The following is a 56,699-nucleotide window of genomic DNA, read 5'->3' on the forward strand; positions in this document are numbered from 1 at the left end:
TCAAATCAATCTTGATGAACGCCGCCGATATGTCTTCTGCGGCAAGGTTTTCGACTGCTGCCTGCCCACGGGCTTCATCACGCGCTCCAACGAGAATGTCATAGCCACGCTTACCAAGACTTCGAGCGATTTCGAATCCAATTCCTTTGTTTGCGCCGGTTACTAATGCGGTCTTTTTCATTTTCTTCCCTCATTCCAAATTTTATTTTCATCTCACAGTGATTAGATTACTATGCTACACTTAGTGTAGGTCAACCAAAAAAATAATAAACGAGGATGATGAAATGTATACGATTGGTCAAGCGGCGCAAAAAGTCGGCTTCAGTATAGGAGCGATACGTTTCTATGAAAGAAAAGGGCTCTTGGAACCGGCGGCAAGGAGCGAACAGAATAATCGTCTATATACCGATTCCGAAATAAATTGGTTAGTTTTCATCAAATGCCTTCGCGAAACCGGGATGCGTGTAGAGGACATTAAACAATTCGCTAATATGGTGATGGCCGGAACCGCTACCTTGCCTGAGCGAATTAAAATCATTCAAGATCAAAAGCAAAAACTTCTAGATGATATTGAAGGAAAAAAGTCACAGCTCGTTCAATTGGAGCGAAAGCTCGAGCGTTATTACAATGATCTAGTATGTGTAGGCACAGGCTAACCAACATCCAGCCTAATATTTATTGGATTTTACAAGGAACGGACGCAAAAGTATTTGTAATAGAAAATGTAGTCTCGGGTTTCATCTTCCTCGACCTTAATATTCCGCGATCGTAATTCTCGCCGCAGCTTGGAAAGATCCTTCGTGATGTCGTCTAAGAGAACTGCGTCAATTCAGCGTAGTACTGTTTGAAGAGATGATTCGATTTTGTGATTTCCTGAAATGCCTTGTCCGTCATGGTCAGCATATGCGGAAACATGATGTACCAAACAGTCTACGCCACTTTGTCGCCGGCAAGCCGGTTCGTGCCGGTAGCTATACCGAGGTCAAATTTGGGGATGGTTGGATCCCTGGGCGTTATGAATGGAGCTTCGACCAAGGGAGTCCGATTCAAATTCACTCCGGGCGTCATGAATGCTTTTATATCCCTGAAGGTCACCTCGTACGCATTCGTGGTTCGCTCGAGGCAACAGTGGCTAAAGTAACCGCAATGCCGTCCTATCGTGCTGAAGAGGATCACCTGGGTTACTGGATCGACGAATATATGGAGTTCCTGAAGCAAGACGGAGCCGGCGAGCTGCAGAAGACGCGGCGAATGCTCATGCGATTCGTGGACTATATGAAACAGCGTACGGCGATGTCCCCGACTTCCGAAATCAGCATCCTTAGCTGCAAGGCATAGGCTCTCAAAGTATTCGGACTGAATCCTTGAATTCGCTTGTCCGATTCGTACTGACTCCATAGTTCACTTAGAATCAAAAATAAAACCTCCTATTAGAGCATTTAAGTCTAGTTTGCTTCTAATAAGAGGTTTTAGACTGGGTCTATTCAACTAGAGATTCCAGTTAGTTCAATAACTAATAGACGGGAGGGCACATCTGCTTATAGCGCGCCTTTCTTTAAGAACGTTACGGAAGTCGCAAGCGTGAAAGGTCGCCAAGATGGCTGACGGATACTGTGCCGTCTCGTATGCTGTCGCAAGCTTGACGATTCCAGCAACGACGTCTCCGGATTGTTCGTAATAAGCTTGCCAAATGGCATAATATTGAGCGGGCGGTACGACCGGTCCGTTAATTATGGCTATCGGAAGATTCAATTGGCGCGCAACGTCAATGGGTTCTATCCGATTTCTCTCAGGCTCGTCAAGAAGCCTGGAGCGATCTTGATTCGATCTGTAAAACGAGCGTTCATGGCTGCCGACCTCCTGAGACAATACCCAATTGCAAATGGCCCACGGAGCCCGTGGACCATTGCTTCTTCTGATTATAGTCTAGCCGTCGAGCAGCGTCATCTGTTCTTTCATATAACGCGTGCCGTGAACGACATTCTTGGGGCTGACCTGATCGATTCGTTCGAGGTCCTCCTTCTTGAGAAGGATATCGGCTGCGGCCGCATTTTCCTCCAGGTACTTGATACGCTTCGTACCCGGGATAGGCAGCGCCCCGTTGGCAATCGTCCAGGCAATGGCCAATTGGGATGGTGTACAATTCTTCTCTATCGCGATCTCCTTAATCTTGTCGACAACCTCAATGTTCTTCCGGAAGTTGTCTCCTTGGAACCGCGGCATCCATCTGCGAAGATCGTCGGCGGCCAGATCCTCGAAAGTGCGAAGCTCGCCGGAGATAAAGCCCCTGCTCAGTGGACTGTAAGCCACATGGGTAATCCCCAGCTCTCTTACGGTAGGGAGTATCTCCTCTTCGATGTCACGGCTCCAGAGCGAATACTCACTTTCTAGCACGGAGATCGGATAGACGGCATGAGCGCGGCGAATGGTGGAAGCGGAAGCCTCGGACAGGCCGAGCGCCCGAACTTTGCCTGCTTTGACCAAGTCTGCCATCGCTCCGACCGTCTCCTCTATCGGGATTTGCGGATCGACGCGGTGTTGGTAGTATAGATCGATGTAATCCGTATTCAAACGGCGAAGGCTATCCTCCACTACTTTCTTAACGTAATCAGGATGGCCATTGATGCTCTCGTAATTTGGGGTGTACGAGAACTTGGTGGCGATAATGGCTTGCTCGCGGCGCCCTTGAAGAGCGCGGCCGAGCAGCTTTTCGTTATGCCCGTTCCCGTACACGTCCGCGGTATCGAACATCGTGACGCCTATGTCCAAAGCGCGATGGATCGTTTGGATCGACTGTTCGTCGTTAGTCTCCCCGTAAATGCCTGGAGACATTCCCATAATTCCCAGTCCGATCGAAGAGGCGAGGATATTGCTATTGCCCAAAACTCTTTGTTGCATTTGTTAATCCCTCATTCTATGTTTGTTGTCGCTCCGACTCCTCCATCTTGATTAACAACTGGCTCTCGGAAGGGATTCTCCCTTTCTCGATGTCTTCGTATATCGACAGTTTGTTGTTGACGGCGTCGAGCGCTTCGGCCAATTCGTTTTGGCGGCGAAATAAATCTTCCTTGTACTGGTTCAAGATCGCCTTGCGCTGTGGAATCGTGGAATCACCATCGAGCGCAAGATCCACCATCTCCTTCAGCAACGACAGCTTCATCCCTGTCGCCCGGAAACATGTCATCAGCCGGATCCAATCTAGCTGATCTTGTTCGAACAGTCGATTCCCGTTCTTATCTCTCTTAATGTTAGGGAGCAATCCCTCCTTCTCGTAAAAACGAATCGTATGAGCCGGGCAACCAAGCCGCTCTGAAGCTTCTTTAATCGTGAATGCCATTGGCCGGATCGCTCCTTATCGGTTATTTTCAGACGGAATCGGCTGGTTCTTCCTCATCCTAAGACTTAAAGTACACTTTAAGGCAAGCGTTATTTTGGGAGACAGCTGTTAACGTCTGAACTACTGGTTATCATTATAATGCCCATCATTGACTTTATTTAAGGGAGGTGCTGTGAAAACCGGAGGATGTGCCACAACGCGCCTTTCCCCTGTCCAGCCCGTGGCCTGCCTGGCGGCAGGTGGCCTCCATAAACGAAAAAAGAAGCCCAAAACCGGACTAGCTTCGGCAACAAAATGCGAAGCTGGAACAACAGAATATCGAACTATCCGCCAAGTTCAAGTGGTACGAGGAGCAGTTCCGTCTGGCGCAGCAAAAGCGCTTCGGGGCCTCCAGCGAGAAGACGAATCCGGATCAGATGGAGCTGAATCTGTTCAACGAAGCCGAAGTGCTGGCTACACCCGTCGGACAAGAGCCTCCGACAGAGAAGATCACGTACGAGCGCCGCAAACAGACGGGCAAACGCGAAGACGACTTCTCCGACCTGCCGGTATAGACCGTCGTGTACAAGCGGGAGGAAGGCGAGCAAGCCTGCGCTTGCTGCGGCTGCTCCCTGCATGAGATGACGACCGAGATGCGCAGCGAGACGCGTTGGTGCCCCCGCAGGTCAAGGTCATGCGGCATATTCGTCAAGTCTATGCGTGCCGCCACTGCGAGCGTCATGAGATCAAGACGCCCGTCGTCACGGCGCCTATGCCGAGGCCCGTCTATCCCGGCAGCTTGGCTTCGCCGTCCAGCATGGCTTACGTCATGACGCAGAAGTATGTGGACGGCTTGCCTCTGTACCGGCAGGAGCAACAGTTCGCGCGCCTTGGCTATACGTTGTCTCGCCAGACGATGGCGAACTGGATGATGTACGGCGCGGAACAATGGCTTTCAACGTTGTTAGCGGCCATGAAGGCGTATCTGCTGCGGCAAGAAGTGCTGCATGCCGACGAGACGACGCTTCAGGTGCTGCGCGAATAAGGCAAGTCTGCGGAAGCGACGTCCTACCTGTGGCTGTATCGGACCGGATGCGATGTGCCGCCGGCGGTGCTCTACGAGTACCAACGGACACGCGGCGGCGAGCATCCGCGCAACTTCCTGTCCGGCTTCAAGGGCTATCTGCACGTGGACGGATACCCCGGGTACCACAAGGTGGCGGACGTGTTGCTCGTCGGGTGCTGGGCGCATGCCCGGCGCAAGTATGACGAGGCGCTGAAGGCCGGGCCGCCGGAGATGAACAAACTGGGAACCGTCGCAGGGCAGGGGCTGGCTTACTGCAACCAGCTGTTTGTGATTGAAAAAGAACTTGCCGAAGCCTCCCCGGAGGAACGAAAGGCCAAAAGGCAGGAGCGAAGTCTGCCGGTGCTTAACGCCTATCACGGATGGCTGAAGGAGCAACGTTCCAGAACCTTGCCCAAGAGCCTGGCCGGCCAAGCGCTCGCCTATAGCTTGAATCAGTGGGACAAGCTCACTGCGTTCTTGGCGGATGGACGGCTGGAGCTCGATAACAATCGGAGCGAGCGGTCGATCAAACCGTTCGTAATCGGGCGCAAAAACTGGCTATTCTCCAACACGCCTCGCGGCGCGAAGGCTAGCGCGACGATCTATAGCGTGATCGAATCGGCGAAGGAGAATGGTCTGCGGCCGTTCAACTACTTGAAGTATCTCTTCGAGCAGTTGCCGCAGTTCTCCGGACCGCTCGATGCCGACGCGCTCGAATCCTTCATGCCGTGGTCGCAAGTGCTACCGGCTGACTGCCGGTTAAATAAATAGTAACAATAGAGTAGTTGATCTTCGAATCCGCCTACGCTACGTGAGAGTGTAATGGCGCTGGCCAAACTGGGCGGCTTTTTGGGGCGAAAAAGTGACGGCGATCCAGGGGTTAAAGTGCTCTGGAGAGGTATTCAAACCTTCCGGACGATTTTTACTGTAATTACTTTCCATCGTTGCGGGGCAAGCTTAGACTGCAGGTTGATTATTTAGAAAGATCTGTTTGGGATCAATCTCATTTACTTTAAGTTCACACATTGCTGCCTTGTAACTAACCATTTCTAAATGTTTTAAATCCTCATTCAGTTTTTCTTGAATCTTCAATTTGTGTTGAATCAAGATTTCTTTTCTCTCTGATAACGTTTTATCCCCTAACTCATGTAGTTCAAGATACTGCTTTATACCGGAGATTGGCATGCCTGTCGCTCTTAAACAACGAATAAATTCTAAATGTGCAATATCTTGATCGTTATATACTCTACGGCCTCTGGAATCACGAGATATTTCCTTTAGCAGCCCTTCTTTTTCATAAAACCGAAGTGTATTTGCCGTTATATTTAAATGCTCCTCGATATAGCTCATCGAATAAGACATCCAAGTTGTCCCCTTTTAGTTATAGTAAGAATAACTTAAATGAGTATATCAGAAGACAGGAATAAACGCCAAGGTTCATATTCATAGGCTTCCAATATCAATAATAATATCAGTTTGACTTCGTGTAAAAATAAGCTGGTACACTAAAGTAGAACTGCTGATATTGGAGGCGGCTCAGTATAGACCAAAAATTCTTGGGGAACTATATGTGAAGTATCTTTACCTCAAGAGAAGGTGCATAAAGAGTGGAGGCGGACTTTTCATGTCAAACATCAAAGATAAGGTCATTGTCATTACGGGTGCAAGCAGTGGAATGGGGAAAACTACAGCATTATTGTTGGCAGAACGAGGCGCTAAAATTGTTGTCGGCGCACGTAGAAAAGAACAACTTGAAGATCTGGTCGCCTCGATAACTTCCAATGGTGGCACAGCAAGCTTTCAAGTAACGGATGTGACAAAGCGTAGTGATGTTGAAAATCTGGTTAACCATGCTGTGAATATGTATGGAAAGGTCGACGTGATTCTAAATAATGCAGGTGTCATGCCCACCTCCCTTCTTGACGAGTTGCGAGTCGAGGATTGGGAGAGAATGATCGACGTGAACATCAAAGGCGTGTTATATGGAATAGCAGCAGCTCTTCCAATCTTCCGCAAACAGGATACAGGGCATTTTATTAATATTGCTTCTACTGCAGGACATAAGACGGTAGCAACCCAATCGGTCTATTCTGGCACAAAATATGCCGTGCGTGCTATTTCAGAAGGTTTGCGCCAAGAGGCAGGGGAGAATATTCGGGTGACCATTATATCCCCTGGTATGACACGGACCTTTGAGCCGGAATCAATAGCCGATCCGGTGATGAGAGCACGATTCGAGAAAGTCGCTATGCCGCCAGAAGCTATCGCCCGAGCCATTGCATATGCGATAGAGCAGCCATCCGATATTGATGTGAACGAGATCATAATCCGTCCCACTGCGCAGGTTTAACCCTCTATCTGAACCAACAAAAAACAGACCCCGATTTGAGGTCTGTTTTTTGTCTTCTTACTGGGTAACGTGAGAGTTTCGTGAAAATCTCGTTAGTTTGAGTCAAACCGAAAGCATTCCGGGTTGGCATATCGTACGTTTGTACTTCATGATCCCATGAACCCGTTTTGGTTCCAAACAAGACGTACTTCACAGGTTGCCCACTCACATCGTTGAATGGCATCGTGATGGTCACTTTGCTCGACGAGGTGGCCTTTTTGATGGTCGGAGAAACCGATAAGCCGCTACATCCGCTACTCCAAGCTTTCGGAGAGTCGTCATATAGGTTTGTATGGTATTCCGCAATGACCTTTAGATAAAAGCCATAGCCCGCCTTAACCTTACCAGGCTCATTCAAGATGTTGATCCACGTCGATGGTTTATCCGATTTCGTATTACAGGATTTTTGTGACAAAGTGAAATACAACTCGCATAAGACTGGAAAGGTTCGGCATTCTGCTCGATCCTGAATCCAGTCTTTTTTTCATAGGGACAATAGAGAGGGAGTGTCGCTCCCGTTTAACGAAACTGAGCGATCTTATCAGGCTTTAAAAAGAAGGGAGCGAATTTTAACGAAACGCAGGGGCTTTATTTGCTCCAAATAAGGGAAAAATACAGCGGTGTCTGCCCAATAAGCTCTCTCAGGTTCGTTACGTTCCAGAATTCCTCAAGTTTACCCGATTAACGCCGCTACGTTTCGTTAGACCGATCCGGCGAGATCGAACGCAACGCATTCGGCGGACCCGCCCCGACTCCGGCCGGGCGGTTCGGTTTTTGCCGAAGATTTTGCCTTGTCACGATCTGGAAACAAATTTATAATTCACTTAATTAATTCGACCAAAAGGATGTCGGGCGAGGGAGTATGGATTCCAAACTGATTGACGTGGCCAAGCGGGCCGGCGTGTCGCCGGCAACGGTGTCCCGGGTGCTGAACAACAGCAGCCTGGTGAACCCGAAGACGGCCGAACGGGTGCTGCAGGCGATCGAGGAGCTGAACTACCATCCTCATGCGGCGGCCAAGCATTTGCGCTCCCAGCGGACCCGGACGATCGGCGTCATCGTCCAGGACATTAACGTCGCTTACTTTTCCGAGATTATCAAAGGGGTCCAGAACACGGCATACCGCTTGGGCTACAAAGTGATCATCTGCGATTCGGACAACCAGCCGGAGAAGGAGAGGGAGTATCTCGGCCTGCTCATGAATCGGACGGTGGACACGCTCATCCTGGTCGCCCCGTCGCTGAGCGACGAAACGTTGACCGAATTGGCCGATAAGGAGCAAGCCATCGGACTGATCGGAAGGCGGATCGAGCACGACCATATCGTCTGCTGTCTGACGGACAATATCGGGTTCTCCGCCGAAGTCATCGGACATCTGTTCGAGGAAGGCCATCGGCGAATCGCCTATATCAACGGCTATCCCGAGGCCGTCGACAGCTACGAGCGGCTGGAAGGCTATATGAAAGCGCTGAAGGAGCGCATGCTTCCGTTCCTCCCCGAGCTGATCGAGAACGGCAACTTCAACGAACAGGGCGGGTACGAAGCGATGCGGAGGCTGCTCGGGAAGGGGGTGCCGTTCACCGCCGTGTACGCCGCGAACGACGAGATGGCGCTCGGGGCTCACAAGGCCTGCCTGGATGCCGGAATCGCGATTCCCCGGGAAATGGCCCTCGTCGGCGTCGACAACAACCGGATTACCCAATATGTCATACCCAGTCTCAGCACGGTCGACCAACCCAAATTCGCGCTCGGGGCGACGCTCACCGAGAAGCTGATCCGGCAGCTGGAAGGGGAGCCGGCGGATGAGGAGCGGGTCACGATTCTGGAGTCGAAGCTGATCGTCCGCGCATCTTCGTCCGCACGCCGGCCATGAGACAAGTGAAGGCAAAGCACTATCCTCGCGTGCGCAAATCCTGTAACATGTACATCAAGAGAAAGTAATCTGCTTACCGCCAGGATGGAGGAAAATCATGCAAATTCGTCAGCTGCGTTCGGAAGAAGAGTGGAAAGAGGCCGTCAAGCTGTCCGACCTTGTTTTTCGCGATCCGGAGCATATCTCGATGGGAGAGGCGTTTCCGACCGTCTTCTCCGCGAGCCTGGGCCAATCGTTCGGAGCGTGGGAGGAAGAGAAGCTTGTCTCGTTCGTCGGCCTCGTTCCCTTCGTCATTCGCGTGGGGGCGGCCCGTTTGAAAGTGTATGCGATCGGTTCCGTCTGCACGCATCCGGACTTTCGCGGCAAAGGGCATGCCGGAGCGATTCTGGAGCAGGTGAACCGTCATATTCGGAACGCGGGAGCGTCCTTGCTGCTCGTCTCCGGTGATCGCCCGTTGTATCAGCGAATTCACTGCTACCCGTTCGGCGGCTTCAACCGCTATTCTTTGAAGCCGGAACAAGCGAGCGCCTTGTCGGGCGGCGGATGGAAGGTTCGCGAACGAACTTCCGAGGATTTGTTCGTTCTCCAAGATCTCGCCGAAGAGAGAGCCGTCCGCTATGAGCAAAGCGTTACCGAGCTGGCTGATTTGATTCAGGCGCGGGCGTACGCCAGCTGTCTCAAGCTGGAGCATCGGACGCTCGTCGCGGAGAAGGACGGCCGGGCGGCTGCGTTCGCGGTGCTGGCCGTTCCAGGAGCGGCGAAATCCCACGGAACGCCTAGGGTAATCGAGTGGGCGGGAGATCCTTCCGCGGTCGTTTCGATCGTGGCGGATGCCCTCGGCCGATATGGTCTGGACTCTTTGGACATGGCCGTGTCCTGGCATGAGAACGGCATGCTGGAGACGCTGCGGGACGTTCCGTTCGAGGAAGGCCGCAACTCCGGAACCGTACGCGTCACGGATCCGCGTCTGCTCATGGAGCAGCTAGCGCCTTATTGGCGGGAAAAAGCCGGTTCGGAAGCCGCAAGCCTGACGGCGGAGCTGAGCGAAGACGGCGGCTGCGTGCTGACCCTGGGGACGGATTCCGTCCGCGTAACGGCACGGGAGCTGATCTCGCTGCTGTTCGACCCGAAACCGCAGCTTTCCGAACCGCTTGCGCAAGCGATCGCCGACCGGTTCCCGATTCCGCTTCCTTATACGGAAGGCTTGAACATGGTATGAACCTGTTCCACTTCAGCGACGAAGGTTCGATCGACGTATTCTTGCCCCGCGTCAAAGAGAACCGGAAGGAGCTTCCTCCCGTCGTATGGGCGATCGACGAGGAGCACGAGTTTACGTTCTTCTTCCCGAGAAGCTGCCCGAGAATCGTCTATACGCGGTCGGACGAGATGAGCGACGAAGACCGCCGCGCTTTTTTCGGGGCGACGCAAGCGAACATCGTCGTAACCGTGGAGACAGGCTGGTACGAGCGCATCAAGCGGTCGACCGTGTACCGCTACCGGATGCCGGCCGAGACGTTCGAGCTGTTCGATACCATTGCGGGGTATTATATCTCACCCCGGACGATCGTGCCGCTTGCGGTGGAGCCGTATGGCAACCTGATCGACCGGCTGATCGCCCGGGGCGTCGAGGTGCGGTTTACGCCCAACCTGCATCCGCTCCGCGAAGCGATTCTGAATTCGACGCTGACCGATTTCGGCATTCATAAATTCGACAACGCCGCGCGCGCATAACGTTTGTTTTTGCCGATAGAGATGAGGATCGATCCGTCGTGGGCGGGTTGATCCTTTTTTTGCATTAGAGAATCTATAAATTTCGGGGTCCCCGCAAAGCGCCTGAGCAAGCTTCGAAGCTAAGCCCCGCTTTGCGGGGTTATTTGGCATCCATAAATCTTCCAGGAAAATTGATTGTTTTTAATATGTTGGTGACACTCTTCTGATGTTGACAAGTTACGTTAGGCTTAAGAGGTCAATTTAAGAGATCGGAGGTGAGAAGTTGAGAACGAACCATTCCCGCGAAGCGGACGTTCCGGTCTATCAGGAGATCGCCAATATCTTGCACGGGGAAATCCAGCAGAACCTCTATCCCGCGGGCGAGCGAATCCCCTCGGAACAGCAGTTGTGCCGGCGCTTCAAGGTGAACCGGTATACGCTGAGGCACTCGCTCGATCTTCTGGAGCAGATCGGCCTCATCCGCTCGCATCAGGGAAAAGGATATTATGTATGCGGGAAACCGCTCGATATCGAATATCCGGTTACGCCGGTCATGCGCATCTCCGACGTGATCCGCAAGCTGGGAAGGGAGCCTCGGGCGGAACTGATCCATGAGGAACTCGCAGTCCCGCCATCCGACGTGGCGGAGGCGCTCCGTTTATCCCCCGGTCAGCTCGCCTATCGGCTGGAGATTCTGAGATTCGCCGACGACGTGCCGCTGTCCCTGAACGTGACTTGGCTCCCGGAGGACGTATTCCCTGATTTGTTGAGCCACACGGAGATGTTCCGTTCTCTTTACGGTTTGTTGCAGCAAGAATATCACATGCACCTGCAGCGCATCGGCTCTACGTTCCGAACCGCCTTCCCCACTTTGCAGGAAGCCAGGTGGCTGCAGATTCAGCCGAGCACGAATTTGCTGCAGATCGACAGCGTCATGCGGGACGAATCCAACCGCCGGGTCGAATTCACTTCGGCCAAGTATCGGGGAGACTTGTGCAAAATTTCCATCCATTTCGAATGAGCGGATCTACTCATGGGAGGTCAAATCTGTGAAATTTTCAAAAAAGTCAAACTATTCCATCTTTTTGCTCTTGATGGTGCTGGCCGTCGCGCTTACGGCTTGCGGACAGAAGAATGAAGCGGCTTCCGGTTCGGCAAACAACGCAAACAACGCAAGTAACGCCGGAGCCGCAAGCGACGCGGGAACGGCAAGCGACGCCGCCTCCTCGAGCCCGGCATCCGCTTCGCCGGCAGCGGGAGATCGCAAGGACTGGCCGAAGGAGCTGAACATCGGCTTCATCCCCGGCGAGAACGACGGCAAGGCGAACGATCCGAAGAAAATCGTAGCGAAGGACATGTCGGACGCTCTCGGCATCAAAGTCAATGTTTTCGAAGGAGAAGATTACACGGCGGTCATCGAGGCCATGCGCACGAAAAAGATCGACGTCGCCAGCTTCGGCCCGTTCTCCTATATCATCGCCCATGAGCGCAGCGGCGCCGAAGCGTTCGCGGTATCCGCTGCAAGCGAGGATGCGGAGTTTTACCACAGCCTTATCGTCGTGCCTGCCGATTCGCCGGCGCAATCGCTGGCCGACCTCAAGGGCAAGTCAATGCTGTTCGCCGACCCGGCCTCCACGTCCGGCCACCTGTTTCCCGAGATGATGTTCGCCAAGCAGTTCAATCTCGAACCCGGCAAGATCGATTCCTACTTCTCCAACGTCTCCTACTCCGGCGGCCACGACAAGTCGATCATCGCCATCTCCAAGGGCCAGGCCGACTCCGCGGGCGTTTGCGACAGCTGCATCAAGAGAATCGTGGACGAAGGGCTGGTCAAAGAGTCGGATTACCGCGTGCTGGCGACGTCCGATCCGATTCCGAGCAGCCCGCTTGCCTATCGCAACGATCTGCCCGCCGACCTGGTGGCCGCGATCAAGGATTTCTTCCTCCATTATGACAACCAGGACTATTTGAAAGGCAATCACTACTTCCCCGTTCAGGACAGCGACTATCAGATTATCCGCGATACGGCCGATCTGCTGAAGATGAGCCCGGATGATCTGCTGAAAGGGTAAGACCATGGCGGCGATCCTTCAAGTTGAACGCTTGAGCAAAAAGTATTCCGACGGCACGGCAGCGTTAAGCGACGTCAGCTTCGAGCTGGAGCCCGGGGAATTCGCGGCGGTAATCGGCCTGAGCGGGGCGGGCAAGAGCACCCTGCTCCGCTGCATCAACCGGCTGGTCGAGCCGACGGGAGGAGACGTGTCGTTCGGCGGCGTCCGTTCCGCCAAGGCGTCCGCCCATGAAGTGCGGCTGCTGCGGCGCCAGATGGGCATGATCTTCCAAGGCTATAACCTGATCCAGCGGGTCAGCGTGCTGCGGAACGTGCTCCACGGCCGGCTCGGCTATGTCGGCCCGGTTCGCGGCGCGCTCGGCCTTTTCTCCAAGCAGGACGTCGAGGAGGCCAAGTCGATCCTGAAGCGCCTGGGCCTGGAGCAGCAAACGTACAAGCGGGCCGACGAATTGAGCGGAGGACAGCAGCAGCGGGTCGGCATCGCGAGGGCGCTCTGCCAGCGGCCGAAGCTGATTCTCGCCGACGAGCCGATCGCGAGTCTTGATCCGGTAACGGCCAAGATCATTATGGATAATCTGCACCGGATATGCCGCGAAGACGGAATTGCCTGCATCGTCAACCTGCACCAAGTGGAAGTCGCGAAGACGTACGCGACCCGCATCATCGGCATGCGCAAAGGGAAGATGGTGTTCGACGGACGTCCCGAAGACTTGACGGACCGAATGATCTCTCATATTTACGGGGAAAGCCCGGATAAGGAGTAGATGGCCCATGGAAGCGCAATGGCTGAGAATCCGCCGGCAGAAACGCGTGCAGACCGTGACCATCGTCGTTCTGATCGCGGCGCTCGTGGTCTGGTCGGCGGTGCAGACGAAATTTCATGTCCTCACCGTATTCGGCGGACTCGGCGAGATGGGGAAGCTGATCGTGAACGATTTCCTGCCGCCTCATCCGGAAGCGTTGAAGGGACTGATCGAGCCGGCGCTCGATACGATCTACATGAGCGTCGTCGGCATGGTCGTCGGTTCCTTGATTTCCGCCGTGCTCGCTTTTTTCGCCGCCGCCACGACGACGCCTCACCGAATCGTGCTGGTGCTGGTTCGCGGATTCGCTTCGGTGCTTCGCAACATTCCGGGATTGATCTGGGCGCTCATGCTCGCGTTCGCCTACGGTATCGGCACGCTGGTCGGCACGCTCGCAATCATTATTTATTCCGTGGGTTCGCTCGTGCGGGCATACGCGGAAATCTTGGAAGAGATCGACCAGAGTCAGCTGGAAGCCGTGAAAGCGACGGGAGCGACGTTTCCGCAGGTGCTTGGCCAGGCGGTCTTGCCGCAATTCATCCCGGGTTTCGTAGCGTGGTCGCTGTACAAGCTGGAGCTGAACATCCGGGCATCCACGATCGTGGGGATGGTCGGAGGCGGCGGGCTCGGCTTTTACATTCAGAACGGCCTCAAGCTGTTCCACTTCCGGGATGTCAGCATGGCGATTATTTTGATGCTCGTCTTGATCGTGGTCACGGAGTTTTTCACTAATAAAATTAGGGAGAAAGTGATATGAAACCGGAACTGGCAACCGAAATGGCGAACGATCTGTCTTACGAGACCGCACTGCCCCTGCATCTCGCCGAGCCGCCGCAGCCATCGAAGCCGAGACGAGACCCTTGGCTGGTCGGGGCCGCCTGGTTTTTCCCGCTGTTCTTCATCTTCAGCCTTTGGCAGCTGAACTTCGATTACAGCCAGCTGGCTCATGGAACCGGAAAAATGTTTCAGTTGTTCGCCCAAATGTTCCCGCCGAGTCTCGTCGATTGGCGCCCCGTTCTGGAGGCGGCGCTGCAATCGCTGCAGGTGGCTCTCGTCGGAACGGCGATCGGGGTGGCAGTGGCCGCCGTGTTCGGCTTCCTGGCGGCAGTCAATTTGTTTCCCCGCCTGGGCTTGCTGATCAAGGGCGTCGCCGCCTTCGTGCGCACGATTCCGACGCTGGTGTGGGCGCTCATGTTTATCGTCGCCGTCGGCATGGGACCGGTGCCCGGCATTCTGGCGATCGCGACGCATGCCGGCGCGAGCCTGATCAAGATGTTCTCCCAGTCGATCGAAGAGGTGGACGAGGGGGTGCACGAGGCGATCAAGGCGACGGGCGCCGGCAAGCTGCAGATCGTGTTCCAAGGCTTCCTGCCGTGCGTCATCACGTATTTCATCTCCTGGAGCGTATTCCGGCTGGAAGCGGACATCGGCGAATCGGCGATTCTCGGCGTGGTCGGAGCAGGCGGCATCGGTTATCAAATCTCCAACAACATGAGATCGTACCTGCTTCCGGAGACTTGCTTCGCCGCCCTGGTCGTCTTCGTGCTCGTCTTCTCCGTCGAGCTGCTCAGCAACTGGTACAAAAACAAGATGAACCTTAAGTAGGAGGAGCGGCACATGCTCAACTCAGCAAAAGTCAGCAAACTTCTGATCGAGAGCGAGGAGCCGCTGCTGGAGCGGTTCGCCGCCGAGATCGAGCGGAATTACCAGGTGCGGATCGTGCGTGCGGCCGAGAAGAGCCTGGTCATGTCCCAAGCGCGCGATACCGTCTCGCATCAGCCGTTCTATCTGGGCGAGATTCTCGTGACGGAATGCACGGTGGAGCTGAACGGCGTTTACGGCTACGGCATTCTGATGGGGGAACGCAGCGAGGAAGCGTACCGTCTGGCCGTCGTGGATGCGGCCTTTCGCAGCCACGCGGAGGAGACGGCGGGGTGGGAAGGACCGCTTCGGGAAGCCGAGCTTCGGCTGGAGGAGCGCCGCCGGTCCGAGCGGCGAATGATCGACCGGACGAAGGTCCATTTCGACACGATGGGAGAATACCATGAGCGCAATCGATAATTCGTTTTCCATGACGCACGATACCCAGTTCGTTTACCGGCTTCTGCTCGAATTGACCGCCCGCCCGGGAGAGGTCGGTTCGATCCGGCAGGCAGCGGACAAGATCGGTCTCCTGCCGGGAGCCGGCGACGTCGCCCTGGCGGTCGCCTATACGCTGCTGGACAGCGAGGTCGGCTGCTTCGCCGACGTGGAGCGGCTGCCGGAGCTTGCCGGCGTCATCCGGCTGCGGACGCTGTCCCGATCGGCCGGCGCCTCCGCGGCCGACTATCTGTTCGCCGACGGGACGCAGGCTCCCGGCGAATGGGCGGGCTCCGTTCGCAGAGGAACGCTCGGCGAGCCGGAGATGGGCGCGACCGTGCTGCTGCTCGTCGACGCGCTGGAAGCGGAGTCCCGGTCTTCCGCCGGCGAGCAGCCGGAAGGGAATGCCGTTCGATTGATGATGACCGGTCCGGGCATCGAGGAGGAGCATCGCCTGCTCGTCGGCGGCCTGGACCCTCGGTGGCTGGCATGCCGCGAAGGCTGGAACGAAGAGTATCCGACGGGAGTCGATCTGATTCTGTACACTCCCGGCGGCGAAGTGGCGGCGATTCCGCGCAGCACACAACTGAAGGGGGCTTGACGAGAGATGGCTTACGTTGCGGTATCCGGAGGCGGCGAGGCAATCGCGAACGCCGTCGATCTGGTACGGTATTACCGGTTGAAAGGTTCGGAGGATTCTCTCTCTACGGATCTGATCGAGAAGCAGCTGCGGCTGCTGATCGACAAGCTGATGAGCGAAGGCGGCTTGTACGCGCCGTCTTATGCGGCGCTCGCGCTGAAGCAGGCGGAGGGCGACCCGTTCGAAGCGGGATTCCTGCTGCGGGCTTTCCGTTCCACGCTGCAGCGCAATCATGTAACCGAGACGATCGACACGAGCGGGATGCGGGTCATTCGCCGAATCTCGTCCTCGTTCCGCGATATTCCCGGCGGGCAGATGCTGGGTCCGACTTACGATTATACGCACCGCCTGCTCGATTTCGCCCTGCGTCAAGAGGATGGGAACAGCGTGCGGGACTTTATCCGGCACTTCCTTTACGAGGGTGAAAAAGCCGAGTCGCCATTCGATGAGACGGGCGGCGGAGAGGCAAGCGTCCTCCCGAAAGTCATCGACTTGCTGCGGGACCAAGGATTAATGAAGCAGAAATCCGAGGCGGCCGAGGAGCCTCCTTACGATATTACGAGACAGAAGATCGTTTTCCCGCTCCCCCGTTCGGCACGGCTGCAAATGCTGGCCCGGGGCGAGACGGGGGCGATGACCGCCATCGCCTACAGCAGCATGCGCGGCTACGGCGCGGTGCATCCGACGATCGGCGAGCTGAGGGTCGGGTACGTCGACGTGTTCGTCCGCCATCCTTATTCCGAAGAAGGCGACGATTCGACTCTGTACATCGGCGAGGTTCTGGTGACGGAAGTCGAGTCGATCAATTCGTTCAAGAGCGATCCGGAGAGCGGCGACATCCAGTTCGCGATGGGATACGGCTTGCTCTTCGGCCAGAACGAGCTCAAAGGAATCTCGATGGCCATTCTGGAGCGGAGCCTGGAGATCGGCGGCGGCGCGCCGGCGCAGGACGAGGAGTTCGTGCTGTCCCATATCGACAGCGTCGAGTCGTCCGGCTTCGTGTCGCACCTGAAGCTGCCGCACTACATTACGTTCTCGTCGTCGCTGGACCGCATCCGGCAAGTTCGCCGCAACGCGCAGGAGAAGAAAGAGCAGGTGGAGCTGAAATGAACGCAGCCGTTCAGAACGAATCGCCCTATAACTTCGCCTTCCTGGATGAAGGCTCGAAGCGCGAGATTCGCCGCAAGACGTTAAAGGCGGTGGCGATTCCGGGCTACCAAGTGCCGTTCGCTTCCCGCGAGATGCCGATCGGACGCGGCTGGGGCACCGGCGGCCTGCAGCTTACGCTGTCGGTCATCGGCAAGACGGACACGGTGAAGGTAATCGACCAAGGAAGCGACGACAGCGTGAACGCCGTGAGCATTCGTCGTCTGATTCAAGACACGAGCGGCATCGACACGACGGAAGATACGGCGGAAGCGACGGTCATTCAGTCGCGGCACCGCATTCCCGAAGAGAAGCTGGATCGCCGTCAGATCCTGATTTTGCAAGTTCCGCAGCCCGAACCCCTTCGCAAAGTGGAGCGGAGCGAAAGGGTAACGAAGCGCATGCACGCCGAGATGGATTACAGCCCGATGTGGCTGACGCTGTACGAGAGCGTCGTCCGATACGACGCCATTACGATCGGAGCGGATTATCCGGTGATGGTGGAGGATCGCTACATGATGAATCCGACGCCGATCCCGAGATGGGACAATCCGAAGCTGCACCGGGCGGATCACCTGACCTTGTTCGGAGCGGGCCGGGAGAAGAAGATTTATGCCGTGCCCCCTCACACGAAGGTGGAATCGCTGCAGTTCGAGGATTACCGGTTCGAGAAGGAATCGTTCGCGGGGCTCGAGTGCCGGCATTGCGGAAGCACCGACACGTACCTGGACGAAGTGACGGATGAGCGCGGCCGCACGTTTCATCAATGCTCCGATACGGCATTCTGCCTGAAGCGGGCGGAAGGCAAGGAGGGCGGACAATGAACGGGAATGGGAACGAACTTGAACTTCTGCCGGTTGACGCCGGTTTCCGGGAGACGCCCCTTCTTCGGGTGGATCGGCTGGTCAAGCGGTTCGGCAAAGGCTGCGCCTATTGCCGGGAGACGGCCAATCTGATCGGCGGCGAGGAAGATCCGGAATCGACGCTGCCCAAGAACCGCTGTCCCGTGTGCGGCAGCGTAATCGCCTGCTCGGGCATCAGCTTCGATCTGTACCCCGGCGAGATTCTCGGGGTGGTCGGGGAGAGCGGCTCCGGCAAGAGCACGATGGTTCGCAGCCTCTATTTCGACGACGAAGTGACTTCGGGATCGATGACGATCTCCGATTATAAGGAAGGCAAGGCAAACCTGTTCGAAGCTTCGGCCCAGCAGAAGCGATACATTCGCAACCATCTGATGGGCATGGTGTACCAGAATCCGCACATGGGCCTGCGCATGAACTACTCCAGCAGCGGCAACATCGCGGAGAAGCTGTTCGCCGCCGGGAGCTTCCATGTCGGGAACATCCGCGGCAGGGCCGGCGAGCTGCTGGACCGCGTCGAGATTCCGCTGAACCGGATGGATGAGCCGCCCCGGAACTTCAGCGGGGGAATGCAGCAGCGCGTGCAAATCTCGAAGGCGCTGGCCAACCGCCCTCCGCTGCTTCTGCTCGACGAAGTGACGACGGGGCTGGACCTGTCGGTTCAGGCGCGGGTGCTGGACTTGATTCGCGGCATCCAGCAGGATCTCGGCGTGTCTATGATCGTCGTCTCGCACGACCTCGGGGTTATCCGCATGCTGTCCGACCGGACGATGGTGCTGAAGGAAGGCCGGGTCGTCGAGACCGGGCTGACCGATCAGATCCTGTAAGATCCGCAGCACCCGTATACGCAATTGCTGGTCCACTCCCTGCTGTAAGACCGTCCAATATCCGAGCAAAAGAGGGGATTCCCATTCTACAGGTAAGCCATCTGAGCAAACAGTTCGATCTGCGGATCGCCCGTCCGATGGAAGTGCGCCCCGTGCGCGACGTCTCGTTCGCGATGGAACCCGGCCAGTTCCTGGGCATTGCCGGGCCGAGCGGCATCGGCAAATCGACCATTCTGAAATGCATCTACCGCACTTATACGCCGTCTTCCGGCTCCATCGTCTACCAGTCGCAGCTGTTCGGCCCGCTCGATCTGGCGGCGGCCGGCGAGAGGACGATCACCCATCTTCGCAAGAACGAGATCGGCTACGTCTCGCAATTCTTAAGAGTCATCCCGCGGGTCAGCGCGACGGACGTGATCGCCGAGAGGCTTCTCGCCGTCGGAACCGACCGGCAGGAAGCCCGCTCGGCGGCGCAGACGATGCTCGGGCGGCTGAACATCTCCCGCGAGCTGTGGGACGGGTTTCCGGCGACGTTCAGCGGCGGCGAGCAGCAGCGGATCAATCTCGCGCGGGCGTTTATCGTCCGGCCGCGGCTCATGATTCTCGACGAGCCGACCGCTTCCCTGGACCGCCGCACGACCGAAGCCGTCATCGAACTGCTCCTCGATATGAAGCGCCAAGGGACGACGATGATCGGCGTCTTCCACGATTGGGAAGTGATGGAGAGGCTGGCCGACCGCATCCTGGAGCTGGACGGAGCGGGATCCGCCCGGCTGCGGAACGCGAACGCGGCGACCTCGGAGGGAGGCGTTCAGCATGGGTAAGATCACGGTCATCAACGGGGCGCGGATCGTGACTCCCGACGGGGTCGTCGAGAACGGAACGATGGTCGTCAAAGAGAACGTCATCGCCGAGATCGGCGCGACGCGCCGAATGGGCGATACCACGATCGAAGCGGAAGGCAGATGGGTGCTTCCGGGCATCGTCGATTCGCACAGCGACGCGATCGAGCACGAGATGTTCCCGCGCCCGACGAGCTACTTTCCGCTCGAGACGTCCTTCTACGAATTGGAGCGCAAGCTGGTCGGGCAAGGCATTACGACGATCTATCACTCGCTCAGCATGTGGGGAGACGAGCGCCGTTCGGGCTCTCAGCGCAACGAGGCGCGCCGCAACGAAGCGGTGTTCGAGTATATCAAACGGATCTGCCGGCTTCGCGAAGAACGCCGCATGATCCGGCACAACGTGCATCTTCGTTACGAGATGACGAATATCGACGGACTGCCGTACGTCCGGAACATCCTGGAACAGGGCTGCATCGATCAGCTGTCGTTCATGGACCATACGCCCGGGCAAGGGCAATACCGCGACTCCGCCATCCAGCTTAACTTCATTATGGAGAAGCAGAATAAGAACCGGGATGAAGCGATGGCGATGCTGGAGATGCGCAAATCGTTTCCGAAGACGGACGAAGCCAGCCTGTTGGAGCTGGCCGCCTTGGCGCGGGCCAAAGGCATTCCGCTCGCCTCGCACGACGACGATTCGATAGAGAAGCTGGATCGGGTGACGGAGTGGCAAGCCGTCATCAGCGAGTTCCCGGTCGACCTGGAGGTGGCGGTCGAAGCGAAGAGACGCGGACTCTACACGGTGATGGGAGCGCCCAATGTGCTGCTCGGACGGTCGCACAGCAACAATCTGTCCGCTCTGGAGGCGATCGGAGAAGGAGTCGTCGATATTCTCTGCTCCGATTATTACCCGCCGGCGATGCTTCAGGCCGTATTCGCCCTGCATCGGCTCGGATACGAGCTGCCCTATGCCGTGAACATGGTATCGCTCAACCCGGCCCGGGCGCTCGGCATCGATTCCCGCACGGGATCGCTGGAAGTCGGCAAAGAGGCGGATCTGCTGCTCGTGAACGAGCACAGCGGGAAGCCTTTTATCGAGAAGGTCTGGGCCGGCGGAGAGCTGGTCTGTCAGATGTCCTGCCAGTTGGGCACGGCATTGGCCGCCCGGTGACGGAAGGAGGAGCCGCGGATGAAGGGAAGAGGAACCGGAGTCAGCATTGCGCCGGATGACGCGGTCGCCAAACCGGATTTATTGAAGGGAAAGCTCGACAAAGCGCAAGCGCTCGGATTCGATACGGTGGAGCTGCCGGTGCACGGGATGCGCGTCATCGTCAACGGACGCCTGGACGAGAAGCGGCTGGACGGCTATGCGCGGCTGTTGTCGCGCTATCCGTTCCGCTATGCCATGCATGCTCCGTTCTCGATCAACCTGTTCGATTCGGAGGAAGGAACCGAGCATTTCACGCTGCTGCTGCAATCGATTCGCGTCTGCGGGGCGATCGGCGCGGATACGCTCGTCTATCATCCCGGAAGATACGTCGCGGAGGAGCAGCTGCCTTACAAGGACGCGTGGCCCCGTCTTACGGGAGAAGACAAGGCGCGGCTGCTGGAGCGGGAGCGGGACTTCATGCGGCGGGCCGGCGATGCGGCCGGGAAGGTGGACGTTCGCATCGGCATGGAGAACATGAGGCCTTATCTGGATTGCGGCGATTATTGCTATTCGACCGACCCGGCGCTGCTTGCCGGGCAGCTCGAGAGAATCGCCCATCCCCAGATCGGGATCACGCTGGACGTCGGTCATCTGCATCTGGCGATGAAGAGCCTTCCGTACGGGCTGGAAGAAGCGTTATCGAGCATCCGGCCTTATATCATGCACATGCACCTTCATGACAACTTCGGCAAGCCGACGTTTTCCCTGGAGAAAAACCAGTACGATCTCCTGCCGGTCGGGCGGGGGGATATGCACATGCCGATCGGACTCGGTGACGTTCCGATGGACCGCATCGCCCGCTTGCTGGGAGGAGAGATCGACGGTTACTTGATCCACGAGCTGCGGCCGATGTACGAGGATGAATGGCCGAAGCTGGCGGAGCGCCTTCGCGAGGCTACGTTCGGGGCGGCGGTTCGCCGTCCGCCGATCGAACTCGCGGGAAACGCGGGCGGCGCCTGAGAAGGGCTTGGCCGGACGAAAGAAGAAGCTTGGGGCGCTTGGCGCCCCTCTTGCTTTACCCCTTCATTTTTCTCATGATTCTCATACTTGTCAGGCTTTTTTGCGACATGTGTGAGGGTGGACTTAGTTTCGACAAATAATGAAAGCGTTTAATTTTCGACCTTTTTCACTACGTCATTCCGTAGATTAGAAAATTTTCTAAAAGGGAAAAGGAGCCCCGACTGAGCTATTAGTCCTATAGAAGCCCGCCTTTGGGTGAGTACCGGGAGGAAAAATAAGGGAAAAATCGACTCGGATCGCCCGCCGTTATTTTCAACGGACTTTCAGAGTTTAATAGGTTCCGATCGATTTTCGCTTCGATCCGACATTAAGACCAAGGTCACAAACCGACGCATCGTGACCCCATTTTATAAATCGGTACTCCCGTAGTATGTCCATGTTCCTCTCTTCAAGGTATGTTGAAATAAATACCGCTGCACAGAAATGAGGGAAGTTGAAGAAAATATTTGAAAATTCTCATATTCTGTGAGAGTAGTGATGAGAGAAAGGTGATGAATGAAGGATGGCTATGCAGAGTGGTTTGGAACCGTATGTTCTGTTTGAGGAGCGTCACCGGATTGCCGAAGAACTCCATGATCGCATTGGTCCGCATCTTTTCGGCATCGCCTGCGCCGTTCATTCCGCCCAGCAGGATGTGGACTGCATGACGGATGAGCAACTGCGGGAGCAACTGCGTGCGATTCAGGAGTCGGCCATCGCAGCTTCCCGGGAGCTAAGGGCGGCGATATACGGCCTGAGTCTGTCGGAGAAAGGCGGATTGTCGTGGATCGGAAGCGTAGAGTCCCTGCTGGCCACCCAAGCCAGGCTGAACGGCGTCCGAATCCGTTTCCGCGCTCCCGACTCCGACCGTCGACTTTCCGTTCATCATCAAAAAGCGTTATACCGAATCATCTCCGAGGCGGTCGGCAACGCCATCCGTCATGGAGCCTGCACCATCGTGGAAGTGAAGCTGACGATGCGTCGCAGCGCCGTCACCTTGAGGATCTCGGATAACGGTACGGGATTCGACGAACGCACGGGGCAGCCGCGTCCCAAAAATTCCGGCTTCGGGCTGGGCAACATGAAGGCTCTCGCTTCATCGCTCGGCGGCAATCTTCAAATCGACAGCAGCATCGGGGAAGGAACGCGCATCGTCGTCAGGCTGCCGCTCGACGAAGCGCATGATGGAACCGGGCCAAACTAATAAGAACGGGGTGATCGTATGAAAATCATCATTGTGGATGACCACCCTCTCGTTCGCGAAGGATTAATATCCATTTTGGCCAAAGAAGAAGGGATCGAGTTCGTCGGAGAGTCCGAGACGATTCAGGAAGCGACGGAACTGATCGAGAGAACGAAGCCGGATCTCGCCATCGTGGATGTCAAATTGGGCAACGAATCCGGCTATGACCTGGTAGGGATGCTCCGCCATCTTCCATGCCACTTTATGATGCTTACTTCCTCAGCGACGGAAGCGGACATTCGGAGAGCGGAGGAGTGCGGCGCCGACGGCTTCGTGCTCAAGGAAGCGGCGCCGGAAGAACTGCTTCTGGCCATCCGAATGATCGGCAGAGGGCGCAAATATTTCGATCAAAGTCTTCTGGGCACCTTGCTGCGCAAAGACTACGACGATCCCCTCGAGAAGTTGACCCCGAAAGAAAAAGAGGTGCTTCGCGGGCTAGGCGAAGGATTGTCGAACGGCGCCATGGCGAAAAAGCTTGTCATCAGCGAATTTACGGTCAAGAAGCACGTCAGCCGCATTTTCCAAAAGTTGAACCTGAACGATCGCACGCAAGCGGCCCTGTTCGCCCAGGCTCAGGGGCTGAGCGGCTACTCTCCCCTGGACAAGCTGAAGGAAGGCAGCTCCGTCTAACCGCATGGTACGAAAGTATACCTTCAGCAGCTACGAAAGCGGCAGGGTGATATGCTTCCGAAGAAGAAGCAAAATCATCCTGCCGCGTAATAGTTTTAGGTAACGCGCACGTTTTATAATAGAAGCATAACGAAGAGGAGAACGGCCTCCCGGCAACGGGGAAAGAGCCGTTCAGGCAACGTTCGCCCTAAAATTAATCAGAAAATTCTGATATCTGGAGGAAATCTCTTTGGAATTACAACGGTATTGGAGCATCGTCCAGAGAAGAATTTGGCTGATCGCGCTCGTCATTGTCGTCGTCTGCGGAGTCGCGGGCCTCTATGCGAGCCGCATGACGAAGCCGGAATATCAAGCGACCGTGCAGCTGATGGTCAACTCGAACGATACATCGGGCAAGCCCCAAACGGAGCCGAATTCGGAAGCGATCAGTTCCAGCATCCTGCTCATCAAGACGTATAAGCAAATCATGACCACCCCGAGAATCTTGAACAAGGTCGTGGAGCAATATCCCGATCTCCATACGACGGCCGGAGAACTCGGAGCCAAGCTCAGCGTCGCTTCCGCCAGCGAAACGCAGCTCATGTCGGTCACCGTAACGGATTCCTCCTATGTCCGGGCGGCGAAGCTGGCGAATGCGGTATCGGCCACGTTCCAGACGGAGATTCGCGCGCTGATGAAGCTGGACAACGTGTCCGTACTCAACTGGGCGGACCCGGCGGAGAAGCACGGATCGATCTCGTCCAGCCCGACCAAGATCGTCGCGATCGCGTTCATCTTGTCTCTCATGATCGGCGTCGGACTCGCCTTTCTGCTGGACCGTATGGACGATTCGGTCAAGACTGACCGGGATGTCGCAAGATTGGGCCTGTCTCTGCTTGCGGACGTGCCGAGAATGAGGCGGCGCGATCTGGGCGATCGCGTCGACCTCCAGAAGCCGACAAGCGCACCGGGGAGGAAAAGTCATGTCACGTTGGATGCGTAAGCGAGGGATCGTTGCCGGAACGAATCCGAAATCGCCCGCGGCCGAGATGTATCGGAGATTGCGAACGGGCATCGAGATGGCGGGCCGAGACGGCGGAGCGAAGACGATCGCGATCGCGTCGGCGGAACCCGGCGAAGGGAAGAGCACCGCTTCCGCCAATCTGGCGATTGCGTACGCACAGGCGAACCGGAACGTGCTGCTGCTCGATTCGGATTTGAGATCTCCCGTTCTTCACCGGATCTTCGAGCTGGAGAACGACAGAGGCTTAAGCACGGCGCTGTCCGGGCGTTGCGGAATCAACGAGATCATCCGGACGTCGGAATTCGACGGACTTGAAGTGGTCTGTTCCGGTCCGACCCCCTCCAATCCGACCGAGCTGCTGGATTCGGCGGCGATGGAGGAACTGCTCGAGGAAGCGAAGCGGCGGTACGACATCGTCATCCTCGACACGCCGTCGATGGCGGCAGGCGCGGACGCTCTGATCGTGGCCGACAAATGCGACGGCGCGGTGCTCGTCGTCCGCCGGGGCAAAACGAAGTTCGATGCGGCCGCGAAGGCGAAGGAAACGCTGGAATCCGGACGGGTCAAAGTGATCGGCGCGGTCTTCAATCAGACAAGCCGCTGACGCGAGTCGGCGTTAATCCCGGAAGGGAAGGAAATGTCTCCTGCTCCTTTATCACCGGAGGCACTCGGCCATGCTGTGGGTCAAACAGACCTTAGACGTTCATCGTCAAGGGTGTGGCGTGAGGGCGGGTTCGATGCCCATTTTTATTTGATACAGAAAAAGATGACCTGTAAAAGGCGGCGCCGGGGCGGGAAAAATGATCCGCCCGCAAGGCGCCGTCTTTTTATCGGTCCTACTAGATGGGGTGAGAGCGAATGAAAAAAGTGCGGAAAGCGATTATTCCCGCTGCTGGCTTGGGAACCCGTTTCTTGCCCGCCACCAAGGCGATGCCCAAAGAAATGCTGCCGATCGTCGATAAGCCGACGATCCAGTACATCGTCGAAGAAGCGATCGAATCCGGGATTGAGGACATCATCGTCGTCACCGGCAAAGGAAAACGGGCGATCGAGGACCATTTCGACATCGCTTTTGAACTGGAACACACGCTGGAAGAGAAGGGCAAGTTCGATCTTCTGAACAAAGTCCAGCAATCGTCCAACGTCGAGATTCACTACATCCGGCAGAAAGAAGCCAAAGGCCTCGGACATGCCGTATGGTGCGCGCGCAACTTTATCGGCAACGAGCCGTTCGCCGTACTGCTCGGCGACGACATCGTGCAGTCCGAAACGCCGTGCACGCAGCAGCTGATCCGCCAGTACGAGCTGACGGGACGGCCTGTCGTCGGCGTTCAAGCCGTAGGCACGGATCAGACGAGCCGTTACGGTATTCTGGACCCGATCGAGAAGCGCGGCCGGCTGTACAAGGTTCGCCGCTTCGTGGAGAAGCCTCCGCAAGGAACGGCGCCGTCGAACCTGGCCATCATGGGACGCTATGTGCTGACGCCCGAAATCTTCGAGCATCTGGGCAAGCTGGAAGCCGGAGCGGGCGGAGAAATTCAATTGACGGACGCGATTCAGAAGCTGAACGAAGAGGTCGGCGCCTACGCGTACGATTTCGAAGGCATGCGTTACGATGTCGGGGAGAAGCTCGGATTTATCCTGACGACAGTCGATTTCGCGCTTCGCAACGAAGAGCTGAAGTACAGTCTGATGAATCATCTGGAAGAGCTTCTTTGGCGCGAGAAAGTGAGTGGCGGCCATGGCCCTGCGGTATGAACGGGAAACGGCCAGCCAGGTGGCGGAGTTCGAGCAAACGCGGCTTGAAGCGCAGGGCGGCGGCAATATGGCGTTCTACGGCGCCGCCAAACGAACGATGGACGTCGCAGGCTCCCTTTGCGGCCTGATCGTGCTCTCGCCGGTGTTTACCGTCGTCGCCCTGCTCATCAAGCTGGACGATCCGAAGTCTCCGGTGATGTTCTCGCAAACGCGGATCGGCAAGAACGCGAAGCCCTTCCGAATGTACAAATTTCGCTCCATGGTTCCCGATGCGGAGAAGAAGCTGGAGCAGCTGCTGAGCCAGAACGAAATCAAAGGCGCGATGTTCAAGATGAAGGACGATCCGCGGATCACCAAGATCGGACGGTTCATCCGGAAGACGAGCATCGACGAGCTGCCGCAGCTGTTCAACGTGCTCAAAGGAGAGATGTCGCTGGTCGGCCCCCGGCCGCCGCTGCCGAGGGAGGTGGCGGAATACACGGAATACGACAAGCTCCGGCTGACGGTTCATTCGGGCTGTACCGGCCTATGGCAAGTCAACGGCCGCAACGAGCTCAGCTTCGAACAGATGGTGGAGCTTGATCTGCAGTACATTCGGCAAAGAAGCATTTGGGGGGATTTGAAGATCATATTTCGTACTTTCAAGCTGCTGCTTGGAGCGAAGGACGCTTTTTGATCTATAACGAAAGTATAAGTTTCCCGGGGTCCCCGCAAAGTACCTGAGCATGCTTCGAAGCCAAGCCCCGCTTTGCGGGGTTATTTAACAGACGGGGTGGGGACAGATGAAGAAAATACTGTTTATTACGAACCGGCTGCCGTTTCCCGCCACGGACGGGCGGAAGAACATGCTGCTGCAGTATATCCGGCACATGAAGGAAATCTATCCGGACAGCGAGATCGTCAACTTGTCGTTCATAGACGATCCGAAATACATGCGGCACCGTCCGCCGGAGATCGGCCGGCTTGCGGACTTGAAGCTGCCGGGCATGGTCGAGAAGCTGTACAACGTCCTCGTTCATTCGCTGATCCGCAGAAGATGGCCGCTGCAGGTCTCCGCCTATTACAGCCGGAAGACGCATCGGCAGATCCGCGAGTTTATCCGGGAGGAACAGCCGGATTTCGTTCTCTACGACATGGTCAGGGTAGCGGAGTATTGGTCGGAAGGAAAAGGCCGGACGGTGCTCAGCTACGACGATCTGCTGTCGCGCCGGTATAAGCGGCAGCTCGATTGGTTCCAGTACATTCCGTCCATTCTCGGAGGCTTCTCGAACAAGCTGCCCGGAAGTCTCAAGCGGTTCGCGGAGCTCAAATTCGTGCAGAAACGGCTGATCGCCTTCGAGAGCGAGATGCTGCGCCGTTACGAGAAGAAGGTGGCCGATCATTTCGATCATCTGATCTTTACCTCCCCCGCCGAAGCTCTGGATTTCCGGGAAGTGACCCGCCACGATTCCTGCCACGGCATTCCGATGAAGGTCGAGCCGGACGCGCACGCGCGAGGCTCCCGCCGTTACGACCCCAACAAGCTCGTATTCGTCGGCAAGATGGACATCCCGCACAACAGCTCCGCGGCCGTTTATTTCTGCGAGCGGATCTGGCCGCGCATCAAGCGCGAAATGCCGGACGCGGCGTTCTACATCGTCGGGAAAAACCCGACCGCCGAGGTGCGGCAGCTGCAGAGCAAGTATCCGGGCGTGGTCGTGACCGGCGAGGTGGACGACGTCAAGCGGATCGTCCGCGATTCCGCGCTCATGGTAGCGCCTCTGCTGTTCGGAACCGGAATCAAGACGAAGATTCTCGAAGCGATGTCCTGGGGAGTGCCGGTCGTAACCAACCGAATCGGAAGCGAGGGGCTTGACGTTCATCATGGAGAAGATCTCTTCATCTGCGACTCGGAAGACGAGATGGTGAGGAGCGTCATTCTTCTGATGGGAGACAAGGAAACGAACGACCATCTGTCGGGCAATTCGATCCGGTACGTGTCGAGCCGGTTCAGCGGCCCCGCCACCCGCAAGAACATGGAGTTGATCTTATCTTAGCAGCCGAACGCAATCTGATGCCCGGACGGGCCATGGGAAGCGACGCCGTCAACAAGACGATCGTCGCTTTGTTCTTGTGCTCGCTGGCGGTCTTCACCTACGACAGCTTGCCGTACTTTCAGTTCTCGGTCTATCGCCCGCTCGCCATGTTTCCGATGTTCGCCGCCTCCGTGCTGCTGCTGTTTACCGACTTCCGGTTCCGGCGGGGAGATTCGCTGCTCATGCTCTTCGCCGCTTACAGCGTCGGGCATTCGCTGCTGGCTTCGATCGGGAACGGCGACACGGGCAGCAGCATCAAGCATACGGTGACGCTGCTGTTCGGGCTGTCGATTTATCGGGTAACCGTCTATGTAGGCAAGCTGGCGAAGGAGGACGGGGAGCTGCGGAGGCGGATCGTCCAATGCTTGCTGATCGGCTTCATCCCGCCTTTGGCGGCGGGGCTGCTGCAGGCGGCGGACGCGTATCTGCTTCACAGCGGCTTCTCCGGGACGGTAACCGGACTGTTCTCGGAGAAGGTATACCGCGGACGGATTCAGATGCTGTCGGGGGAACCGTCGTGGGCCGGCATCCATCTGCTCAGCGGCGGGCTGCTGCTGCTTTATCTCTACGGAAAAGGATTCCGGAAGCAGCTCCTCCTTCCGCTGTCCGGCGTCGGATTGCTTCTGGTCATTTCATTCTCGGCCTACGCCTATAGCGTGCTGCTGCTGGCGCTGCTCGTCTACGTGTTCGTCGCGAACAAGTATCGGGGGCGAATGCTGCTCGCGCTGGGCGCCATCGTTCTGGTCGTGGCGGTGGGCGTGCCGTATCTGCTGCAGACGCTCCATGTCAGCGGCTATTTCACCGACCGGTTCCAATTCAACTTCAACCACCTGCTCAAGGCCGACAATTCGGTATTCATCCGGGTCGTATTTCCGGCCATCGGCTTTCTCGAGTTTGCGCAGCATCCGATCTTCGGGGTCGGGGGCGGCTTTTATTACCGCGACTTCGCGAATCTTCTCCTTCAGCATTTCGATTACGGCATGAAGTTCTCGGAGGTCAGAGATCTCGTGAACCTTCATCCCGAGATGGTGACCTCGCGCAATCTTTGGTCCAAGCTGTTCGCGGAAGAAGGAATGATAGGCGTCATTTTGTTTTTCGGATTCATGGCTTCGGCATTGCGAAGCTCGCGAGCGGCTCCGTTCGCCCAATTCGCGTTTGCGTTATGCGTTTCGCTGGTCATGAATTTCGATTCCTACTCCTTCGTGGACTTCTGGCTGCTGATCGGCTTCATTCGGTGCGGATTTTTCGAGGGATGGCAGGCCGGACAGGCGGAGCGGCAGGAAACGCAAGACGGGAAGGAGTGGCAACGAACCGCATGAGAATCGTCATCGTGAGCAGCTTATACACGCCTCACATTATCGGCGGGGCGGAAATATCGACGCAAATCTTGGCGGAAGCGCTCGTCCCGGTTGCGGACGTTCACGTGATGACCTTGGGAGGGCATCGAAGCGGAAGCGTTCGGAAGGAAACGATCGCGGGCGTCACCGTGCACCGGCTTCCGCACCATAATCTGTACTGGATCGGCGAGTCGAAAGGGAAGGGCGTGCTGCCGAAGACCGTTCGCAGGCTGGTCGATCTGTACAATCCGCGGATCATCGGCGCCGCGGGGAAGCTGCTGCGGGAGCTGCGGCCGGATCTGATTCATACCCAGAACCTGTCGGGCTTCGGCCCCGGCGTCTGGACGGCGAGCGCCGGCGCGCCGATCCTGCATACGCTGCGGGACTATTCGCTGCTCTCGCCGGTCAGTTCGCCGCTCGGCAACCCGGCGCTGGCGAAGCTTTACGCGATGACGTCCGGCGGGTTCAGCAAACGGGTCGCGGCGGTCGTCGGCATTTCGGGGCATATTCTGAAGCGCCACACGGACGCCGGACTGTTCTCGAAGGCGGCGAGGCTGGTCATTCCGAACGCGGTGGAGGGCAGGATCGCCGCCGCGGACAAGGACTTCGACCGCAAGCCGCTGCGCATCGGCTACTTCGGCCGGATCGAGCCGGAGAAGGGCGTTCGCGAGATGATCGAAGCCGCGCGGATGCTTCCGCCGGACGTCGTGGAGAGCGTGGTCATCTGTGGAGAGGGAAGCCAGCGGGAGGAGCTTGCGGCAAGCTGCCGTCAGGATAACCGCTTCCGGTTCCCCGGCAAAGTGAAGCCGGAGGAAGCCCGCCGTCTCATGGCGGAGATGGACGCGAACTTCGTCCCGTCCATCTGGGAGGAGCCGTTCGGCCGGGTCATCATCGAGTCGTACCAGGTCGGAACGCCGGTGTACGCTTCGGCCGTGGGCGGCATCCCAGACGCCGTCGCAAGCCCGGACGAATTTCTGTTCCGGCCGGGAAGCGCGACCGCCATTCGAGATAAAATCATGGCTTACCACGTCAAGTCCGCGGAACAGAAACGGCGGATTCAGGCGGCCTGCCTGGAGCACTGCCGGAAGTTCACCCAGGCCTCGCTCCTGGAGCGGCATTTGGAGCTGTACGCCAGGACGCTGTCCGGCGGCGGCGATTACGCGGTTTCGGCCGCATACGGGCAGGTGCAGTAGATGAGCGAGAAGACCGTTTATATGTGGCCCAAGATCAGTCCGCACAACAAGTATACGGAGCTGCTCTCGCGCTCGATCGAGCGGCGCGGGCTCCGGGTCGCGCATTACGACCGCAAGGCGATGTTCAAGCCGGGCAAGGGGGACATCGTTCATATGCATTGGCCGAGCTACACGTATCAGGCGTCGGTCTTCCCGCTTACGCTGGCGAAATCGCTGTTTTTCATGGCGCTGCTTTACGCCTACAAGAGCAGGGGAGTGCGGCTGTACTGGACGATCCATAATATCTGGCCCCATAACGGCAAGTCGCGCTGGGACGCTCTCATGCGAAGGAGGCTGCTCCGGCTGTGCGACTCGGCGTTCGTGCTGAGCGACTCGGTCCGGCGGGAAGCCGCCGCCGCGTTCGGGACCCGCGAGGACCGGCTGGTCGTTACGCCGCACGGCCATTACGTGGGCGCATACTCCGGCCGCGGGACGGATATCCGTTCCCGGTTCGGCATTCCGAGGGACCGGTTCCTCTTTCTCTTCATCGGCCGAATCAACCCTTACAAAGGCGTCGATCGGCTGATCGAGGCTTATCGCCGGCTGGAGCCCGGAACGGGAGCCTTGCTCATCGCGGGACAAGCCGATTCGGGCTACCCTCTCGAATCGCTCGCTGCCGGCGACGACTCGATCAAGGTGCATCCCGAGTTCGTGGACGACGGCGAGCTGAGCGACTTTATGGAGGCGGCCGATGCGGTCGTGCTGCCTTACCGGCAGATTACGACGTCCGGCAGCGCCATTCTGGCCTTGTCCTACAAAAAACCGGTCGTCGCGCCGAGACTCGGCTCGCTCGGCGAGTACGTGTCCGAGGGCTGCGGCGTCCTGTACGACCCCGACGATCCGGACGGGCTGCGCAAGGCTCTCCTCGAGGCCGCGAAGCTGGACAAGGAAGAGACGGAGAAGCGAATTGAGGCGAAGCTCGGAGAACTGGACTGGGACCGGATCGCCGGCAAGATGATGCGCGTCTACGACGGTTCGGCGGACGGTTCGGCGCGGCAAGAGGTGAGAGCATGAGGGCGTCGGTTGCGATCTGTACCCACAATCGGGCCGCGGACTTGCGCGAAGCGCTGCTCAGCCTGTTGTCGCAGCGGCTGGAGGATTCGTTCGAAGTGATCGTGGTGGACAACGGCTCCACCGACGCGACGAAACAGACCGTTCGGGAGTTTCAGCAATCCGTAAGCTTTCCGGTTCGCTATATTTTCGAAGAACGGCTGGGCCTCTCCGTCGCCCGGAACCGCGCCATCCGCGAAGCGCGGGGCGAATACGTGCTCTTTCTCGACGACGACGCGATCGCTTGCGAGGATTGGGTCGGCGAGATCGTCTCGGTGTTCGACATGGACCCGGAGATCGGCTGCGTCGGGGGCAAGATCGACCCCGTCTGGGAAGGGGGGGCGCCTGCCTGGCTGCCTCCGGAAAATCGGACGCTTTATACCATTCTTGACTACGCGGACGACATTGTGGAGATGCAAAGGCCCGCGATTCCGTTCGGCGCCAACGTGGCGTTCCGCAAATCGGTGTTCGAGACGACCGACTTGTTCCGGGAAGACTTGGGCCGGGTCGGAAGCAACCTGCTCTCCAGCGAGGAGAGCGAGCTGATCGAACGGGTTCGCGGCCGCTATACGGTCTACTATTCTCCGTACGCATCGGTGCAGCACAAAATTCCGCGAAGCCGCATCAGCCGGCGCTGGCTCATTCGCCGCATCTATTGGCAGGGAGTCAGCAGCGCGGTCGGCTCGCATCGCAAATCGGGCATCTTCGTCCGGTCGATGCTGAAGGTGCCGCTGTTCGTCCTGCTCTCGATTCCGTTTTTGTACGACAGGAGGCGGGTATTCCGCAACATCAGCCGCATCGCATACAACAACGGGCTGATCCGGGGCGTGCTGCGAGCGCATCAATGAACAAAATCGGACGGTAAGGAAGTTGGCAAAGATGGTTAAACCGCTTGGCTTCAAACGTCTTCTATCCGGACGGGGCGCCATGCAGGCGATCGTGCGGACAAGCGCCGCCAATCTGCTCATCATGGTGCTGAGCACGCTGTCTTCCATCGCGACGGCGCGTTGGTTCGGCGTGGAGGGCAAAGGCGAATTCTCGGCGATTCTGTTCTGGCCGACGCTGCTCGCGGGCGTGCTCAGCTTCGGGCTGCCGACTTCCCTGATCTTCAACCGGAAGTCGCATCCGAATCTCGGCGCGGATTTCGTGCGGGCCAGCTTCCTGATCCAACTGCCGATCAGCCTGCTGGCCGGGATTGTCGCCTGGATCGGGCTTCCCGCTTGGCTCGGGAACTATCCGGACGCGATCGTCCGCATCGCCCAGTGGTACACCGTCATCATGATCCCGCTGCTGCTGGCCGTGAACCTGCTGTCGGCGCTGGCGCAAGCCATGGAGAACTTCAACCTGTACAACGGCCTGCGGCTGTACGTGCCCCTGAGCAACATGGTCGGATTGGCGGCGCTGTGGGCGTGCGGAGCTCTGGGACAGAGTTCCGGCGCGTTCGTCTACTTCGGCACCAGCCTTCTCGTCGTCTGTTGGTCGTTGTACCGGTTGAGGCGGGAATTGACCTTCGGCTGGTTCGGCAAGTTCGCGAACCGGGGAGCGATCAAGTCGCTGTTCGGTTACGGCGGCAGGGTGTACGGCGTCGAGCTGCTCGGAACGCTGTATTCCCAATGCGACAAGCTGATTATTCTCACGCTGCTTGCGCCGAGAGAATTCGGCCTGTATACGGTCGTATACACGCTGTCCCGCGTGTTCAACGTCGTTCAGACCGCCGTTACGGGCGTCGTCTTTCCGAAGGTGACCGGAATGTCGCAGGAAAAAATCGTCGAGACGGTCTGCCGGGCGTTCCGGCTGTCGTTCGTGCTGATGTGCGCCTCGCTCGTACCCGGCATCCTCATCGGGCGCTATCTGCTGGGGCTGCTGTACGGGAAGGCTTTCCTCGAGGCGGGGACGGCATTCGATCTTCTCGCCGTGGAGTGCATTATCGGAGGAGGCTCGTGGATTCTGGCATCCTCTTTCAATGCGATGGGACGTCCCGGCCTGGTCGCGGTGAGGCAAGCGATCGCCCTGGCGCTGACGGTCGGGCTGATGTTCGTCCTCGCCCCGTCTTACGGCCTGAACGGCATCGCCTTGGCGCTGCTGTTCGGCTCGGTCAGCCGGCTTGTGATTACGGTCGCGGCGATGAAGATCGTCTTCAAAGCGCCGGTATCGGGCGTCATCTTCGATAAGAGCGATTGGCGCTTCCTGCGGGGGCGGTTGTCGCGGGCGGCGTAAAGTTGACATTAGGGGAAGGACGGCAACGCAAGATGCAAAGGCGAGGCAGAAGCGCGAAGGAATATGCGAGATACGGTTACCGCCTGCTTCGCGGCGCCTTTTTCCGAAGGAAAGTGGATCATGGCGGCAGGATGCTGAGAGTGTGCGGTCCGGTGAGGGTGTCGAAGACGCGAAGCGCCCGGCTGATCATCGGGAGCCGGGTCATCCTTCATCGGCATACCGGATTTTTCCTGGATTCGGCGGAAGCCGTGATCGAGATCGGCGACCACACGTTCCTCAACCGAAGAAGCGAGATCATGTGCAAGCGGCACGTGAAGATCGGCAGCCATTGCGCCATCTCCTGGGACGTGACCATCACGGATACCGACTACCACGTCCTGGAAGGTTCGGAGACGACTCTTCCGGTGGTCATCGGCGACCATGTGTGGATCGGCAGCAAGGCGACCATTCTGAAGGGCGTGACGATCGGCCGGGGAGCCGTCGTGGCGGCCGGGGCGGTCGTGTCCAAGGACGTGCCGGCCCGGACGCTCGTGGCGGGGGTCCCGGCGAGGGTCGTCCGGGAGAACGTAAGCTGGTCCCTGTGAACGGGAGTCCGGCAAATCGACGCGCGCGAAGGAGACATGGAACATGAACACCGCGACAAAAGCCCATCCGATGGATGAGCTGAAGCAGCGGCTTCGGCAAATTCTGGACGTGATCCCGCCGGGCTCGGACATCTACTATATCGATTATCCGGTGCACGGGAACGGCGGCGATCTGTTGATTATGAAAGGAACCGAAGCTTTTTTCAAAGAATACCGCATCCGGGTCCGGGCGCGCTACAGCGTGCTGGACTTCCCGGACCGTCTGTCTATTCCGAACAATCATATTATCGTGCTGCACGGCGGAGGCAACTTCGGCGACTTGTACCCGGTTCACCAGAAACTGCGGGAGAAGATCGTCATGAATTATCCCGGCCATCGCGTCGTCATGCTGCCGCAGACGATCTTCTACAAGAGCGTATCCGAGTTCGACAAGACGGCGGACATTCTGAACCGGCACCCGGACGTGCATCTGTACGTCCGCGATACGCTGTCTCTGGAGATGGCGAAGGACAAGTTCAGACAATGCCGCGTCTATCTGTCTCCGGACATGGCGCATCAGCTGTGGCCGATCCGCAGCCGGTCCGGTCCCGACAAAGAGCTGCTGCGCTTCCTGCGGACCGACATCGAGAAGACGGCCGGGCAGGAACGGCTGGAAGCTTCCGGCGCCGGCGACTGCCTGGACTGGCCGACGCTCTACAGCCGCGCGGAACAGCGCTCGATCCGCGCTTTCGGCTTGGTGCTTCGCAAGGGGAAAGGCCGAATTCCGGTCGGTTCGATGTGGGGCAAGTATACCGACCGCCTGGTGCGCAAGGCGGTCGACCGGTTCGCGCGCTACCGCACCGTTCAAACTTCGCGGCTCCACGGGCATATCCTGTCCTGCCTGATGGACAAGCCGCACGTGCTGATCGACAACGCCTACGGCAAGAACGCGAATTACTTCCGCACTTGGACGAATGGCATCGCCTCGGCTAAGCTGCTGGCCGAACCGGCGAATGACAAAAAGGAGGGAATGGCATGAAGATCGTTCTTCTGTCGGGCGGCTCGGGCAAACGGCTGTGGCCGCTGTCCAACGATTCCCGTTCGAAGCAGTTCCTGAAAGTGCTGAAGGATCCGTCCGGACAGCCGGAATCCATGGTTCAGCGGGTATGGAGACAGCTCGGCGAAGCCGGCCTGCAGGACCGAGCTTACGTGGCGACGGGCAAATCCCAGGTGGAGCTGATCTACGGCCAGTTGGGCAGCGACGTGCAGCTGATCGACGAGCCGGAACGAAGAGACACGTTCCCGGCGATCGCCCTGGCGGCGACGTATCTGTACGCCATGGAGGGCGTGGGCCTGAACGAGACGGTCGTCGTCATGCCGGTCGATCCGTACGTCGACGGCGATTTTTTCCGGCAGCTGGCGCAGCTGGAAGAGGCGCTGGACACTTCGGGCGCGGATATGGCGCTCATCGGCGTCCAACCGACGTATCCGTCCGAGAAGTACGGATACATCGTTCCCAAGCGGGCAGACGGTTCAGGCCGCTCGTTCCTGGAGGTTCGCGAGTTCCGCGAGAAGCCCGGACGGGAAGAAGCGGAGGAGATGATCCGGGAGGGCGCGCTGTGGAACTGCGGCGTGTTCGCGTTCAAGCTGGACCTGCTCGTCAACCTGCTGATGGCCTACGAGCTTCCGATCCATTACGAGGAGATGCGCAAGCGGTACGGCTCGCTTCCGGCGATCAGCTTCGACTACGAGGTGGTCGAGCGGGCGAATCGGATAGCGGCGGTCCGTTACGAGGGCGAGTGGAAGGATCTCGGCACCTGGAACACGCTGACCGAGGAGATCAAGACCCCGGTTATCGGCAAAGGAATGGTCTCGGAGCATACGGCGAACGCCCACGTCATCAACGAGCTGGAAGTTCCGATCGCCGTGCTGGGCTTGTCCGACGTCATCGTGGCGGCGAGCCCCGACGGCATCCTCGTGGCGGACAAGAGCTTAAGCCCGCTGGTCAAGGACATGCTGAAGCATTCGGAGCAGCGGCCCATGTACGAGGAACGGCGCTGGGGCCGCTACCGGGTGCTGGATTACGCGGTTTACCCGGACGGCCGGGAAGTGCTGACGAAGCGGATCTTCATCGCGGCCGGCAAAAACTTGAGCTACCAGTACCACAGTCTTCGCGACGAGGTATGGACGGTCGTGGCCGGACGGGGAACGGTCGTTCTGGACGGGCGGATGCGGACCCTGACGGCCGGCGACGTTCTTCTTGTGCCGAAGGAGTGCCGTCACAGCGTACGGGCGGAGAGCGATCTGGAGATCGTCGAGGTGCAGACCGGAACGATGCTGGTTGAGGAGGATATCGTTCGATTGGAGCTTCAATGGGACGAGATCGTCCAACTTTGCCAGGTTTAGGAGGGATCCAATGAACATTACGGTAATTGGCACCGGCTACGTCGGACTCGTATCGGGCATCTGCTATGCGGAGCTTGGGCACACGGTCGTCTGCGTCGACAAGGATTCATCCAAGATCACCGCCTTGCGAAGCGGCCTCATCCCGATCTACGAGCCCGGGCTGGAGGAACTCTCGGCGCGGAATACCGCCGCCGGCCGCCTTCGCTTCACGGGCGACCTGAAGGAGGCCGTCCGCGGGACGGATCTCGTCGTCATCGCGGTCGGCACGCCGCCGCTGCCGAGCGGCGAGGCGGATCTCAGCTACATCGACGGCGCAGCGGACGAGATCGCGGATGCGCTGGACGGCTACGCGATCGTCGCCGTGAAGAGCACCGTTCCCGTCGGCACGAACGAACGGGTTCGCGATCGGATCCGGTCGCGGACGGACATGCCGTTCGACAGCGTGTCGCTGCCGGAATTCCTGCGGGAAGGCTCGGCCGTCCGGGACACGCTCAAGCCGGACCGGATCGTGATCGGGTCCGATTCCCGAGCCGCCGCCGAGAAGGTCGCGCAGCTGCATAAGCCGCTCACCGACCGGATCATGATCACGGACATCCGCAGCGCGGAGATGCTCAAATATGCTTCCAACGCTTTTCTGGCGACGAAGATTTCGTTCATCAACGAGATTGCGAATATATGCGAGAAGGTCGGCGCGGACGTGACCCAAGTCGCCGAGGGAATGGGCTACGACCGCCGCATCGGCCCGGCCTTCCTGAAGGCGGGCATCGGCTACGGCGGATCGTGCTTCCCGAAGGACACGCGGGCGCTCATCCAGATCGCCGGCCACGTCGAATACGACTTCAAGCTGCTCAGCTCGGTCGTCGAAGTGAACCGGGACCAGCGGCTTCGCATGGTTCAGAAGCTGGAGACGATTTTCGGCGGGGACTTGAGCGGGAAGACGGTCGCGGTCTGGGGACTCGCCTTCAAGCCGGAGACGGACGATGTCCGGGAGGCGCCCGCTCTGGAGATTATGCGGAACTTGATCGCCCGAGGCGTGAAGGTGAAGGCGTACGACCCGATCGCGCTTCCGAACTTCCGCGGTCTGTTCGGTGAGAGCGGCGTCGTCTGGTGCGACCATGCGATGGAAGCCGCCGCCGGAGCGGACGCTCTTTGTCTGCTTACGGAATGGGAGGAATTCGCCCGGGCGGACTTGCAGCAGCTGCAATCGACCATGAAGCAGCCGGTTCTGATCGACGGCCGGAACGTATTTAAAGAAGAGGACCTGGCGGGAACGGAGTTCGTCTATTACTCCATCGGCCGTCCCAGCCTGAACCAAGGGGTCAGAGAGGAAATGCCGGTTCTCCAATTCTGAAGGGGGAGGGGGGGCAAGAAATCCTCCGATAGCGAAGGAGGAGAAGGAAGGAGCGGATCGCTGTGAGGAGGAAAAAAACCGTCCTGCTCCTGATATACGGATTGGCGGCTTTAACGGTCCCGCCCGGAACGACGCTTGGGGACAGTCCCGGCTTCGTCATCCAGGTCGACGATCTGCAGAATTGGGATGCGACTTACGACCATTCGGAAGCATTGAAGCTGCGAACGGACCCGGATGAAGACCGGGATTCGTCGCTCGTCGAGAGCGACGGGGCCTCCGGAGAGTATCTGGTGTACCAGGCAAGCGGCTACCTGCGATCGTTCGCCGTATATGCTTATGGAGCGGAGGGAGGTACCTCCAACGCGCTTCGGTTTTACTTGTCGTCCGACGGCAAGTCGTATCGGAGCGTGGAGCCGGACATTCACGTGGACGAAGGGAATCCGGCGGCTGTCACCTATGAATCGAGAGAATTTCCAAGCGGCACGAAATATTTGAAAATCGTGTTCGCGGGGACCGGAGCCGGGACGCCCACGTCAATCGGCAAAGTGATCCTGAACGGACCCGGCAGCGTCGGCGCGAGCAAGCCGTCGGGCCCGGTGCTCTACGGCAGCATGGTCATGCTGAACCGGGCGTCGGAAGGCGACACCGTGTATTATACGACGGACGGGAGCGATCCTCGCGACTCCTTGACCCGGAAGCATTACTCCGATCCGATCCCGATCTTGGAAAAGACGGTGCTGAAGTCGACGGCGGTCAATCATTCGGGCAAGGATCAAGCCGCCGCCAGCAGGGTATCGACGTATACGTTCGATCCCTACCCGGTGACGGCGCCGGCGCCGGGCATAACGGATCCGCTGGACGACTTCAAAACGGCCGCGAGCAAAGCGAATCTGTATCTGGCGAAAGACAATCCCAGCTATTATGACAACGACGGAAGCCGGGCGGTTCGCTCGACGACGGCGCAGGGAATGCTGCTGTACCGTTCGGATACCGACATGACCTCCTTTACGGTGCGCAGCTTCTACTATTCCGGCCAGCCGTTCGAGAAGCTTCGCTTTTTCGCGTCGTCCGACGGCAAGACGTACGAAGAAGTCGACGCGGACAGCTATGCGTCCGGCTATGCCCAGAGCAATTGGCAGCCGTATGCGTACGAGAGCTCGGACCTGCCGGCGCATACGCGGTATTTGAAAATCGATCTGATCGGGGAAGCGAAGTCGTGGACGCCTCAAGTGTCGGACGTGTCGATCGACCGGACGACGGCATCCGTGAAGCTCGCCGAGTCGCAGGACGGGGACGGCTATAAGGCGACCTTGAGTTCGGCGACGGCCGGCTCCCGCATTTATTATCGCTTGAACAAGGGAGACGACTTCCTTCCTTATTCGGGACCGATCGAGCTGCAGGGGTATAACCAGCTGGAGACGTACGCCGTCAAGGACGGACTGGTGCCGAGCCCGATCCGCAGTTATAGCGTCAACGCGGGAGGGGCCGTCCAACTGGATCGGTTCGGCCAACTGGAGAGCGCGAACTTCGCCGGCAAGGTGACTTCCGAAGCGCAGCTCAAAGCGGATGCGCAAGCCGACGCGACTTACTACGGAAGCTTGAAGGCGCCCGAGGATCGCGACGCTTACGGCGGGCTTGCCGGCAGCGCGGAGAAATACGGGCTGAAGGCGACCGGGTATTTCGCCGTCCAGCAGTTGAACGGGCGGCCGGTCATGACGACGCCGGACGGCAATCTGTATTTCAATCTGGGGGTCAACGGCGTCACGCCCCAGGAGACGTACACGATGGTCGCCGGACGGGAAGAACAATTCGAGTCGATTCCTTCCTATGCCAGCGCCTACAAAGCCGCCTATCTCGGGAAAGACAACTTCTCGTACTACTTGGCGAACAAGTATATCAAAACCGGAAGCGTCCCGACGGAGCACGACATCTATACGGAAGCGATCGGCCGACTGCAGAAATGGGGCTTTAACGGGATCGGCGCCTACTCGCCCGAGAAATACGGCGAGGAAGGCAAGTTCCCCTATGTCCGGATGCTGCCGCTGGACGGAATGAGCTGGGCCAAGATCGACGGCCTGTCGCTCTTCGACATCTATGCTCCGGACGCCGAGGCCAAGCTGGACAAGGCAATCGCTGCGGCGGTCGCTCCGCATAAGGACGATCCGATGCTGGTCGGTTACTTTATCGGCAACGAGTACGATTTCCACCGGTTCTATACCGAGGTTCCGAAGCTCAAGGCGAGCAAGGCGGCGCTCAAAGCCAAGCTGGTCGCGACGCTGCAAGCGAAATACGGCACGATCGCAGCGTTCAACGCCGCTTGGAAGACGAACTTCAAATCGTTCTCGGACTTGAACGAAGCGGAGCTGACGCTGAACGCGTCGCCGGCCTGGCGCGACATGGAATCGTTCTTCTCCGATTATCTGAACCAATTTTTCGGCACGGTGTCCAAGCTGTACCGCAAATACGATCCGAACCATCTTCTGCTCGGCGACCGGTGGATCACGACGACGTTCCACAACGAGAAAGTACGGCAGACTCTCTCCGAGGTCGAAGGGAAGTACATGGACGTCATCAGCATCAACTATTACACGTACAAGATCGAGACGGATCTGCTGAACGAGGTCAACGAGTTGTCGGGCGGCAAGCCGATCCTGATGAGCGAATTCGGCTACGGCACGTCGGAGCAAGGATTGCAGCCGCTCATGCTCAACTCGGCGGTCAACCAGTTCCAGCGGGGAATGCGCTACCGGAACTTCGTGGAAGGCGTGGCCAGCCTCCCTTACGTAGTCGGCGCGGATTTGTTCAACTACGTGGACCAGGCGGGGCTCGGCCGTTACTGGCAAGGGGAATGGGGAGAGCATTACAACTCCGGCCTCGTCAACGTCGCGGACCGTCCGTACAAGGATTATCTGAGCGGGATCATGGCCACGAACGACGACATCTACAAGGTCGTACTCGGCCAGCGGACGAAGTTCTATTACGATTTCAGCCAAAAGTAAAGGAGGAGCCCGGATGGTCGGCGCGGACGGCAACAATCTCGTTTTTCTGCTCTGCACGCCCAGAAGCGGAAGCTCTCTGGCGACCGTGATGCTGCAAAATCACAGCGAAATGTTCGCCACCCAGGAGATGTGGTTCCTGATGAGCCTGCACGATCTGAGAGAGCCGCCGCGCCGCGCTTACGGCGGCGGAGCCATTCTGGACCGTTTCTTCAACGGCGTGCTGCCCGGAGAGACGTTCGAAGAGGCGTGCCGGTCGTTCGCGCTCCAAGCGTACAACGGGCTGCTGCGGGGCGGGGGAGGCGCGGACGTCATCATCGACAAGTCGCCGAGGTACTATTATTTGCTGGAGTTCCTGGACGCCTTGTTTCCGCGCTCCCGCCGGATCTGGCTGATTCGCAATCCGTTCGCGGTGCTCTCTTCCTATAAGAAGATCGGCGCGGCCAGAGGCGAGAAGATCGATCTGGAGGCGCTGCTCGGCAGGTCCGACTTCGAGATCAAAGCGGCCGATCTGACGGTCGGTTTGTTCCGTTACCAACGCTACTTCTCCCGGCCCGATCCGTACGCCTTCCGGCTTCATTACGAGAAGCTGGTCGCGGAGCCGCAAGCGCAGCTCTCCGAGGCGTGCCGGTTCCTCGGCAAGGAGTACGAGGAAGGCATGGAGATCTACGGCGCCGGGAAATCCGACGCGAAGACCGACCTGTTCTTCAGCATGGGCGTCGGCGATCCGTTCGTCGCCGACCACTCCGCGCCGCACGGCGACTCCGTCCATGCATGGAAGGAAGTGCTCACGAAGCGGGAAGCGGAGCTTTACGGGCGCATGCTCGGGGCGAAGCTGTTCGCGGAGCTGGGCTACGCCGAGGAGCTGGCGGAGGCGGAGAAGTGGACGGGCGTTCGCTTCGATCCGGAGCCGGACGCCGGAGTGCTGAAGCGGCTCGGCGATCAGCTGGCGGAGGCGACCGGCTGCCGCTGGCAGGCCGATTACCGGATGCGCAGCGATCTTGCCGCCGGGGCTCCGGCGGACCTGGCGCCGGAGCCGGAAACGGGCGGGCGAGCGGCGGATTCGGAGCTGATGCAGCTGCGGATGACGGTGCGCGCGCTGGAGCAGCGCCTCGAGGACGGCGTGATGGAGCAGAGACGCCTGCGGTCGCAGATTCACGCCATGAGGCGGAAGGCGGACTGGCTGAAGTCGGCGATTCCGTTCGGCAAACGTCTGTCGCGGCTCGCATCGGCCTACATGTCCGGAAGCGGAGGGAAGAAATGAGCGCGATCGCCGGCTTGATCCGGCTTGACGGGCAAGATGCGGACCCCGCGGATGCCGAAGCCCTGATGGGCGCCATGCAATCGTACGTGGCCGATGAGGTCCGGACGTGGCGCGGCGGCCCCGCGTTCCTCGGCTGCCGAATCCGGCGGATCACGCCCGATTCGGCTGCCGAGCGGATGCCGGACGGCAGCGACCCGACCGGCCGGCTGCGAATCGCGGCGGACGCCATTCTCGACAACCGCTTCGAGCTGTTCGACCGCTTGGAGGTGCCTGCCGCCCGCCGCGGCGAAATGACGGACAGCGAGCTCATTCTGCTCGCTTACCGGAGGTGGGGGCGGGAGACGCCGGCCGCTCTCGTCGGAGATTTCGCGTTCATGATCTGGGACGAGGAACGCCGGCTGCTGTTCGGCGCTCGGGACACGTTCGGCAGCCGTTCGCTTTATTATCACGGCAACGCCACGCGCTTCGCCTTCTGCACCGCGATGGGGCCGCTGCTCGCGCTGGACGATACGCCCAAAGGGCTGAACGAAGCGTGGCTCGCGGAATTCATGGCGATTCCGGAGATGTTCGAGTGCACGGACCCCGAGGCGACGCCGTACCGGGACATCCGGCAGGTGCCGCCGGGCCATGCGATCGCCGTGACGGACGGGCGCGTCGCGCTTGCCGGCTTCGGCGCGCTGGAGCCGGACGCGCCGCTGCAGTTGAAGTCGGACGCCGACTACGAGGAAGCGTTCCGGGACGTGTTCGGGGAAGCCGTTCGGTGCCGGCTTCGCACGTTCCGCGAGGTCGCGGTGACGTTAAGCGGCGGCCTCGACTCGGGGACGGTCGCGAGCTTCGCCGCGCGGGAGCTGGCGCAGAGCGGGAAGACGCTGCATGCCTACAGCAGCGTTCCGCCGCGGGATTTCGCCGACTGGACGCCGGGCGGCACGGCCGCCGACGAGCGGCCGTATATCCGGGCGACGGCCCGGCATGTCGGCAATATCGAGCAGACGGATCTGGACTTCGAGGGGATCAGCCCGTATACGGAAGTGGACGAATGGCTGGACCTGCTCGAATCTCCTTACAAGTTTTTCGAGAACTCGTACTGGCTCAAAGGGATATACGAGCGGGCCGGCAGGCAAGGCGCGGGCATTCTGCTGACCGGGGCGCGGGGCAACTTCACGATCTCGTGGGGACCCGCCCTCGATTACTACGCGCTGCTGCTGAAGCGGATGAGATGGCTGCGGCTGCTGCGCGAGCTCCGGCTGTACGGAGAGAACAAGGGAATCGGCCGCAGAAAGCTGCTGCCGATCATCGGCAAGCTGGCGTTTCCCGCGCTGGCCGGCCGGCGCTCGTCGCAGGCCGCCGGGGCGGACCTCCCGGCGATGCTGATCCATCCCGATTTCGCCGCGCGGACGGGCGTATTCGCCAGATTGCGCGAAGGCTCGGGCGGCCCGGCGGAAGCGGATGCCGTCCGGCTTCGCCGGGATAAGCTCGGCAGCCTCGCCGCCGCGAACAAGAACGGCGCGACGGCTACGAAGCTGTCGCTGCGGTACGGCGTCTGGGAACGCGATCCGACGTGCGACCTGCGGGTCGTCCGGTTTTGTCTCGCGGTGCCGCTCCCCCAGTATGTGCGGGACGGAATGGATCGCGCGCTCATTCGCCGGGCGACGGCGTCCGTGCTGCCCGACGAGGTCAGGCTGAACCAGAGGGTTCGGGGCATTCAGGGCGCCGATTGGCTGCACCGCGCCGCCCCCGCGTGGTCCAGGCTGACCGAGGAGTTGACCCGTCTATGCGCCGATCCGGCCGTCGCTGCGTATCTGCACGTCGAACGGATCCGGGCCGCCCTTGCGGGAGCGGGGCGGGAGCCTCGTCCAGAGCTCGCCTTTCACCCGGAGATGAGGCTGCTCATGCGAAGCCTGATTCTCGGCCGGTTCATCAAGCGGTTCGCCTGACCGGCCGGTTCGGGAACGCGGACCGAATTCGGCAATCGAGCATGAAAGGAGGTGAACCAGATGCAAATGAGCGCGAAGAAAGAATGGCAAGCTCCCGAGCTCGAAACGCTGAACGTCAGCGAGACGATGTACGGGAAAGGAATGACGAACATCGATTTCGTCACGACGGAAGACATGGACATCTATGCACCGAGCTGAGCATGCCTTTCCCGATTTGCCCAGCGTCCTTATACAGCCCTCTTGGGCTGTATAAGGACCCTTTTTGCCGTGAATGCCCGGTGCTCTGCCGGGCACAACCAACCTAGCCCGATCCGGCGCCAGATAACCGAGAAATTCGGCGAATGGGCGTCGGCACGGTCTGAACGAGCGCCGATAACCGAGAAAGTCGGTTATCGGACGACAAAAACGGCCGGTAAGAACGCCGATAACCGAGAAAATCGGGTAACAAGCATAGGCAACGGTCTGAAAGACGACGTCGAAAACGAATCAATCGGATAAAGGCCGTCAGCGACGGCCCTGCCGATTATTTTCCCATAAAGAAAGGAGCGATCGGATTTGAACGAGCTTGCATTCGCCGAGCGGCCGACGGTTCACCAGGCTTTCGGCCTGCGGATCTCGAGCCGGGTTCCGCTTCCCGAACTGCCGTTGTCCGGCGACGCCGCGGGCGGAATGCCCGCCGATGTCGCGATCGGTCCGGCGGACCCGGACAAGCTGCGGGAAGAGCTGGAGGCTTGCGGCAGCAACTTTGCCTACTCGCGCGCAGGCAGCCGGTTCCTGTTCCTCATTCCGGACACGGCCGTTTACGGCATCGAAGACGGCAAGGCGATCGCCGTCGCACCGCTGCCCGGCGCGGATCGCGAGAAGGTTCGCGTTTATCTGCTCGGCACTTGCATGGGAGCGATGCTTATGATCCGGCATGTGCTCCCGCTGCATGGCAGCGCGGTCGTGATCGACGGGAAGGCGTACGCCTTCGTGGGCGACTCGGGCGCCGGCAAGTCGACGTTGGCCGCGACGTTCGTCGAGCTGGGACACCGGCTCGTCAGCGACGATGTCGTAGCGGTCTCCTTCGATGACGAAGGCTGCCCTGTCGTCATGCCGTCCTATCCGCAGCAGAAGCTGTGGCGGGAAAGTCTCTCGGGACTCGGCAAGGATGCGGCTCCGTATCGTCCGATCTTCCGGGAGACCGACAAGTTCGCCGTTCCGGTCACTTCCGGGTTCAGCCCGGATCCCGTTCCTTTGGCCGGCGTGTTCGAATTGGCCAAGTCGAACCGGGAGACGATCGGGCTGAGGAGCTTGCGCGGCGGCGAGCGGCTGCGGGTTGTGATGCAGCATACGTACCGCAAGGAGCTCGTTCCCCGTCTGGGACGGGAGGAATGGCATTTTCGAACGTCCGCCGGCATCGCGGGCGGGATCGGCGCTTGCAGGCTGGAGCGGCCGGAGGAAGGATTTACGGCCCGCCGTCTTGCGGAAACTATCATTCGTTTCGTCAATAAAGGAGGACATGAAGATGTCGGATCGGCATGAAGCGAGCCTGACGGTTGTCCGGGCGGAAGGAAACATCGTATGCGACATGGACGGAGAGAAGGTCATGTTCAGCGTCGCCACCGGCAAGTATTACAGCCTCGGCAGCGTAGGAGGAAGAATCTGGGAGCTGATCGGCGCTCCGATCCGGGTCGGCCGGCTGGTCGACGAACTGACGGAGGAATTTTCCGTCGAGCGTCCGGAATGCGAGCGGCAGGTGCGCAAATTCCTGCGCAGTTTGAAGCGGGAGTCGCTGATCGAGGTTCATTCGTCTTGATGCGGAGGCTCCGGACCTTTATGGCCTGGCCGGCGGAGAAGAAGCGGCTCATGCTGGAGGCGCTGGTATATCTGGCATGGGCGCGCATCATGAAGCTGCTGCCCTTCTCGCGCCTTGCGCCTTCGCTTGGCCGGCCGATGAAAGAGACGGCGAACGTACACGATCTGATGCAGGAACGCAGCATTCGGCGAATCTCGGAGGCGGTGCGGGTGATGAGCCGCCATACGTTCTGGGAGAGCCAATGTCTGGTCCAGGCGCTCGCGGCCAAGAAGATGCTGGAGCGCCGCCATATGGACAGCACGCTGTATCTGGGAACGGCGAGAGACGAGCGGGGGAACCTGATCGCGCACGCGTGGCTTCGCAGCGGACCGATCTATGTGACCGGAGCCGGCGAGCGGCATCGGTTCACGACCGTAGCGGCGTTCGGTACAGACCATTCGAACCGGAAAGATTGAAGGTGCCTATTATGGATAAGTCGTTCCGTCTGGATGTCGGCCCTTTTCCCATGGAATTGAACGTAATGCTGGAAGCGCTGCGAGGAGGGGCGGGACCGGAGAAAGAGCGGCCCGGGACACCTTTGTTGCCGAACATCGACTGGAATCAATTTATGAAGCTGGTGCGGCATCATCGCGTCTATCCGCAGATTTATGCGAATCCGGCAAACGGCGGATTGATTCCGCCCGATGTCCTGCAAACCGTCGGCCGGGATTACCGAATGAACGCGCTGGGCATGCTTCGCCTGAGCGCGGAGATGGAGCGCGTATGCAAGGCGCTGAACGAGCGCGGAGTCCGATCGCTTCTGCTCAAAGGGCCGGCGTTGGCCCGTCTCCTGTACGGAGACGTATCGCTTCGGACGTCCAAGGACCTGGACATCCTCATTCCCGTCGCCGACGTCGCGAAGGCCGAAAGCTTGCTTGAGGAGCTCGGTTTTGTAGCGGACCATCCGATCCCCCGCGGACTCGGCGACTGGAAGTGGAAGCTTCACCACGTGGCTTTCACGCATCCGCAGACCCGGATTCAAGTGGAGGTGCATTGGCGTCTCAACGGAGATCTCGGCAAAGAACCGCCTTTCGAAGAGCTCTGGAACGGGAGACAGCAAAGCGAATTGGTCGAGGGTCTGTACATGCCGGGGAACGAGCATCTCTTTATGTATCTGGCGATGCACGGCGCGCGCCACGGATGGTTCCGGCTTCGCTGGCTGGCCGATATCGACCGGATGGCGCGGCGAAGTCTGGACTGGGAAGCGCTCGTCGCTTTGCTGAAGCGGTATCACGCTCTCGATATGGCGGGTCAGGCGCTCGTGCTGGCCTCTTCGCTGCTGCATACGCCGGTTCCGGACGCGTTGAAGCCGGCCGCCTTCTCCAGCCGAGGACAAGATTTGGCGCGGCGATCGCAGATGTTCATCCGGGACGCCGACGCCTGGGCTTCCTTACCCGGTACGGGGCCGGCGGCCAGCGCCTACAAGAGCTACCTGTTCGCGTTGAAGACCACCCCGCAGAAATGGCGCTTCGCCATCAGCCGGCTGCATCCCAGCTTCCGCGACGTCGAGGCGCTGCCGCTGCCCAAGCCCCTTTATTTTCTATATTTCCCGCTCAGACCGTTCGTCTGGCTATGGAGACAAGTGCGGCAGCAGCAGCCCTTGAGAGATGAGGAGATGGGATGACGGATCTCTGGTTCTACCTGAACAGGCTGCGCGGCTTCGCGGGAATCCGCCTGTATACCCAGTTGGCCGCGATGATCGCGGTCGGACTGTTCGACGGGGTCGGCATTTATTTGCTCGCGCCCTTGCTCGGGCTGCTCGGGTTCTTCGGCGGGAGCTCCGGCAGCATTCCGCTGGCCGCCGGCTGGCTGGATGCGCTGCGCAGCCTGAACGTTGCTGCCGCCCTGCCCGTTCTGCTCGGGGTTTACGTGCTGGTGATGGCGATCCAGGCGCTGCTGCAGAAGGAGCAGAGCATTCGGGGCGCGCAGCTTCAACAAGGCTTCATCCGCCATTTGCGGCTCCGCATTTATGAGGGACTGATGAGGTCGAACTGGCTTTTTTTCGTTCGGCGGCGCAGGTCGGACTTCCACCACGTGCTCACATCCGAATTGGCGCGGGTCAGCCAGGCGACCTACTTGCTGATGCAGCTCGCGTCCTCGCTGGCGTTCACCGTCATTCAGATCGCCTTCGCCTTCTGGCTGTCGGCGAAGCTGACGGCCTTCGTCCTGATCAGCGGCGCGGCGATCGCGCTCGCCATGCGCAGACGGATTCGCCGCGCCAAGGCGGTCGGCAATCAGACCAGCCTGCTGTCGCAAAGCTATTACGCCGGTCTGACCGATCACTTGGGCGGCATCAAAGAGATCAAGAGCAATCGGCTCGAGGCGTTCTATCTCGACTGGTTCCGTTCCCTGACCGGACGCATGGAAGCCAACTTCACGGCCTTCTCGAGGCTGCAGGCCGTAACGGAGTGCCTGTACCGGATCGCGGCGGCGGCCCTGATCGCCCTGTTCGTCTACTTGTCTTACGAGGTGTTCCGCGTGGCGCCGGGCCAGCTCATGCTGATCGTGATCATCTTCGCCAGGCTGTGGCCGCGCTTCACGGCGGTTCAATCCAACGCGGAGCAGATCTACTCGGCGATTCCCGCGATCCGCAGCCTGCGCCAATTGGAGCGGGAGTGCGAAGCCGCCCGGGAATCGGCGGACGACGAAGGAACCGGCATTCCGCGGGCCATGCCCGTGAAGCAGGGGATCGAATGCAGCGGCGTTTTTTTCCGGTACGGAGAGGACGAGCAGTCGGAATATGCGCTGAAGGACATCAACGCGCGCATCCCGGCGGGGAAGATGACGGCGATTATCGGCAAGTCGGGGGCGGGCAAAAGCACGCTCGTCGACATTCTCATGGGGCTGCTGGAGCCGGTTCGCGGTACGGTCCTCATCGACGGCGTTCCGCTCGGAGAGGATACGCGGAACCTGCTGCGCCATTCCGTGGGCTACGTCGCGCAGGACCCGTTCCTGTTCCATGCCAGCATTCGGGAGAACCTCCAGGCCGTTCGCCCGGATGCCCGCGAGGAGGAACTGTGGGAAGCGCTGCGGTTCTCCGCTTCGGACGATTTCGTCAGACGGCTGCCCGAGGGGCTGGATACGATCGTCGGCGATCGCGGAGTCCGGCTGTCCGGCGGGGAGCGTCAGCGGCTGGTACTCGCCAGGGCCATGCTCAGGCGGCCGTCGATTCTGGTGCTGGACGAAGCGACCAGCGCGCTGGATAACGAGAACGAGGCGCGGATCCAGGAGGCGATCGACCGGCTGAAGGGAACGATGACGATCATCGTCATCGCCCATCGCCTGTCGACGATCCGGAACGCCGACCAGGTTCTTGTGCTGGAGCGGGGAGAAGTCGTGCGGGAGGAAGATCAGCAGCTTGCCAAGTAATTGCGCTCCTCCAGATAGCGAATCAGGTCGGCGACGGATTCCGCCGCCGGCCGGTTCTCCGTATCCAGAATCAACTCGGGCCGGACGGGAGCGTCGTAGCCCGCGCCGATTCCCGTGAAGTTGGAAATCTGGCCGCCGCGCGCCTTTTTGTACAGCCCCTTCGGATCCCTTCTCTCGCATTCCGCGAGCGGGCATTTCACGTAAATTTCGATAAACTCGCCGGGCGCCAGCATCTCGCGGACCATCCCGCGGTCCGCCTCGTTCGGAGAGACGAAGGCGGCCAGCACGACCAGGCCCGCGTCCACGAACAGCTTCGAGACCTCGCCGACCCTGCGGATATTTTCTTTCCGGTCCGCTTCGGAGAATCCGAGGTCTCGGCCCAATCCGTGCCGGACATTGTCGCCGTCCAGCACGTACGAAGCGATCCCCCGGCCGTGCAGCTCTTTCTCCATCGCGAAAGCAAGCGTCGTTTTGCCCGAACCCGGCAGTCCCGTGAACCATAGGACATAGCTCGGATGTCCGAATCTTTGACTTCGGTCCCGGCGGGTGAGACTGGACCGCTGCCAGGTCACATTGCGGCTGTCTGAATCCAAATGCTCTCCCCCTTTCGATGCTCTCATCTTAACACAGAGCCCGGAACGGCGCCTGAAGCCGGCGGCGCAGCCCGTTTGTCCCGAATGGGCCATGAGACCCGATAAAACATTCACATGGAAAGGAAGCGATGAACCGTGGACAGGTACGTCACATGGAAGCGGGGCGTCGCGCTTGCTCTGCTGTGCGGCGTGATCGCGGCCATCTTTGCATTCTCCTCGCAGTCTTACCAGGCCCAGAACATCCAGCCTTTTCTGAAGCATGCCCTTTCGAAGGAAACGGCGGAACGGATCATTCCCAATCTGAACATTCGGTATGACGGCAAATCGTACCAAAGGGATGTCAACCCGTTCGGCCTGATCGAGTTTCTGTTCCGCAAAGGCGCCCATCTGTTCGTCTACGGGTCCTTGGCAAGCGCGGCAGCGCTCGTTCTGCGAACGTTCCGGGCTCGGGAATCGGTCGCCGTCTCCTTGTCCCTGCTGGCCGTGCTCATCGTCGCGTCTCTGGACGAATGGAACCAGCGCTACTCCTCGGAGCGCACGCCGACCGTTCAGGATATTTTCGTCGATCTGATCGGCGGCTTGATCGGCCTTGCGATATGTTATGCGATCTCCCGCTTGTTTCGCCGCGCGAGAAGAGCCTATTCTCTCCGCAGCCGACGCGATCGATAAAAAAGCAAAGCAGCGCCCCTCTCGCCGATAGGAAAGGGCGCTGCCGTTACTTGCGATTCGTTCGATTCGTTCGGTTCTCTTCGATGTTCTGGTAATATCGTTCCCCGGTATTCGGGTTGAACCAGACTTGCTGTTTGATGCCGGTCGTCGGATCCGTAAAAATTTCGTTCGTCTTCTGAAAATCGAAGGGCGGCTCTTTGACGGATCGAGCCAGCCGGTTGCGGCGGTAAGCGACGGTTCCGGCGATCGAGATCAGAATGACAAGCGGACAGAAAATCAAGTAGAACGCAATCGCCCAGGTCCAAACCATGATTACGCCTTCTCCGCTACGACCGCCGTTCCGTAAGCCACGATCTCCGACATCGTCTGCCCGATCTCCCCGGAGTCGAACCGCATCATGATGACGGCATTAGCTCCCATGGCATGCGCGTTCTGGATCATGCGGTCGATCGCGGCCTTGCGCGCATCCTCGATCATCTCGGTATACTCCTTGATCTCTCCTCCGAATACGCTCCGCAGGGAAGCCGTAATATTTCCTCCGATGCCGCGGCTTCTGACAGTAACTCCGAACACTTGACCCAGAACCCGCTCGATGCGATATCCGGCAATATTCTCCGTGGTTACGACCAGCATTCCTTTTCCCCCTAACCGATTGGTTGTTTTGACAGTACCATATTTTTGGCGTCCGGGATAGTATCGTCCCCGGGCGAGTCCGCCAACCTTGTTCCAATCGACAATTCTGTAGAAAATTGTCCGGTTGACCGCTACCTTGTCGGGGGAAGACCGGATTGTCTCATCCGCCATTCCTTGCTTATCCATCGATTTGTCCGAAGTGCTTGCCGATAGCATCGCGTGGATTCGTTAGCGGCCGTCGCCCGCTATTGCCCGTCGTCACCCCCTGTCGCCCGCACACGCTTGCGTTCGCACCGATCCGGCGGAACGGCTTCGCCTCGGGTCATCGGCCATTGCCTTAAGAACCGTCAGGGCGATCTTCCCTGACGGTTTTTCTTGCACCCGAAATAAAGTCACCTCACCTTGAAATCGCCGCCTGTTTTTCGAGCATGCGCCCCTGTACAATGAAAAACGTGAAAGGGTTTCCAACGAGAACGGCAAGGAGGTGCCGAACGGATGAGCGCCAACGCGGAGGCGCCGGGCCGGGCAGCAGCCGACAGGGCCTTGGGCAGCGCGAGACGGAGCAGATGGCTCCGGAAGCTGTACAAGCAGCGGTACTTGCAGGTCATGGCTTTGCTCGGCGTTGCCTGGATGATCATTTTCAACTATATCCCGATGTACTGGATTCAGATCGCCTTCAAGGACTTCGACATCATCCTGCCGATGTCCCAGGCGCCTTGGGCGGGATTCGAGCACTTCAAGGAATTTCTGACGGACGACAATCTGTACCCGGTCATCCGCAACACGCTCGGCATGAGCTTGATCAAGCTCGTCGTCGGTTTTCCGCTGCCGATCGTCTTTGCCTTGCTGCTGAACGAGGTCCGCTCCATTCGGTTCAAGAAGTCGATTCAGACGATCTCGTACTTGCCGCACTTCCTGTCCTGGGTCATTCTCGGCGGCATTCTGGCGACCTGGCTGGCGGACGTCGGCATCGTCAACAAGGTTCTGATGGCGCTCGGCTTCATCGACGAACCGATCACGTATTTGGCGGAACCCAACTACTTCTGGGCGATTGCCGTCGGATCAGATATCTGGAAGGAGCTCGGCTGGTCCGCGATCATCTATCTGGCCGCCATCAGCAGCGTCTCCCCGGAGCTGTACGAGGCGGCGACGATCGACGGAGCCGGACGGTTTCAGAAAATGCGGAGCATTACGCTTCCGTGCATCAAGGGAACGATTGCGATTCTGTTCATTCTGGCCGTCAGCGGACTGCTCAGCTCGAACTTCGATCAGATTCTCGTGCTTCGCAACGCGCTGAACGAGAGCACGAGCAACGTGATCGACGTTTACGTCTACCAGGTCGGCATCGCGGACGGACGCTATTCCTACTCGGCCGCCGTCGGCTTGCTCAAGTCGATCATCGCGCTTGGCCTGCTGATCGGGGCGAACTTCGTGACGAAGAGGCTGAACGATACGTCCCTGTTCTGATTTCCTTCGATGAAAGGCGGAGAGTTGCGCCATGTTCACCCTCAAGCGCCGATCGCCGGGAGAAGCCGTGTTCGATTGGATCAACGGCTTCCTGATGCTCGTCATCTGCTTTCTGACGGTGTACCCGATCTGGTACGTGGTCGTCAACGCGTTCAACGACGGGACGGACGCGATGCGCGGCGGCATCTATTGGTGGCCTCGCGCGTTCAGCCTCGACAGCTTCCGAACCGTCTTCCGGAGCAGCGGCATCATGACCGCAATGGGCATAACGGTCGCGAAGACGGTTGTCGGCACGGTCATGCACGTCCTGTTCACCGCGATGGTGGCGTACGCTCTGTCCCGGAAAGAGCTGATCGGACGCCGGCTGTATATGATTCTGGGCACGGTCACGATGTTTTTCAGCGGCGGGCTCATTCCGACGTTCCTGCTCACCCGCGATCTCGGCATGCTCGACCATTTTATCGTTTATATCGTTCCGGCCATGTTCAGCTTCTTCGATCTGATCATCTTCCTCAGCTTCTTCCGGGACATTCCGGAAGGGCTTACGGAGGCGGCGGAGATCGACGGAGCCGGCGACTTCTCCATCTTCTTCCGCATCGTCATTCCGGTGTCGATGCCGGTGGTCGCCACGATCGCCCTGTTTCACGGCGTCTATCAATGGAACGATTATTTTACCGGCATGATCTATGTCAACAACACCGATCTGCAGCCGATCCAGACCTATCTGTACCGGGTCGTGGCGCAGGCCAGCTCCAATCAGATGCTCGCGGCCATCCCGAGCGGCGTGACGACCAACGTCACGAGCCAATCGCTCAAGCTGGCGACGATGGTCGTCACCACCGCCCCGATCGTGTTCGTGTATCCTTTCCTCCAGAAGTATTTCGTGAAAGGGTTCATGATCGGGTCGCTCAAAGGCTAGAGACCGTTTATCCGTCCGGCGACGATCGCGGGGACCGATAATAGAAGCAAGCCAATCTTCTCATAAGAAGGGGTCGAAAAAATGGGAACGAAGCGCAAATGGATAACCTCCCTGCTGGCCGCAACGGCCGCCTTGTCGCTGGCCGCGTGCTCTTCCGGCGGCAATAACGCCGCAAGCGGCAACAGCGCATCGTCGGGCGGCGGCAGCCCGGACGCAAGCTCTTCAACGCCGGCCGCGACGACGACGGCGTCGGCATCAGCAAGCCCGCAGGCTTCAGCATCGGGGGACGGAGACCAGCCCGCCTGGCAAGCCGATACTTCGCCGATTACCTTTGACTGGTACATCAACTTCTCCTGGTTCAACTCGAAGTGGGGCGACGACGCCGTGGCGAAATACGTGACGAAGAAGACCGGCGTCAGCCTGAACTTCGTCGTGCCGGCCGGCAACGAGGCCGAGAAGCTGAACACGATGATGGCTTCCGGTTCGCTCCCGGACTTTATCACGCTCGACGCGAACGACGTCGCCGTGCGGAAGATGATCAACGGCAAGCTGGTGCTGCCGCTGAACGAGCTCGCCGACCAATACGACGCCTACTTCTATAAGGCGACCGACCCGGCCAAGGTCGGCTGGTTTACGCAGCCGGACGGCAACATCTACGGCTATCCGGACGCCTCGTCGTCGCCGGCGGATTACGAGAAATACGGCTCGAACTTCGCGTCGAACCAGACGTTCGAGGTTCGCAAGGACATGTACGAAGCGCTCGGCAAGCCGGATATGTCGACGCCGGAAGGCTTCCTGAACGCCTTGAAGCTGGCGAAGGAGAAGTTCCCGGACGTGGACGGCCAGCCGCTCATCCCGCTCGGCCTGCACGAATTCACCGACAACGGCAACTATTCGCTGGAAGGGTATCTGCAGAACTTCCTGGCCATTCCGCAGCAGAAGGACGGCAAGCTGTACGATGGCAGACAGGATCCGGAGTATTTGAAGTGGCTCAAGACGCTGCGCAAGGCGAACGAGATGGGCTTGCTGTCCAAGGACATCTTCATCGACAAGCGCCCGCAGATGGAAGAGAAGATGGCGCAAGGCCGATACTTCGCGATGCTTTATCAGCGCTCCGACTTTACAACGCAGAATCTGTCTCTGTACCAGCAAGATCCGAACAAAGTATACATCGCCATCGACGGTCCGGCGAACGGCAACCATGACAAGCCGACATTGGACGGCCCGGGCATCTCCGGCTGGACCGTAACGCTGATCTCCAAGAATGTAAAGGACAAGAAGCGCGCCATCTCCTTCCTGAGCTATCTGATCAGCGAAGAAGGCGAGAAGGACATGTTCCTGGGCGAGAAAGGCGTCACCTACGACACGATCGACGGGAAGGATCAGTTCCTGCCCGAAGTGGTCGATCTGCTGAACAAGGACCGCACCGCGTTCGACCAGAAGTACGGCGCTTCCTATAAGTACTGGATGCTCATGGATACGAACATGAACCTGCAATGGGCGCCGCCGAGCGTCGAACCGGCGAAGCAGCTGGAGGATTGGACGAAGGGCAAGACGATCAGCATGTCGGAGTTCAAGGGCATCGACCCGCCTCCGGAGACGAAGGAAGGGATCGCGAAGAGCAAGAACGACCGGTTGTGGGGCAAGACGCTGCCCAAACTGCTGCTTGCGAAATCGGACGAGGAATTCGATAATATTTTCAACAAATACTTGGCGGACCGCAGCGATCAGGATGCGATCGACGCGTATCGCCAGGGCGCTTACGAGGCGAATATCAAGAAGCTGGAAGCGTTGAACAAGTAAGTGACGTTATCCATACGGAAACGGCGGCCTGGGGATCCTGCGAAGGATGCCCGGGCCTTGCGGTTATTTATCGGCGGGGTGTGAGCGGGATTGGTCCGGACGGGGAGAAGCGGGTTCACGGCGATTCGAAGCTATGTCGGCGGCTTGCCTATACAGGCCAAGCTGATTTCTTCGTTCGTGCTCGTCATCTTCATTCCGATCGTGCTTTTCGCCTGGTACGTGCTGGACGGACTGTCCGACCGCTCCATCCAGGAGATCACGAAGAAGTCCGAGAACATTCTGGATATCGAGAAGAACAACGTACGGAACAACATCGAGCTCATGGAGTGGACGGGGCAGCTGGCGCTCTCCAATCAGGACATGAAAGACTATTGGAATGCGACGGAGGAGCCCGACACCGCGTCTTTGCTCGATTTCAAGACGAGGGTGTTCAGCAATTTCGAGCACTTCCTGAACAACAATCCGCGCATCGCCGCGGTCCGGATTTATACGAGCAATCCGAACGTGTACGAATTC

Annotated in this window: 57 protein-coding genes and 2 pseudogenes (1 of these 59 running past the window's edge); 51 read left to right on the forward strand and 8 right to left on the reverse strand. The window is 58.9% G+C overall.

Annotated elements, in window-relative coordinates:
- Positions 1–181: SDR family NAD(P)-dependent oxidoreductase (locus H7C18_RS29635; RefSeq protein ID WP_185132740.1), on the reverse strand; the 181-nt coding region annotated here is incomplete at its 3' end.
- A gap of 103 nt (positions 182–284) precedes the next feature.
- On the opposite strand from H7C18_RS29635, the gene H7C18_RS29640 reads away from it, so the two are divergent.
- A complete protein-coding gene (locus H7C18_RS29640) occupies positions 285–656 on the forward strand; it encodes a MerR family transcriptional regulator (protein ID WP_185132741.1) in 372 nt (123 codons plus the stop codon).
- Between the two features lie 29 nt (positions 657–685).
- On the opposite strand, the gene H7C18_RS36220 is transcribed toward H7C18_RS29640, so the two are convergent.
- A complete protein-coding gene (locus tag H7C18_RS36220; RefSeq protein ID WP_475571997.1) occupies positions 686–829 on the reverse strand; it encodes a YhjD family protein in 144 nt (47 codons plus the stop codon).
- Positions 830–1,128: 299 nt separating this feature from the next.
- On the opposite strand from H7C18_RS36220, the gene H7C18_RS29645 reads away from it, so the two are divergent.
- Positions 1,129–1,338, forward strand: a complete 210-nt coding sequence (locus tag H7C18_RS29645) for a hypothetical protein (protein ID WP_185132742.1) — start codon at positions 1,129–1,131, stop codon at positions 1,336–1,338.
- Between the two features lie 588 nt (positions 1,339–1,926).
- Here the strand turns inward: H7C18_RS29645 and H7C18_RS29650 are convergent.
- Both H7C18_RS29650 and H7C18_RS29655 read right to left on the reverse strand, forming a co-directional pair.
- Positions 1,927–2,898, reverse strand: a complete 972-nt coding sequence (locus H7C18_RS29650) for an aldo/keto reductase (protein ID WP_185132743.1) — start codon at positions 2,896–2,898, stop codon at positions 1,927–1,929.
- A gap of 16 nt (positions 2,899–2,914) precedes the next feature.
- Positions 2,915–3,337, reverse strand: coding sequence for a MerR family transcriptional regulator (locus H7C18_RS29655; protein ID WP_185132744.1), 423 nt, complete (start codon positions 3,335–3,337; stop codon positions 2,915–2,917).
- Positions 3,338–3,639: 302 nt separating this feature from the next.
- Between H7C18_RS29655 and tnpC the strand changes: the two are divergent.
- Both tnpC and H7C18_RS34875 read left to right on the forward strand, forming a co-directional pair.
- Positions 3,640–5,153, forward strand: a pseudogene (gene tnpC / locus H7C18_RS29660) (IS66 family transposase).
- Positions 5,154–5,195: 42 nt separating this feature from the next.
- Positions 5,196–5,363: pseudogene (locus H7C18_RS34875) on the forward strand (IS4 family transposase); the annotation flags it as partial.
- On the opposite strand, the gene H7C18_RS29670 reads toward H7C18_RS34875, so the two are convergent.
- Complete coding sequence (locus H7C18_RS29670; protein ID WP_238358053.1) at positions 5,340–5,732, reverse strand: MerR family transcriptional regulator; 393 nt, start codon at positions 5,730–5,732, stop codon at positions 5,340–5,342. The pseudogene H7C18_RS34875 and the gene H7C18_RS29670 sit on opposite strands and share 24 nt — an antisense overlap.
- Positions 5,733–6,006: 274 nt before the next feature.
- On the opposite strand from H7C18_RS29670, the gene H7C18_RS29675 reads away from it, so the two are divergent.
- The 42 genes from H7C18_RS29675 (at position 6,007) to H7C18_RS29880 (ending at position 50,099) form a co-directional block, all read left to right on the forward strand.
- Entirely contained in the window at positions 6,007–6,732 is a 726-nt protein-coding gene (locus tag H7C18_RS29675) for an SDR family oxidoreductase (protein WP_185132746.1), read from the forward strand.
- Positions 6,733–7,633: 901 nt separating this feature from the next.
- Positions 7,634–8,644, forward strand: coding sequence for a LacI family DNA-binding transcriptional regulator (locus tag H7C18_RS29680; RefSeq protein ID WP_185132747.1), 1,011 nt, complete (start codon positions 7,634–7,636; stop codon positions 8,642–8,644).
- A gap of 97 nt (positions 8,645–8,741) precedes the next feature.
- Positions 8,742–9,863: a GNAT family N-acetyltransferase gene (locus H7C18_RS29685; protein ID WP_185132748.1), complete on the forward strand. Its 1,122-nt coding sequence runs from the start codon at positions 8,742–8,744 to the stop codon at positions 9,861–9,863.
- Positions 9,860–10,375: a DUF6886 family protein gene (locus H7C18_RS29690; RefSeq protein ID WP_185132749.1), complete on the forward strand. Its 516-nt coding sequence runs from the start codon at positions 9,860–9,862 to the stop codon at positions 10,373–10,375. Before H7C18_RS29685 ends, H7C18_RS29690 begins: the two co-directional genes overlap by 4 nt.
- A 262-nt stretch (positions 10,376–10,637) precedes the next feature.
- A complete protein-coding gene (locus H7C18_RS29695) occupies positions 10,638–11,375 on the forward strand; it encodes a GntR family transcriptional regulator (protein ID WP_185132750.1) in 738 nt (245 codons plus the stop codon).
- 28 nt (positions 11,376–11,403) lie between these two features.
- A complete protein-coding gene (locus H7C18_RS29700; RefSeq protein ID WP_185132751.1) occupies positions 11,404–12,426 on the forward strand; it encodes a phosphate/phosphite/phosphonate ABC transporter substrate-binding protein in 1,023 nt (340 codons plus the stop codon).
- A 4-nt stretch (positions 12,427–12,430) separates the two neighbouring features.
- Positions 12,431–13,189, forward strand: a complete 759-nt coding sequence (gene phnC, locus H7C18_RS29705; RefSeq protein ID WP_185132752.1) for a phosphonate ABC transporter ATP-binding protein — start codon at positions 12,431–12,433, stop codon at positions 13,187–13,189.
- 7 nt (positions 13,190–13,196) lie between these two features.
- Positions 13,197–13,985, forward strand: a complete 789-nt coding sequence (phnE, locus tag H7C18_RS29710; protein WP_185132753.1) for a phosphonate ABC transporter, permease protein PhnE — start codon at positions 13,197–13,199, stop codon at positions 13,983–13,985.
- Entirely contained in the window at positions 13,982–14,833 is an 852-nt protein-coding gene (gene phnE, locus H7C18_RS29715; protein ID WP_238358054.1) for a phosphonate ABC transporter, permease protein PhnE, read from the forward strand. The genes phnE (H7C18_RS29710) and phnE (H7C18_RS29715) overlap by 4 nt, the downstream gene beginning before the upstream one ends.
- A gap of 12 nt (positions 14,834–14,845) precedes the next feature.
- Positions 14,846–15,289, forward strand: a complete 444-nt coding sequence (gene phnG / locus H7C18_RS29720) for a phosphonate C-P lyase system protein PhnG (RefSeq protein WP_185132754.1) — start codon at positions 14,846–14,848, stop codon at positions 15,287–15,289.
- Positions 15,273–15,908, forward strand: coding sequence for a phosphonate C-P lyase system protein PhnH (gene phnH / locus H7C18_RS29725; protein ID WP_185132755.1), 636 nt, complete (start codon positions 15,273–15,275; stop codon positions 15,906–15,908). The genes phnG and phnH overlap by 17 nt, the downstream gene beginning before the upstream one ends.
- Before the next feature lie 6 nt (positions 15,909–15,914).
- Positions 15,915–17,057 (forward strand): carbon-phosphorus lyase complex subunit PhnI, encoded by a 1,143-nt coding sequence (locus H7C18_RS29730; RefSeq protein WP_185132756.1) that lies wholly within the window; start codon positions 15,915–15,917, stop codon positions 17,055–17,057.
- A complete protein-coding gene (locus H7C18_RS29735; RefSeq protein ID WP_185132757.1) occupies positions 17,054–17,917 on the forward strand; it encodes an alpha-D-ribose 1-methylphosphonate 5-phosphate C-P-lyase PhnJ in 864 nt (287 codons plus the stop codon). The genes H7C18_RS29730 and H7C18_RS29735 overlap by 4 nt, the downstream gene beginning before the upstream one ends.
- Positions 17,914–18,780 carry an ATP-binding cassette domain-containing protein gene (locus tag H7C18_RS29740; protein WP_185132758.1) on the forward strand — a complete coding sequence of 289 codons (867 nt, stop codon included), beginning with the start codon at positions 17,914–17,916 and terminating at the stop codon, positions 18,778–18,780. The genes H7C18_RS29735 and H7C18_RS29740 overlap by 4 nt, the downstream gene beginning before the upstream one ends.
- Before the next feature lie 83 nt (positions 18,781–18,863).
- Entirely contained in the window at positions 18,864–19,604 is a 741-nt protein-coding gene (phnL, locus tag H7C18_RS29745) for a phosphonate C-P lyase system protein PhnL (RefSeq protein WP_337913928.1), read from the forward strand.
- A complete protein-coding gene (locus H7C18_RS29750) occupies positions 19,597–20,796 on the forward strand; it encodes an alpha-D-ribose 1-methylphosphonate 5-triphosphate diphosphatase (RefSeq protein ID WP_185132759.1) in 1,200 nt (399 codons plus the stop codon). Before phnL ends, H7C18_RS29750 begins: the two co-directional genes overlap by 8 nt.
- Positions 20,797–20,814: 18 nt before the next feature.
- Entirely contained in the window at positions 20,815–21,795 is a 981-nt protein-coding gene (locus H7C18_RS29755; protein WP_185132760.1) for a sugar phosphate isomerase/epimerase family protein, read from the forward strand.
- A gap of 568 nt (positions 21,796–22,363) precedes the next feature.
- Positions 22,364–23,038 (forward strand): sensor histidine kinase, encoded by a 675-nt coding sequence (locus H7C18_RS29760; RefSeq protein WP_238358064.1) that lies wholly within the window; start codon positions 22,364–22,366, stop codon positions 23,036–23,038.
- 18 nt (positions 23,039–23,056) lie between these two features.
- A complete protein-coding gene (locus H7C18_RS29765; protein WP_185132762.1) occupies positions 23,057–23,707 on the forward strand; it encodes a response regulator in 651 nt (216 codons plus the stop codon).
- A gap of 229 nt (positions 23,708–23,936) precedes the next feature.
- On the forward strand, positions 23,937–24,689 hold the full coding sequence (locus H7C18_RS29770) for a YveK family protein (protein WP_185132763.1): 753 nt from the start codon (positions 23,937–23,939) through the stop codon (positions 24,687–24,689).
- Positions 24,670–25,314 carry a CpsD/CapB family tyrosine-protein kinase gene (locus H7C18_RS29775; RefSeq protein ID WP_185132764.1) on the forward strand — a complete coding sequence of 215 codons (645 nt, stop codon included), beginning with the start codon at positions 24,670–24,672 and terminating at the stop codon, positions 25,312–25,314. Before H7C18_RS29770 ends, H7C18_RS29775 begins: the two co-directional genes overlap by 20 nt.
- A 254-nt stretch (positions 25,315–25,568) precedes the next feature.
- On the forward strand, positions 25,569–26,468 hold the full coding sequence (gene galU / locus H7C18_RS29780) for a UTP--glucose-1-phosphate uridylyltransferase GalU (RefSeq protein ID WP_185132765.1): 900 nt from the start codon (positions 25,569–25,571) through the stop codon (positions 26,466–26,468).
- Entirely contained in the window at positions 26,452–27,144 is a 693-nt protein-coding gene (locus H7C18_RS29785; protein ID WP_185132766.1) for a sugar transferase, read from the forward strand. The genes galU and H7C18_RS29785 overlap by 17 nt, the downstream gene beginning before the upstream one ends.
- A gap of 106 nt (positions 27,145–27,250) precedes the next feature.
- On the forward strand, positions 27,251–28,504 hold the full coding sequence (locus H7C18_RS29790; protein ID WP_185132767.1) for a glycosyltransferase: 1,254 nt from the start codon (positions 27,251–27,253) through the stop codon (positions 28,502–28,504).
- Between the two features lie 17 nt (positions 28,505–28,521).
- The gene (locus H7C18_RS29795; protein ID WP_185132768.1) at positions 28,522–29,862 is read left to right on the forward strand and encodes an O-antigen ligase domain-containing protein; all 1,341 of its coding nucleotides are present in this window, start codon (positions 28,522–28,524) and stop codon (positions 29,860–29,862) included.
- On the forward strand, positions 29,859–31,073 hold the full coding sequence (locus H7C18_RS29800; RefSeq protein WP_185132769.1) for a glycosyltransferase family 4 protein: 1,215 nt from the start codon (positions 29,859–29,861) through the stop codon (positions 31,071–31,073). The genes H7C18_RS29795 and H7C18_RS29800 overlap by 4 nt, the downstream gene beginning before the upstream one ends.
- Positions 31,074–32,126, forward strand: coding sequence for a glycosyltransferase family 4 protein (locus H7C18_RS29805; protein ID WP_185132770.1), 1,053 nt, complete (start codon positions 31,074–31,076; stop codon positions 32,124–32,126).
- Positions 32,123–33,010 (forward strand): glycosyltransferase, encoded by an 888-nt coding sequence (locus tag H7C18_RS29810; RefSeq protein WP_185132771.1) that lies wholly within the window; start codon positions 32,123–32,125, stop codon positions 33,008–33,010. The genes H7C18_RS29805 and H7C18_RS29810 overlap by 4 nt, the downstream gene beginning before the upstream one ends.
- Positions 33,011–33,041: 31 nt before the next feature.
- Positions 33,042–34,379, forward strand: coding sequence for a lipopolysaccharide biosynthesis protein (locus H7C18_RS29815; RefSeq protein WP_238358056.1), 1,338 nt, complete (start codon positions 33,042–33,044; stop codon positions 34,377–34,379).
- 32 nt (positions 34,380–34,411) lie between these two features.
- Positions 34,412–34,963, forward strand: coding sequence for an acyltransferase (locus H7C18_RS35625; RefSeq protein WP_185132772.1), 552 nt, complete (start codon positions 34,412–34,414; stop codon positions 34,961–34,963).
- A 43-nt stretch (positions 34,964–35,006) separates the two neighbouring features.
- Positions 35,007–35,981 (forward strand): polysaccharide pyruvyl transferase family protein, encoded by a 975-nt coding sequence (locus tag H7C18_RS29825; protein ID WP_185132773.1) that lies wholly within the window; start codon positions 35,007–35,009, stop codon positions 35,979–35,981.
- The gene (locus H7C18_RS29830) at positions 35,978–37,348 is read left to right on the forward strand and encodes a sugar phosphate nucleotidyltransferase (RefSeq protein ID WP_185132774.1); all 1,371 of its coding nucleotides are present in this window, start codon (positions 35,978–35,980) and stop codon (positions 37,346–37,348) included. Before H7C18_RS29825 ends, H7C18_RS29830 begins: the two co-directional genes overlap by 4 nt.
- A gap of 10 nt (positions 37,349–37,358) precedes the next feature.
- Positions 37,359–38,699: a UDP-glucose dehydrogenase family protein gene (locus tag H7C18_RS29835; protein WP_185132775.1), complete on the forward strand. Its 1,341-nt coding sequence runs from the start codon at positions 37,359–37,361 to the stop codon at positions 38,697–38,699.
- A 62-nt stretch (positions 38,700–38,761) separates the two neighbouring features.
- Positions 38,762–41,698, forward strand: a complete 2,937-nt coding sequence (locus H7C18_RS29840; protein ID WP_337913925.1) for a chitobiase/beta-hexosaminidase C-terminal domain-containing protein — start codon at positions 38,762–38,764, stop codon at positions 41,696–41,698.
- Positions 41,699–41,711: 13 nt separating this feature from the next.
- Complete coding sequence (locus H7C18_RS29845) at positions 41,712–42,959, forward strand: sulfotransferase family protein (protein WP_185132776.1); 1,248 nt, start codon at positions 41,712–41,714, stop codon at positions 42,957–42,959.
- Positions 42,956–44,893 (forward strand): asparagine synthase-related protein, encoded by a 1,938-nt coding sequence (locus H7C18_RS29850; RefSeq protein ID WP_185132777.1) that lies wholly within the window; start codon positions 42,956–42,958, stop codon positions 44,891–44,893. Before H7C18_RS29845 ends, H7C18_RS29850 begins: the two co-directional genes overlap by 4 nt.
- A gap of 60 nt (positions 44,894–44,953) precedes the next feature.
- Complete coding sequence (locus tag H7C18_RS29855) at positions 44,954–45,091, forward strand: paeninodin family lasso peptide (RefSeq protein WP_185132778.1); 138 nt, start codon at positions 44,954–44,956, stop codon at positions 45,089–45,091.
- 357 nt (positions 45,092–45,448) lie between these two features.
- Positions 45,449–46,417 carry an HPr kinase/phosphorylase gene (locus tag H7C18_RS29860; RefSeq protein WP_185132779.1) on the forward strand — a complete coding sequence of 323 codons (969 nt, stop codon included), beginning with the start codon at positions 45,449–45,451 and terminating at the stop codon, positions 46,415–46,417.
- Positions 46,401–46,691, forward strand: a complete 291-nt coding sequence (locus H7C18_RS29865) for a lasso peptide biosynthesis PqqD family chaperone (RefSeq protein ID WP_238358057.1) — start codon at positions 46,401–46,403, stop codon at positions 46,689–46,691. The genes H7C18_RS29860 and H7C18_RS29865 overlap by 17 nt, the downstream gene beginning before the upstream one ends.
- A gap of 20 nt (positions 46,692–46,711) precedes the next feature.
- Positions 46,712–47,146: a lasso peptide biosynthesis B2 protein gene (locus H7C18_RS29870; protein WP_238358058.1), complete on the forward strand. Its 435-nt coding sequence runs from the start codon at positions 46,712–46,714 to the stop codon at positions 47,144–47,146.
- 11 nt (positions 47,147–47,157) lie between these two features.
- Positions 47,158–48,354: a nucleotidyltransferase domain-containing protein gene (locus H7C18_RS29875; protein WP_185132781.1), complete on the forward strand. Its 1,197-nt coding sequence runs from the start codon at positions 47,158–47,160 to the stop codon at positions 48,352–48,354.
- Complete coding sequence (locus tag H7C18_RS29880) at positions 48,351–50,099, forward strand: ABC transporter ATP-binding protein (protein ID WP_185132782.1); 1,749 nt, start codon at positions 48,351–48,353, stop codon at positions 50,097–50,099. The genes H7C18_RS29875 and H7C18_RS29880 overlap by 4 nt, the downstream gene beginning before the upstream one ends.
- On the opposite strand, the gene cysC is transcribed toward H7C18_RS29880, so the two are convergent.
- Positions 50,081–50,692, reverse strand: coding sequence for an adenylyl-sulfate kinase (gene cysC / locus H7C18_RS29885; RefSeq protein ID WP_238358059.1), 612 nt, complete (start codon positions 50,690–50,692; stop codon positions 50,081–50,083). The two genes, H7C18_RS29880 and cysC, sit on opposite strands and share 19 nt — an antisense overlap.
- A 135-nt stretch (positions 50,693–50,827) precedes the next feature.
- Between cysC and H7C18_RS29890 the strand changes: the two genes are divergently transcribed.
- A complete protein-coding gene (locus H7C18_RS29890; RefSeq protein ID WP_337913926.1) occupies positions 50,828–51,361 on the forward strand; it encodes a VanZ family protein in 534 nt (177 codons plus the stop codon).
- 46 nt (positions 51,362–51,407) lie between these two features.
- Here H7C18_RS29890 and H7C18_RS29895 read toward each other — a convergent pair whose 3' ends face one another.
- Positions 51,408–51,671: a hypothetical protein gene (locus H7C18_RS29895; RefSeq protein WP_185132785.1), complete on the reverse strand. Its 264-nt coding sequence runs from the start codon at positions 51,669–51,671 to the stop codon at positions 51,408–51,410.
- A gap of 2 nt (positions 51,672–51,673) precedes the next feature.
- Complete coding sequence (locus H7C18_RS29900; RefSeq protein ID WP_185132786.1) at positions 51,674–51,994, reverse strand: heavy metal-binding domain-containing protein; 321 nt, start codon at positions 51,992–51,994, stop codon at positions 51,674–51,676.
- 495 nt (positions 51,995–52,489) lie between these two features.
- On the opposite strand from H7C18_RS29900, the gene H7C18_RS29905 reads away from it, so the two are divergent.
- From H7C18_RS29905 to H7C18_RS29920, 4 genes are all read left to right on the forward strand, one after another.
- The gene (locus tag H7C18_RS29905) at positions 52,490–53,461 is read left to right on the forward strand and encodes an ABC transporter permease (protein WP_185132787.1); all 972 of its coding nucleotides are present in this window, start codon (positions 52,490–52,492) and stop codon (positions 53,459–53,461) included.
- A gap of 31 nt (positions 53,462–53,492) precedes the next feature.
- Complete coding sequence (locus tag H7C18_RS29910; RefSeq protein ID WP_185132788.1) at positions 53,493–54,380, forward strand: carbohydrate ABC transporter permease; 888 nt, start codon at positions 53,493–53,495, stop codon at positions 54,378–54,380.
- An 81-nt stretch (positions 54,381–54,461) separates the two neighbouring features.
- Positions 54,462–56,183, forward strand: a complete 1,722-nt coding sequence (locus tag H7C18_RS29915; RefSeq protein ID WP_238358060.1) for a type 2 periplasmic-binding domain-containing protein — start codon at positions 54,462–54,464, stop codon at positions 56,181–56,183.
- Positions 56,184–56,273: 90 nt separating this feature from the next.
- A protein-coding gene (locus H7C18_RS29920) for a sensor histidine kinase (RefSeq protein ID WP_185132789.1) crosses the window boundary here: on the forward strand, positions 56,274–56,699 show its 5' end (the start). 1,461 nt of this gene lie beyond the right edge of the window; 426 of the gene's 1,887 nt are visible here — the first part of the coding sequence; it begins with the start codon at positions 56,274–56,276; the stop codon falls past the right edge of the window.

Origin of the sequence: Cohnella zeiphila, assembly GCF_014212055.1 — a bacterium.
Classification (GTDB): Bacteria; Bacillota; Bacilli; order Paenibacillales; family Paenibacillaceae; genus Cohnella; species Cohnella zeiphila.

Bases quoted from the DNA above. Each gene is read 5' to 3' on its own strand.
- H7C18_RS29850 (WP_185132777.1), top strand. From the start codon at position 42,956: ATGAGCGCGATCGCCGGCTTGATCCGGCTTGACGGGCAAGATGCGGAC.
- H7C18_RS29880 (WP_185132782.1), top strand. From the start codon at position 48,351: ATGACGGATCTCTGGTTCTACCTGAACAGGCTGCGCGGCTTCGCGGGA.
- H7C18_RS29915 (WP_238358060.1), top strand. From the start codon at position 54,462: ATGGGAACGAAGCGCAAATGGATAACCTCCCTGCTGGCCGCAACGGCC.
- H7C18_RS29855 (WP_185132778.1), top strand. From the start codon at position 44,954: ATGCAAATGAGCGCGAAGAAAGAATGGCAAGCTCCCGAGCTCGAAACG.
- H7C18_RS29800 (WP_185132769.1), top strand. From the start codon at position 29,859: ATGAGAATCGTCATCGTGAGCAGCTTATACACGCCTCACATTATCGGC.
- H7C18_RS29760 (WP_238358064.1), top strand. From the start codon at position 22,364: ATGCAGAGTGGTTTGGAACCGTATGTTCTGTTTGAGGAGCGTCACCGG.
- H7C18_RS29680 (WP_185132747.1), top strand. From the start codon at position 7,634: ATGGATTCCAAACTGATTGACGTGGCCAAGCGGGCCGGCGTGTCGCCG.
- H7C18_RS29690 (WP_185132749.1), top strand. From the start codon at position 9,860: ATGAACCTGTTCCACTTCAGCGACGAAGGTTCGATCGACGTATTCTTG.
- phnC (WP_185132752.1), top strand. From the start codon at position 12,431: ATGGCGGCGATCCTTCAAGTTGAACGCTTGAGCAAAAAGTATTCCGAC.
- phnH (WP_185132755.1), top strand. From the start codon at position 15,273: ATGAGCGCAATCGATAATTCGTTTTCCATGACGCACGATACCCAGTTC.
- H7C18_RS29865 (WP_238358057.1), top strand. From the start codon at position 46,401: ATGTCGGATCGGCATGAAGCGAGCCTGACGGTTGTCCGGGCGGAAGGA.
- H7C18_RS29875 (WP_185132781.1), top strand. From the start codon at position 47,158: ATGGATAAGTCGTTCCGTCTGGATGTCGGCCCTTTTCCCATGGAATTG.
- H7C18_RS29835 (WP_185132775.1), top strand. From the start codon at position 37,359: ATGAACATTACGGTAATTGGCACCGGCTACGTCGGACTCGTATCGGGC.
- H7C18_RS29825 (WP_185132773.1), top strand. From the start codon at position 35,007: ATGAACACCGCGACAAAAGCCCATCCGATGGATGAGCTGAAGCAGCGG.
- galU (WP_185132765.1), top strand. From the start codon at position 25,569: ATGAAAAAAGTGCGGAAAGCGATTATTCCCGCTGCTGGCTTGGGAACC.
- H7C18_RS29830 (WP_185132774.1), top strand. From the start codon at position 35,978: ATGAAGATCGTTCTTCTGTCGGGCGGCTCGGGCAAACGGCTGTGGCCG.
- H7C18_RS29910 (WP_185132788.1), top strand. From the start codon at position 53,493: ATGTTCACCCTCAAGCGCCGATCGCCGGGAGAAGCCGTGTTCGATTGG.
- H7C18_RS29845 (WP_185132776.1), top strand. From the start codon at position 41,712: ATGGTCGGCGCGGACGGCAACAATCTCGTTTTTCTGCTCTGCACGCCC.
- H7C18_RS29870 (WP_238358058.1), top strand. From the start codon at position 46,712: ATGGCCTGGCCGGCGGAGAAGAAGCGGCTCATGCTGGAGGCGCTGGTA.
- H7C18_RS29895 (WP_185132785.1), bottom strand. From the start codon at position 51,671: ATGGTTTGGACCTGGGCGATTGCGTTCTACTTGATTTTCTGTCCGCTT.
- H7C18_RS29785 (WP_185132766.1), top strand. From the start codon at position 26,452: ATGGCCCTGCGGTATGAACGGGAAACGGCCAGCCAGGTGGCGGAGTTC.
- H7C18_RS29815 (WP_238358056.1), top strand. From the start codon at position 33,042: ATGGTTAAACCGCTTGGCTTCAAACGTCTTCTATCCGGACGGGGCGCC.
- H7C18_RS29755 (WP_185132760.1), top strand. From the start codon at position 20,815: ATGAAGGGAAGAGGAACCGGAGTCAGCATTGCGCCGGATGACGCGGTC.
- H7C18_RS29685 (WP_185132748.1), top strand. From the start codon at position 8,742: ATGCAAATTCGTCAGCTGCGTTCGGAAGAAGAGTGGAAAGAGGCCGTC.
- H7C18_RS29790 (WP_185132767.1), top strand. From the start codon at position 27,251: ATGAAGAAAATACTGTTTATTACGAACCGGCTGCCGTTTCCCGCCACG.
- H7C18_RS29750 (WP_185132759.1), top strand. From the start codon at position 19,597: ATGGGTAAGATCACGGTCATCAACGGGGCGCGGATCGTGACTCCCGAC.
- H7C18_RS29655 (WP_185132744.1), bottom strand. From the start codon at position 3,337: ATGGCATTCACGATTAAAGAAGCTTCAGAGCGGCTTGGTTGCCCGGCT.
- H7C18_RS29905 (WP_185132787.1), top strand. From the start codon at position 52,490: ATGAGCGCCAACGCGGAGGCGCCGGGCCGGGCAGCAGCCGACAGGGCC.
- H7C18_RS29810 (WP_185132771.1), top strand. From the start codon at position 32,123: ATGAGGGCGTCGGTTGCGATCTGTACCCACAATCGGGCCGCGGACTTG.
- H7C18_RS29675 (WP_185132746.1), top strand. From the start codon at position 6,007: ATGTCAAACATCAAAGATAAGGTCATTGTCATTACGGGTGCAAGCAGT.
- H7C18_RS29650 (WP_185132743.1), bottom strand. From the start codon at position 2,898: ATGCAACAAAGAGTTTTGGGCAATAGCAATATCCTCGCCTCTTCGATC.
- H7C18_RS29765 (WP_185132762.1), top strand. From the start codon at position 23,057: ATGAAAATCATCATTGTGGATGACCACCCTCTCGTTCGCGAAGGATTA.
- phnE (WP_238358054.1), top strand. From the start codon at position 13,982: ATGAAACCGGAACTGGCAACCGAAATGGCGAACGATCTGTCTTACGAG.
- H7C18_RS29740 (WP_185132758.1), top strand. From the start codon at position 17,914: ATGAACGGGAATGGGAACGAACTTGAACTTCTGCCGGTTGACGCCGGT.
- H7C18_RS35625 (WP_185132772.1), top strand. From the start codon at position 34,412: ATGCAAAGGCGAGGCAGAAGCGCGAAGGAATATGCGAGATACGGTTAC.
- phnG (WP_185132754.1), top strand. From the start codon at position 14,846: ATGCTCAACTCAGCAAAAGTCAGCAAACTTCTGATCGAGAGCGAGGAG.
- H7C18_RS29900 (WP_185132786.1), bottom strand. From the start codon at position 51,994: ATGCTGGTCGTAACCACGGAGAATATTGCCGGATATCGCATCGAGCGG.
- H7C18_RS29805 (WP_185132770.1), top strand. From the start codon at position 31,074: ATGAGCGAGAAGACCGTTTATATGTGGCCCAAGATCAGTCCGCACAAC.
- H7C18_RS29795 (WP_185132768.1), top strand. From the start codon at position 28,522: ATGCCCGGACGGGCCATGGGAAGCGACGCCGTCAACAAGACGATCGTC.
- H7C18_RS29735 (WP_185132757.1), top strand. From the start codon at position 17,054: ATGAACGCAGCCGTTCAGAACGAATCGCCCTATAACTTCGCCTTCCTG.
- H7C18_RS29670 (WP_238358053.1), bottom strand. From the start codon at position 5,732: ATGAGCTATATCGAGGAGCATTTAAATATAACGGCAAATACACTTCGG.
- H7C18_RS29775 (WP_185132764.1), top strand. From the start codon at position 24,670: ATGTCACGTTGGATGCGTAAGCGAGGGATCGTTGCCGGAACGAATCCG.
- phnE (WP_185132753.1), top strand. From the start codon at position 13,197: ATGGAAGCGCAATGGCTGAGAATCCGCCGGCAGAAACGCGTGCAGACC.
- H7C18_RS29640 (WP_185132741.1), top strand. From the start codon at position 285: ATGTATACGATTGGTCAAGCGGCGCAAAAAGTCGGCTTCAGTATAGGA.
- H7C18_RS29730 (WP_185132756.1), top strand. From the start codon at position 15,915: ATGGCTTACGTTGCGGTATCCGGAGGCGGCGAGGCAATCGCGAACGCC.